This is a genomic window from Siminovitchia thermophila (assembly GCF_016909185.1).
Lineage (GTDB): Bacteria > Bacillota > Bacilli > Bacillales > Bacillaceae_C > Siminovitchia > Siminovitchia thermophila.
In genome coordinates this window covers 115,343-164,886 of the sequence record NZ_JAFBFH010000007.1, presented here as the reverse complement: position 1 = coordinate 164,886, position 49,544 = coordinate 115,343, and the positions used below count along the sequence as shown (strand labels likewise).

The window sequence follows — 49,544 nt, the reverse complement described above, 5'->3', positions numbered from 1 at the left end:
TATGAAAATGACCATCTCCTCATCAGATTACACTCCATTTCCAGTAAATTTTTGGGAATTCAGGAATTTACTCGTTTGGAATGCCGAGAGTATATCTTAACTATAAAGCATTTCAATCCATGCGCTCACATAAAAAAGACTTGCCCGCTGGTCTCCAAGCCAGCGTCAAGTCTTCCTTACTTATTTAGCGATTGATTTTTCATAAGCCGTAATTTCATCTTCCAACTGCAATGTCAAGGCGATTTCATCCCAGCCATTCAACAACATTTGGCGGCGGTACGGATCAATGGAAAATGAATAGCTGTTCCCATCCGCTGTGTTGATTGTTTCAGTCTCAAGATTGACTGTGACTTGCAACGGCTTTTCCTTCCCTGCTTGCAGCAGTTCTTCGACTTTCGATTCTTCCAATTGAATAGGCAAAATGCCATTTTTAAAGCAATTGCTGTGAAAAATATCGGCAAAGCTCGGTGCGATGACGACACGGAATCCATAGTCGCCCAATGCCCAAGGAGCATGCTCACGCGAAGAACCACAGCCGAAGTTTTCCCGCGCAACCAGAATCTCGCTATGTTTATATTCAGGTTTGTTTAATACGAAATCCGGCTTTTCCGTACCGTCATCGTGAAAACGCCAATGATAGAATAAGAATTTCCCAAATCCGGTACGTTCAATCCGCTTTAAAAATTGCTTCGGGATAATCTGGTCTGTATCTACGTTGGAACGGTCCAGCGGGGTGATGACACTCGTTACTTCTTTAATGGGTTTCATGTGAGCACCTCCCCTTTCAATAAGTTTCTCACGTCAACGAATCGGCCTTCAACCGCCGCAGCAGCAGCCATTTCAGGGCTGACGAGATGTGTACGGGAGCCGTTCCCCTGACGTCCCTCAAAATTCCGGTTGGACGTCGAAGCACAGCGCATGCCCGGAGGCACTTGATCCGCATTCATGGCGAGACACATGCTGCATCCTGTCTCGCGCCATTCAAATCCGGCATCAAGGAAGATTTTATCTAAACCTTCTTTTTCCGCCTGGGCTTTGACTGTTCGTGATCCGGGGACAACAATGGCGTTTACGCCGCCTTTTACTTTTCTGCCTTCCAATACTTTAGCCGCCGAACGTAAATCTTCCATTCTGGAGTTCGTACACGATCCGATAAATACATATTGAATATCTACATCGGTCATTTTTACTCCGCCTTCAAGACCCATATATTCGAGCGCTTGCTCAATGGATTCTCTTTCAGCTTCATTTTTGGCATCTTCAGGCTTTGGAATTGGTTCTGAAATCCCGACGCCCATGGAAGGATTTGTTCCCCATGTAACAAAGGGCTCGATCTCGGAGGCATCAATATCAATGACTGAATCATATTGTGCATCCGGGTCAGACGCGAGTCCTTTCCATTCTTCAACTAATCTATCAAACGCCTCACCTGCGGGGATATGTTCACGGCCTCTTAAATATTCAAAGGTCGTTTCATCCGGGCTGATCAAGCCTGCCCTTGCACCGGCTTCAATAGACATGTTGCATACTGTCATTCGTTGTTCCATCGTCAAATTCCGGATCGCTTCCCCGGTATATTCAATAATGTGGCCTGTTCCGATGTTCACACCATATTTGGCGATGATGGCCAAGATCAAGTCTTTTGCCGTTACGCCCGGACCAAGATCTCCTTTTACTTCGACTTTCATTGTTTTTGGCTTTGACTGCCACAATGTTTGTGTGGACAGTACGTGTTCAACCTCGCTTGTTCCAATACCGAAAGCAAGAGCGCCAAATGCTCCATGTGTCGATGTATGGCTGTCGCCGCAAACGATTGTCTTTCCAGGCTGTGTTAGCCCGAGTTCCGGCCCGATAACATGAACAATTCCCTGGTTCGGATGTCCGATTCCAGCAAGTGGAACATCAAATTCCAAGCAATTTTTCTCCAGCGTAGTCATTTGTTTCTGGGCGATTGGGTCCGTTACTTCTTCATTCAAGCGTGTTGGAATGTTATGATCCATCGTCGCGAATGTGAGATCAGGCCTGCGCACTTTGCGATTGTTTAACCGCAATCCCTCAAACGCCTGCGGAGAAGTTACTTCATGAACAAGATGAAGGTCGATATATAGAAGGTCAGGTTTACCTTCTTCTCTGTGTACTACATGTTTTTCCCATATTTTTTCAATAATTGTTTTGCCCAACTGTCACACCTCACGAATAAGCCGCTAAAATATGGTCTGAAATAAGTTCCTTCTCAATTTCTTCAATGATTTTTTCAGTCATTTCAGTTGTTGTTAATACATTGCTGCCGTCAACTTTAAACTCACCCGTAAAATAACCGTCTTCAAGAACGTTTCTGACCGCTTCTTCAATTGCCGCTGCTTCCTGGTTCATGCCGAATGTACTGCGAAGCATCATGGCACCGGATAAGATGGCTCCAACCGGGTTTGCTTTATTTTGTCCAGCGATGTCGGGCGCAGACCCATGTACAGGTTCATATAAGCCAAAACCATCTGCGCGAAGGCTTGCGGATGGCAGCATTCCGAGCGATCCTGCAATAACGGATGCTTCATCACTTAAAATATCGCCAAACATATTCTCGGTGACAATGACATCAAATGAAGCGGGAGAAGTGATTAGCTTCATAGATGCAGAGTCTACTAACATATGTTCATATTCTACTTCTGGATATTCGGCAGCCACTTCTTCCACAATTTTTCGCCATAATCTGCTCGACTCCAGTACATTCGCTTTATCGATCGAAGAAACCTTGTTTCTCCGTTGCTTTGCCAACTCAAATGCGAATCTGACGACACGTTCGATTTCTTCACGGCCGTAAACTAACGTATCCACGGCTTGATCGTCTGTATGGTAGCTCGGTTCTCCAAAATAAAGGCCCCCCGTTAGTTCCCTTACGAATACAAGGTCCACACCTTCGGCTACTTCTTCTTTTAATGGGGAGAAGGCTAGAAGCGTTTTGTATGCTTGCACGGGTCTCAAGTTCACACTTAGCTCAAAGTGTTTTCGTATTTGGAGAAGTCCTTTTTCCGGCCGCAGTTCTTTCGGAAAGTGATCCCATTTCGGGCCGCCGATCGCACCAAGTAAAATAGCGTCGCTTTCCTCACAAATCTTGATTGTTTCTTCCGGAATGGGATGGCCGGCTTCGTCTAGGGCTGCCCCTCCAAGTAAACCATACACCCACTCAAACTTATGGTGAAAGCGGCGGCCAATTGAATCTAACACGGCAACTGCCGCTTCCGTTACTTCTTTACCAATACCGTCTCCAGAGAGTACAGCTACCCGTTTTTTCATCCCGTGTTTCCTCCTTCATATTTATATTACACCGATGACTTTACGAGCTCTTCCATTTGCTTTTGCAGCAACGAACGGTTGATAGCGTTCAAATACGCTTTGGCCGATGCTTCCAATACATCTTGCGCCGTACCTCTGCCTGTTAGTTCTTCAGTATGATTAAAAGTCAAGTTCACGACGGCTTCTCCAAGCGCATCTCTTCCTTTGCCAATAGAAGATACCCTGTAGTCAAGCAAGTTCACTTTTCCATCTACAATCCGTTCGAGCGCGTTAAAAATCGCTTCTACGCTGCCGGCTCCGGTGCAGGCATCTTCTACGACCGTTCCTTCTGGAATTTTTACCTGTACTGTAGCTGTGGGGATATGTTCTGTACCGTATTGAACTTGAATAGACTCAAGTTCATAAATAGCTGTCTCTTCGGCTTTCAACTGCTGGTGCGTCAAAATAGTCCACAAATCTTCTTTCGTAATTTCTTTTTTGCGGTCTGCCAATTGTTTAAATTCTTTGAATGCTTCGTTTAAAGCTTCTTTATCAAGGAGGAAACCCATTTCTTTCGCACGCTCATGGAACGCGTGGCGGCCGGAATGTTTTCCAAGCACCAAGTTGTTGGATGTTTCGCCTATAAGCTCCGGAGTAATAATTTCATATGTGGTCGGCTCTTTTAACACGCCATCTTGGTGGATGCCTGATTCATGGGCAAACGCATTTTTTCCAACAACAGCTTTGTTCGCCTGGATGACCATTCCGGTCAATTGGCTGACAAGCTGACTCGTGCGTTTGATTTCGTTCAGCGTCAAGTTTGTTTCAACATTGTAAGCATCTTTCCTCGTATAAAGGGCGACTCCCACTTCCTCAAGGGCCGCGTTACCGGCTCTTTCCCCGATTCCATTAATCGTACCCTCCACTTGATCAGCGCCGTTTTCAATTGCGGCAAGCGTGTTTGCTACTGCCATGCCGAGATCGTTGTGGCAATGGGAAGACAATTTAACCTGCTCAACGTTTGGAACATTCTCTTTCATATACTTGAACATCGCTCCATATTCATGCGGAGTCGCATAACCAACCGTGTCGGGCAAGTTGATGACTGAAGCGCCAGCCTTGATGGCCTGTTCCACGATATGGGCAAGAAACGCCGGATCAGAGCGAAATGCGTCTTCTGCTGACCATTGCACAATCGGGAAAAATTGCTTCGCATATTTAATCGATTCAACTGCCGTTTCAACGACCTGTTCAGGAGTTTGCTTTAACTTATAAGTCATATGGATCGGTGAAGTGGCAATAAAGACGTGAAGTCTTGGACATTCAGCCACTTTGAGGGCTTCCCAGGCTGCATCGATGTCAGATTTTACTGAACGGGCCAATCCTGTAACAGATGAATGTTTGATGGTGGAAGCAATTTGCCGCACCGCATCCAAATCGCCTGGAGAGGCGGCGGGAAAGCCCGCCTCCATTACATCTACTCCAAAGCGTTCCAATTGCTTGGCAATTTCAAGCTTCTCGGCTGTATTTAAATTAATGCCAGCCGACTGCTCTCCATCGCGAAGTGTTGTATCAAAGATGTCAATTTTTCGCACTGGTCACCACTTCCTTGTCGGCTTTCTTTTTGCCGGCCTTGACAAATGGCATCATTTCGCGAAGCTCTTGGCCTACTTTTTCAATGAGATGTTCACTTTCCCGTTGGTTGATTGCATTAAATTCCGGTCTGTTCAACTGGTTTTCTAACAGCCAGCCTTTTGCAAACTTCCCTGTTTGAATATCGTTCAAGATCTCTTTCATGCGCTCTTTTGTACCTTCATCAATAACACGCGGACCGGATACGAAGTCTCCCCATTGTGCTGTATCGGAGATGGAGTAGCGCATACCTGCCAATCCGTCTTCATACATAAGGTCAACGATTAATTTCAATTCGTGCAAGCACTCAAAGTATGCCAATTCCGGCTGATATCCAGCCTCGACAAGCGTTTCGAAACCAGCTTTTACAAGCGCTGTTGTTCCACCGCAAAGAACTGCTTGTTCTCCGAAAAGATCTGTTTCTGTTTCCTCTTTGAAAGTTGTTTCCAATACGCCGGCACGGGCACTTCCAATTCCTTTTGTATATGCCAATGCAATATCTCTTGCTTTGCCTGTGGCATCTTGATAAATAGCGAATAGAGCCGGTACACCCGCACCTTCTTGGAATGTACGTCTTACCAAATGGCCAGGTCCTTTTGGTGCTGCAAGAAATACGTCAACGTTTGAAGGAGGAACAATTTGGTTAAAGTGCACGTTGAATCCGTGGGCGAATGCCAATGCTTTTCCTTCAGTCAATTCAGGTTTGATTTCATTTTCATATACAGCTGTTTGTCTTTCATCCGGCAGGAGGATCATGATGATATCTGCCTGGGCAGCCGCTTCTTTTACCGGATATACTTCATGTCCGTCTTCTTTTGCTTGCTCAAAAGATTTTCCTGGTCTTACACCTACAATAACGTCAAATCCGTTATCTTTTAAGTTGCTTGCATGGGCATGCCCTTGAGAACCGTAACCCATGATCGCAATCTTCTTTCCTTGTAGTACTGCCTCGTTGATTTCGTTGTTGTAATATACTTTTGCCATAATTTCCATCTCCTCTTTTATAATTGTAAAATTGATTGTTCTGATGTTTCTTGTATTTGATGTTCCCGAACAAACGCCGTAGCGCCTGTTCGAGAAATATCCTTAATGCCATACGGCTTCAACAGGTCGATAAATGCTTCAACCTTTGAAGGTTCGCCGGTGACTTGGACGGTAATAATGTTCTTGCCCATATCAATGACGGTTGCCCTGAACGGTTCGATGATGCTGTATACTTCGCTGCGAATTGCCGGCGGGCAAGTGACTTTGATTAATGCCAGTTCCCTTGTGACCATTCTCTTATCTGTAATGTCTGTCACTTTTAAAACATCTATCTGTTTTTGCAGTTGTTTTAAAAGCTGTTCCATCTTCGCCGGATCTTCAATCGGAACGATTAATGTCATTTTGGAAATCCCCGGGTTCATCGTTGGTCCGACGGTGATGCTTTCGATGTTAAACTGTCTTTTGGAAAACAGTCCGGTAATCCTGTTAAGGACACCACTATTATTGTTGACTGTTAATGTTACAACACGTTTCATTGTCCCACCCCAATCATTTCATGTAGTCCTGTGCCTGGGGCAACCATTGGATAGACATTCTCTTCCTGGATGACACGGCAATCAATGATAACCGGCTCCGGAGTATTAAATGTTTTTTCAAAAATGGCTTTCGCTTCCTCGGCGTTTTCCACTTTATAGCCTTTAATCCCATATGCTTCGCCAAGTTTGATAAAGTCAGGCTGCTCGGGAATCAACGACTGGGAATAACGCTCCTCGTAGAACTTTTCCTGCCATTGGCGAACCATTCCAAGACATTTATTGTTTAAAATAACGATCTTGATCGGCAACCCAAGTTCCTTTACGACTGACAACTCTTGAAGACACATTTGGAAGCCCGCATCTCCTGAAATGGAAACAACCGTCCTTTCAGGGTCGGCAACTTGCGCGCCGATCGCTGATGGAAAACCAAAGCCCATCGATCCCAGTCCTCCGGAGGTAACCCATTTGTGTGGACCTTTAAAGCGATAGTATTGGGCGGTCCACATTTGGTGCTGTCCGACATCTGTTGTGATAATGGCCTCTCCGTTAGTGATTTCGTGAATCATTTCGATCACATGCGGTGAAGACAACTCATTCTCCTTTGATTCCGGCGTTTTATACGGATATTTTGTTTGGTACTCATCCAAGTGCTCTGTCCATTCGGAAATATCCGGAACATGGAAATCCGTTTTGTTGAGCTCTTCCAATACCGCTTTTGCATCAGCCACAATCGGAATCTCCGTGGGAACGTTCTTCCCGATTTCGGCCGGGTCAATATCGATATGGGCGATTGTTGCGTTCGGTGCAAAGTGTTCCAAGTTTCCAGTCAAGCGATCATCAAACCGGGCTCCAAAGTTGATGAGCAAATCACATTCGGTAATTGCCATGTTGGATGCGTAAGTTCCGTGCATACCCGCCATTCCCAGGAATTGAGGATGGTCGCCAGGGATGCTGCCAAGCCCGAGTAATGTATTCGTCACCGGGAACCTTGTGTTTTCAACAAAAGCCTGGAATGCTTCCGCGGCCTTTGCAAACAGGACACCCGCCCCTGCAAGTATAAGTGGTTTTTTCGCACTGGCCATGGCATTGACCAGCTTTTGAATTTGCAAATAGTTTGGCCGTGTGGTCGGCTGATACCCCGGCAGATGAATTGGCTTTTCCGGATAAACGCCTGCCGTTTGCGTCGCGATGTCTTTCGGAATATCGATGAGTACAGGGCCGGGCCTTCCTGTCGACGCAATGTAAAATGCTTCTTTAATAATCCGGCCAAGGTCTTCCAGTTTTTTCACCTGATAGTTGTGTTTTGTAATCGGCATCGTAATTCCGACAATGTCCGACTCTTGGAATGCATCCGTTCCGAGCACGGAACTGCCCACCTGCCCGGTAAAAATAACGAGTGGCAGGGAATCCATCATGGCATCGGCAATACCCGTCACAAGGTTTGTAGCCCCCGGGCCGGAAGTAGCAATAACAACACCCGGTTTTCCGGTTACCCTTGCATATCCTTCCGCGGCATGGATGGCTCCTTGTTCGTGCCTTGTCAGAATATGCCTGATCGGGTTTTTATATAAAGCATCGTAAATCGGGAGTACAGCTCCTCCCGGATATCCGAAAATGATTTCGACGTTTTCCTTTTGCAGTGCTTCAATGAACAAGTCTGCTCCAGTCTTAACTTGTTCTTGCGTTTCCGTGTCTTGTTTTTGGTTGCCTGTCTTCATCGGGAAACCTATACTCACCTCTTAGCGCCTTCCTTTCATTTTGAATTGAATGATTATTCTTAATAAGAACTTTTACCATTGCGGCAGCAACTCATCTTGTCATTTTTTTATAATAAAAAAAGTTTTTTCAGCCCACACAAAAGGAGAACCTTTTATGCAGGGATGAAAAAACTTTCATGGTACCACCCTACTTTACAGTGACAATCACTGACTCATGAACAGCAGGTAAGCTGTTCATTGATAACGGGAACTTTGGGTAATCCCCGTGAATCCATAATCGCTTTCGCTTTCAAGATTCCGGCTCTAAGGTGATGTCGCGAATGACTGCATTGCCGGTTTCCAGCAGTTCCGGCTCTCTGTAAATGCAGGGCTTCATCCACTTTTTCCTCATCATTGCCTTTAAGGTTTATATTTTCATGACGCCGCCTGTACTTGCGGACGTGACCAGCTTAGAGTATCTTGCCAAGTAACCTTTCTTGATCTTCGGTTCAAACGGTTTTAAGTTCTTCTGCCTTTCGGCAAGTATAACATCATCTACCAGCAGTTGAATAGTCCGATTTTCCAAATCAATAAAAATTTCATCGTCATTTTCCACCAATGCGATTGGTCCGCCTTCAGCAGCTTCAGGAGAAATATGTCCTATCGAGATTCCTCTTGATGCCCCGGAGAAACGCCCATCTGTTATCAGAGCGACTTCTTTGTCCAGCCCCCGGCCGGCAATGGCTGACGTAGGCGCGAGCATTTCCGGCATTCCAGGTCCGCCTTTTGGCCCTTCGTAACGAATGACTACGACATGTCCCGACTGTACAGTACCGTCGTTAATTCCTTTTTGCGCATCTTCCTGAGAGTCAAACACAATCGCTTTTCCCCGGAATGTTGTAATCGACGGGTCCACCGCGCCAACTTTAATGACCCCGCCATTTGGAGCGATGTTTCCGTAAAGGATGGATAATCCTCCAACTGGACTATATGCGTTCTCCCTTGGCCGTATGACTTCAGGATTGGTAATGACGCTGTCTTTCACATTTTCATAAACGGTTTTGCCAGTAACAGTCAAACGATCACGCTCAACAGCGCCCATCTCGCATAATTCGCGAATGATGGCACTGATTCCACCGGCTTCGTGGACGTCCTGCATCGTGTAGTTAGATGCTGGAGCAATTTTTGACAAATAAGGAACCCGTTTGGCTACTTCGTTAATTCTAGATAAATCGTAATCTATTTCTGCCTCGTGTGCAATAGCCAATGTATGGAGAACCGTATTTGTTGAGCCGCCCATGGCCATATCAAGTGCAAATGCATCATCAATGGTCCGTTCTGTCACAAGGTCTCTTGGCTTGACATCTTCCTTGACCATGCGGATCAAATTTTTGGCGGCTTCTTTGATTAAACGGTGACGCTCATTTGATGTGGCGACAATTGTTCCGTTTCCGGGAATCGTAACCCCCAGCATTTCCATTAAGGAGTTCATGGAGTTTGCCGTGAACATTCCGGAACAAGAACCACATGTCGGACATGCATTCTGTTCAATGTCTAGCAATTTCTCCGCTGTCATTTTTCCGGCGTGATAGGCTCCGACTCCTTCAAAAACAGAAGTTAAAGTCAACGGATCACCATCCGATGACATCCCGCCTTCCATCGGACCGCCCGAGACGAATATCGACGGGACATTTGTCCGGAAGGCTGCCATGAGCATTCCCGGTGTGATTTTGTCACAGTTGGGAATATAAAATACACCATCAAACCAGTGGGCGTTGATAACCGTTTCCGCAGCATCCGCGATCAGTTCCCGGCTGGGCAGTGAATAACGCATTCCAATATGTCCCATGGCAATGCCGTCGTCGACTCCGATTGTGTTGAATTCAAATGGAACGCCTCCGGCTTCCCAAATGGCTTCCTTCACCACTTCGGCAAATTCCCGTAAATGCTTATGCCCTGGAATGATGTCAATATATGAATTACAAACACCGATAAACGGTTTATCCAAATCTTTTGTTTTTACACCCGTTGCGTAAAGCAAGCTCCGGTGCGGGGCTCGGTCTATCCCCTTTTTTATCATGTCGCTCCGCATGTCAATCCCCGCTTCCTTCTCTTTATCTGTCTTAGCTTACATGTAGAGCCTCGTCGTAAACTTTGACTCCGTCTGTTGTTGTTATTTTTCTGAAACTTTCAAGCAAGTCGTTTGTAACCGGGCCAGGTTTTCCGTCTCCGACCACACGGCCATCAATTTTTACGGCTGCGATGACTTCCGCGGCTGTACCGGTCAAAAATACTTCATCTGCTGTGTAAACATCGTGTAATGTAAAAACAGACTCCAATACTTCATAGCCTTTTTCACGAGCAACTTCGATAATGACATTTCTCGTGACTCCTACGAGCGCTCCAATATGTCCAGGGGGCGTATACAGCTTCTGATCTTTTACGAGAAAGATGTTATCAGCTGAACCTTCCGCCACATATCCCTGATCATTTAACATAAGTGCTTCATGTGCTCCGGCAAGATTCGCCTCTATTTTTACAAGAATATTATTTAAGTAGTTTAAGGATTTTACCATCGGGCTTAAGACATCTGAACGGTTTCTCCGTGTTGAGGCCGTTACGATTTCTATTCCCGATTCATACATTTCCTTCGGGAAAATACGGAGCGGTTCAGCAATGACAATGACAGAAGGTTTTCTGCAGTTTGCTGGATCCAACCCTAAATCCCCGACTCCACGGGAAACAACGAGACGAATATAGGCATCTTTCAGATTGTTTTTCCGGAGAGTTTCTATTAGAACCTGAGTCATTTCCTCTTTCGTATACGGTATATCTATCATCACTGATTTTGCAGATTCGTATAATCTGGTTAAGTGTTCGTTCAGTCGAAATATGTTTCCATTGTATGATCGAATACCTTCGAAAACACCGTCCCCATACAGGAATCCGTGATCATATACCGATACAACGGCATCTTCTTTCGTTACTAATTTGCCGTCGAGGAAAATCCATTGCTCACTCACCATTTTTCGCCCCTCTCAAACTTACCCATTTACTATACTTTAGTGGGATACATTGTTCTAAATAATACCGTGGTTTCGGGGTTTCGTCAACCATTTTTCAGAATCTTGTAGCTGTTTGGAAGGCAATAAAAAAATGTATCCGTTTACAAATACGATCGTATCAATGATCTGTATTTTTGAATTATTTTTGAATAATGATTGGAAAATACTTCTGAACATTCGTTGGATGGAAGTAGTACCTCAGCTTTTTGATTCCGGTCCTCCTTTACCGCCTTGATCCCGATGGAGATGAGGACTTCTTATGTATCTTACGTAGGAATTTCTCATCGTGGCCAATGTTGCGAAGCTTAGTTCATGGCGGTTGTTTTTCAATCCGAAAGACGCAAGCAGCATGTAGGCCATTCTCTGCGGAAAGAAGCCGGTCTCGTCCAAATAGGGGCCCACAAAAAATTTCCATTTGTTCAAATCTATGGATATTGCCGCTCGCCATTTATGAACATCGGCCTTTATTTCAATCAGGATGGTTGTTTCAACGTGGAGGGGAGATAAACGGAAGGACTCCGAATGATGAGGGTCCAGAGGAGTGTTGCTAATGAGTGAGTCATAGAAATGAAACTTTGGCTTCATTAGAAATATATGTGTACCCTCAACCCTCGTCCCCTTACAAACCAATGCCATATCTTTTCCTATCAAACTGCCTTTCGCAATCACCTTTTTTATTTTGACAAACGCAGACACTACCATTCACCCCCTTCTTCCGTTACCTTTATCATAGTTAAAAGTACCCATAAAGAAAATAGACTTTTATTGTATAATTCTCATTATTTTAAAATGAAATAGGAAAATTTATTACAAAATTGAATATCAAGCTTTCGAGAAGAAAAAACCCGTTATGTTTAGACAAAAAAGTTAACGGGGGATGACGATGGCTTTTCATGAAGAGTTAAGGAAATATCGCGTGGAAATATTAAAATTAAGCCAGGAAGAGGCCATACGCCGTCTTCATATCAGCCAAACCGCCCTTTCTTTTTATGAGACAGGAAAAAGACAAATTACAATAGACATGTTAAAAGACTTTAAACGTGCCTATTCCATTCCCGATGAACAATTGATGCGGATGATGTTTGGTGATCCGACAGGAAAAGAGTACCCGCCCCTTGTTTTGCGGGAACATTCCCGGGATGCCGATATGCAGCGCGTCATTGAAATGCTTCAAAAAAATCCGAAATTGCTAAACGCTCTTGTCAATTTGTCGTATGCATCCGAGAAAACCCAAAAAGCGCTCACTGAGCTCCTTCCTCACCTGCTAAAATTTAATGAAAATCAATAGAAGGTTTCTCAGCTTATTGAGATCCAAGTCCTTTTTTTAGGGAAGCTATATTTACGAGCAGGACGCGGCTTCGCAAGATCACTGAAACAAACAAGAAAAAGAAGCTGCGACGAACGATAAAAACCGAACCTCTGCTTTGGCTGAACTGCTCCCCTTTAAGCATCCAGGTTTTCATTTTTTACCTGTCTGCTTAAAGGGGAGCATGTCGGGCCGGGGTTCGGTTTTTATATTTATCTTTTCAATTTTTCGGCAGCACCCTCATCCAAAATGACCCAAGCGTGTTCATGCTTTTGCAAAACAGACGCTGGACAATCGACTGATACAGGACCTTCTACCATCTTGCGCACAGCATCTGCTTTTCCTTCTCCAAACGCAAGCATGATAATTTCCTTGGCAGCCATGATTGATGAGATGCCCATTGTAATGGCCTTAGTGGGGACTTCTTCGTCCTTTTCAAAGAATCGTTTATTTGCTTCACGTGTAGAAGGGGTCAGTTCGGCAACATGAGTAAGAGAATGGAAGGATGTTCCCGGTTCGTTGAAGCCGATATGGCCGTTAGGGCCGATTCCCAATATTTGCAAATCAACGGGATTTTCTTTGAGAATTTGCTCGTATCGCTCACATTCTTCCTGCGGGTCTTCTGCCATTCCATTTGGTAGATACGTATTTTTAAAGTTCATGTATTTAAACAATTCTTCTTGCATGTAATAGTTGTAACTTTGAGGACTATCCGGCGAGAGCCCAATATATTCATCCAGATTTACTGTCGTGACATGGGAAACATCCCATCCTGAAGTACGAATCTTCTCATACAATTTTAGGGGCGTGCTTCCCGTTGCCAAACCAAGTGTCTTCAGCCCATTTCCGAACCTTCTTTTAAAAATATCATATGCCTGTTCTGTTGCCTCTTCAGCGGTTTTACATATTAACACGTTCATTCAAGCTTCCTCCTTTACATGCCGATCTTCTCATTGAAGCCCTGAGGTTTTAAAGGGAGGCGCATATCTGTCAGCACCCAGACATTTATCCTTCCTTAAAACTCAGTATGACATTTTTTTATTATAGCAGTCCCTCTTTTTTTATGACAATGAGAAAATCAACCAGCACGTAACACATCGTCATGAAAGCTCATCATCATCAGAAAAAAAAGCTTGCCCTGTATATAGACAAGCTATCTTCAAATTTTATTTTATTCCATCAAGTGCCTGTTTCAAATCAGCCCAAATATCTTCCCAAGCTTCTAAGCCGACGGACAGCCGGATCAATGTGTCGGAAATGCCCATCTTTTCACGCTCATCCTTCGATATTCCGGCATGGGTCATCGATGCGGGATGTTGAATAAGCGTTTCGGTGTCTCCCAGACTGACCGCGAGCTTGATGAGCTGTACGCGGTTTAAAATGGCCTGCGCCTCTTCCTTCGTACCTTTCACTTCAAAGCTGATCATGCCGCCTGAACGCCTCATCTGCTTTTGGGCTAATTGATATTGTGGAAACTCCTCATCCCCGGGATAAAACATTTTTCCGACTTTTGGGTGTGCTTTTAATGTTTCAGCAATTTTTTTAGCATTGTCGCAGTGGCGGTCTAATCTGACTGCCAGCGTTTTTAAACCACGTATGAGCAACCACGCGTCAAATGGAGAAATAATCCCTCCGATATCTTTTCTGACAGACGCGGCCATTTCCGCCATCTCTTCCTTGTCGGCCCCAACGACAATTCCGGCAATGACATCCCCGTGACCTCCAATATATTTGGTGGCACTGTGCACAACATAGTCACAACCAAGTGTTAGCGGTTGCTGTAAATACGGGGAGCAGAACGTGTTGTCAACAACGACTCGAATACCATGTTCTTTCGCCACTTTTACAATCATTTCGAGATCGACAAGCTTCATGGTCGGGTTAATCGGCGTTTCAACATAAATAACCGCAGTTTCTGCGCGAATTGCTTTACGCAACGTTTCTTCGTCATCCATATTGATCAAGTCATGGTCTATTTCATACTTTTGCTTTAACAGTTGTAAAAGCCCAAACGTACAACCATAAATGCCATCCGAACATAAAATGTGGTCATTGGATTTCGTTAAATGAAATAATGTGGCGCTTACTGCAGCCATTCCTGAAGTAAAAGCGAGTGCGGCTGCCCCATTTTCCAGCGCCGCCATTCTTTCTTCCAGTATGGCAATGGTCGGATTGCCAAACCGTGAGTAAATATGCCCTTCTGATTCACCGGCAAAACGGGACTCCCCTTCTTCCGCTGTCGGGAAAGAGAACGTTGATGTTTGGAATAAAGGCGGGGTCAGGCTGCCTGAATGCTCTAGCGGGTTATACCCCGCGTGTATTACTTGTGTCTCAATATTGTTATTCTTTTTCACTGTATAACCTCCTGGAATACATCTCTTCTTTCATTTTATGATATCACCGTCATGATGAAAAGAATTACATTTCGTATTGATTGGAAATATATGGTTTCTTTATTAAAATAATGTAACATTTTGTATTATTTTCATGAAATGTGGATTTTTTATGTTAAACTGGCTGAAAAGCCATTCAAAACTTAGGGGGAATACAAATATGAGGAAAAAGCTGGTAGGCGCTGCCACGGTAGCTATTATGGCGACTACTTTTGCTGGAAAAGCCTCTGCATCATCTTACGAGGTAAAGCCGGGGGACAGTCTTTGGAAAATAGCTAATCAGTTTAAAACTAGCGTATCCCGTCTCAAGGAAATAAACAAATTAAATACCGATATTATATTCCCAAAGCAAGTATTGAAAATTGACGCCACATCTACATCAAACCAATCGGCAGCACCCGCCGCAAGACCATCTTCTTCCAGTACTGGAAGTTCTTCTGGATCAAGCGCTACATATACCGTTAAGTCCGGAGATTATTTAATTAAAATCGCAAACATGCACAATACGAGCGTCGCTCAATTAAAATCTTTGAACGGCTTAAGTTCGGATCTTATTCGAGTCGGGCAAGTTTTGAAAGTGTCTGGAAGTGCAAGTGGATCACCTGCTCAAAACTCACCGGCACCAACACCAGCACCAAGCTCGGGTTCCGGTAACAGTGGTGGAACATATAAAATTGTTGCAGGAGATACATTAAGCAAAGTTGCTGCCCGTTATGGGACAACCGTTAACCGTCTTAAGCAGATAAACGGGCTGAGATCTGACTTGATTTTTGCCGGACAAACACTGAAAGTAAGCGGTGGGACATCGCCAGGAAGCAGCCAACCCCCGCAACAAGCAAGCCCGGCTCCAACCAAGCCGCAGCCGGTTAAACAAACCGGATCGGGCGTCATTGATACCGCAAAGAGTTTGGTTGGAACGAAATATGCTTGGGGAGGATCTTCACCTGCCGGATTTGACTGCAGCGGCTTTATTCACTACGTGTTTAAACAGTCAGGAAAAAGCATTAGCAGAACAAGCGCAGAAGGATATTATAACCGTTCTTATTTTATAAACAACCCACAGCCAGGGGATTTGGTTTTTTTCAAAAATACATATAAAAGTGGTATTTCCCATCTTGGGATTTATATTGGCGGCGGACAATTCGTCCACGCCGGCAGTAATGGCGTAGAAATTTCAAATGTAAACAATTCTTATTGGAAGAGCAAATTTGACAGTTATAAAAAGTTTTATTAATCACTTTTCCCGCAGCAATTGATAAGCTGCGGTTTTTTGTTTTGATCATGCCGTATAATTCTTTTTTTATGAATAAAATACCGTTTTTACCCGAATAATAAACATCATTTATAACTCTGAGGAAGTGTTTAAATGGTCAGAAAAATATTTATGATGTTGCTATTATTCGGGCTACCCTTTTCCACTCCTTGGAAAGAAGAAGATAACGAAGCGAGCAAGAAGCAAAAGAATGTCATCTTTATGGTGATGGATGGTACAAACGCCGACGTGATCACATTGGCGAGACATTATAAAGGAGAGCCGCTCGCACTCGATTCCATCTTAACCGGCGGCGTACAAACATATTCCTACCAATCCGCGATTACAGACTCGGCCGCAGCAGCCTCCGCCATGGCCACCGGTCATAAAACGTTAAAAGATTATATAGGGATGGTGCCCTATCAAGACACTGATGGAAAAATAAGAGGACGTCCAGTAGCAACCATAATGGAAGCAGCCAAAGCGAAAGGACTTGCAACTGGCATTGTAGCTACATCCCCTGTCCAGCATGCCACTCCGGCCGCTTTTTCATCCCACACAATGAGCCGTGATAACATGCATGAAATCGGCCAACAGCAAGCACACCAAAACATCGACATCCTGCTGGGCGGCGGCAAAAAATATGCATTTGTAAATGAAAACAGGGATATTCGTATGGTCCAGACAAAATCCGAATTGCAAAAAGCAAAAGAAAACGAGCTATACGGCTTTTTTGCCGAAGAAGACATGGCGTACGACCTCGATCGGCCAACGCTGAATCCGGAACAACCATCCCTTGTTGATATGACAAAAAAAGCTTTAGGCGCGCTATCCAATCATCCGAAAGGTTTTTTTCTATTTATTGAAGGAAGCAAAGTTGATTATGCAGCACATAAAAACGATCCAGTAGGCATGATAAGCGAGGTACTGGCTTTTGATGCAGCAGTAAAGGAAGCGCTGGCATTTGCCAAGAAACATCGGAACACGCTTTTAATCGCAGTTGCCGATCATGGGAACAGCGGTTTAACGATGGGAAATGAGCAAACAGACGAAACATATGCCGAGACGCCGGCGGAAAAGTTTGTCGCCCCCTTAAAAAAAGCCTCATTAACTGTCACGGGAGCTGTTTCCCAATTGAAACATGACCGCTCCAATTTAGAAGAAGTTCTCCATCTTTATGGTTTGGACAATCTATCGCAAAGTAACATTAAGAAGATCAAGGAAAGCAAAGACATTGAAAAGGAACTTGTCACCCTGATGGCAGAACGGGCACATCTTGGATTCACCACTCGCGGCCACTCTGGAGAGGATGTTTTTCTATACGCATACGGGCCCAAAAAGCCTACTGGGCTCATCAATAATACCGACCTTCCCGCCAAAGTAGTAGGACATCTGGAGCTTGGCCCCCTTTCTGAGTTCACGAAAAAAAGCTTCATCCCTGCCCAACAATATTACGAAAATAAAGGATATGAAACGAGGAGTGAAAGAAAAGCGAATAGCGGCGACGTATTTATTGCCAGGAAAGGAACTACTGTTGTCGAATACCCTGCTAATCAAAATAAAAGAAAAATAAATGGCCGTGAAGAAAAATTGCCCGGCATTGTCGTTTTTAACGGGCACACCTTTTGGATCCCTAAATGAAACCTCTATGTTACGGACAGAAAGTAATTGGCTCGAACTCAATACATCCAGGCGGCAAGCACTCTGCCTGGATGTCTTAATTCATACCACAACATGAAATGGTTCCAAAAGAAAAAAGACCAGCTTTTACCTGCTGGTCTGCCAAAATGAGGATATGATGCGGAGAGTTGATATAGAAAGGATAGAATCAACCATTATTGTTATTTTTTCTCGAGGGAAATATGTTGTTTAGAAAGAGTGGGATGGCCGGGAAAATGTTCAAGCAAAAGCTCAAGCTGGTAAACCCGATCAGTGAGAGAATGGATTTTTTCGTTGGCTTTGCCCAGCATAAAAATGAGGTCGCTGATCAGTATTTCCAGCGATTGATACGTGGGGACCTGCTTCAAACATTCACCTCCTTAAACTCAAGCGTTTCAGCAGGCGATTTTGAAGGACTTTCACGTGCCGGCTTTCCGCCCATAAACTTGACGGAATCCGCCATTACCTCGGTCACGTATACTCTTTTCCCATCTTGGTCCTCATAGTGTCTCGTTTGAATTTTACCGATTACACCGATGACGGACCCTTTACTGCAATATTTGGCAGTGTTTTCCGCGGTTTTGTTCCATAAAGTACATAGGACGAAGTCTGCGTCATATTCACCATTGGCATTTTTATAATGGCGGTTTAAAGCAAGCATAATGTTGAGCACTGCCCGCCCCTCCATTGTATACCGCAGTTCGGGATCTTTTGTCAGCCTGCCTACCAACGTTACTTGGTTAATCAATCAATCACCCCTTTCATTATTTTCATACTTAGTATATAGGGTCCAATCACCTATTGTAAAATAGGGAAAATTCATTTTTTCGTGAAAGCTCCCTCCGAAAACTAGAAAATCTTCTAAGAACTGATCGCTTTACTGCGGGTTTTCGCTGCCAAACAATAAAAATAAATCAATTTACATGTTCTTTCCATAGGCAAAAACCGGATATCACAATACAACGAATGGGTTAAGTGTTATAATTTTATAAAAGAAACGTATGGAGGAGACGCGATTTGAAAACCTTTAAAATCGTTGCCCTGCAAGTTTTAGAGGAAAAACAAGCCAAGAACATACCGTTGAAAGATGGTTTAATCATCAATAAAGAAAATGAAGATGGGAGCTGGGTGATTGAAGCATTTATCGATGCACAATATAAACCGTATTTCGAAGAGTTGCGTGAACAAAACATGCCGCTTGAAATCCGGGTTATCATTACCCATGCAGCCAATGATCCGGCTCCATTCACTGTAAAAATACACCAGATCGTGGATATGGAGGAACATATTAGTGTGCTCTTCTCCGGTCGCTTGAGTAAAAGACGCAATGAGTATTTGGAACTTCTCCTCGACGATTTGATTAAAGAAGGCTTGGAAGGAGAAGAACTGCTGACCGAATTTAAAGCAAGAATGAAAATAGGTAAAAAGCCTGTTGGCAGCATAAAAAAGTCAAAATAAAAAAGCAGGGCATTGACCCCGCTTTTTTATTGATTGTTTTCGTTGTCATCCATGTTCGGATCGTTATTTAAATCATTATCCGCATCATTCATCTTGCCGTTGTCATCGAGGTTGTTACCGTCATTGTTGTCATTGTTGTCATTGTTGTCTCCGTCATTTACACCGTTGTTGGTGTCGTTCGTTCCGTTATTATCCTCGACTACCCCGTTGTTATTATCGTTCGGCTCCTGGTCATTGTCATTATTTGCGCATCCAACTAACAGCAATGACGCAAGTACTGCTCCTCCAATCATTTTTGACACTTTTGGACTCATTTGGTAAGCTCCTTTCAGATTTTATTCGTCCCGCATCATTCCGGGCAGATCGGCATTGCCGATTTTCCGTTTTCTGTTGGACCCTTTTAGGCCTGACATTAGCTTTCCCAAAATCCCCAAAATACTTCAAAAAAATATGTTAGAAAGGAATAATTCACAAAAAAATACCCTCTCTGCTTTCTTATAGCCGTTATTCTCCTAGAGCAAACATGATTTCCGTTTCACAAACGACTTCATTATTGACGGTGGCAACCCCTTTTCCTTTGCCGACCGGCCCTTTGACACGGATCATCTCCACTTCCAGTCTTAACTGATCTCCAGGTTTTACTTGCCGTTTGAAACGGCATTTGTCAATTCCGCCAAAAAAAGCAAGTTTTCCCCTGTTTTCCTCCTTTTTAAGCATCGCAACAGCCCCTACCTGCGCCAATGCTTCTACGATAAGTACTCCAGGCATAACAGGATAGTCCGGGAAATGCCCGTTAAAAAAATCCTCATTCACTGTTACATTTTTTATGCCAACAGCCCGTTTTCCTTCTTCCACTTCCAAAATTTGGTCAATAAGTAAAAATGGATAACGGTGAGGAATAATTTCTTTTATTTGGTTAATATCAAGCATATTTCGACTCCTCCTCATATTGAAAAGGAAGGCTATTATGCCTTCCATCAACGATCTTTATTTACTAAATCAATAATATGGGTCCAAGTTGATTTTTTCAAGGCATCCTGCGGCTTTCCATCTCCAATGACACTGTATCCGACGACTACCCCGGCTATCAAGCAGATAAAAAGGGAAAGAAGGACAATGATCGTCCGCAGCCAAATGGGAATGAGACGTACTTTGATTTTTTCCGGGGAACGTTGCTTTTTTTTCTCTTCATGCCGCTTTTCTTTTTTATGGATCGCTTTTGCTTCTTCTTTACGTAAAAATTTAGCTGACATAGTAGAACCCCTTCGTATCGGCCGATCGGGAGTTACCTGATCCCATTCACTAGTCCCATCATTTGGTCGGCAAGCGTTACAGTTCTTGATTGAAATTGCATTGAACGTTGTGCAGTCATTAAGTCAGTCATTTCTTTTCCGATATCAACATTGGATAACTCAAGTGCGCCCGATTGCATGGAAATTTCATTGCTTCTTGCTCCATTTAATTCCGTATATATTATATCCGGGTTTACTGCCCCTTCCAAATCAGCCGGAATCCCAATAAGCGAATTGCCTTTTTGCTCCATAAATTGTGGGTTGTTTAACGAAATAACGCCCAAACGGAAGTTCATTTGCTGTCCGTTTGCCAAACGGGCTTCAAACAAGCCCGGCTGTATCATCGTCCACTGTTCTACTTTAGCCGGAACAGTGATGGACTGATTGTCTTCCGTAAGAACGGGATTTCCTTCTTTCGTCGTCAAGATATACTCGCCGTTCCCATTCAATTGAAATCCAAGTTCGCCATCTCTGGTAAACTGGATGGAGCCATCTTGAGCACGCACTTTTAAATATTGATTCTCTTTTGTAAAAGCAATATCCAACTGGCGCTCGGTTGATTTTAAAGGCCCTTGTGCAGCAATCATGGCTGTTTGTGATAATCTGGCACCGACTGATTGACGTATGCCGAAAGCAGATGTTCTTCCGACTTCAGCAGCTGTATTGGGTTGATTGTTTAATTGCTGGGCTATTAAGTCAGCGAAAGAAGCTTCTCGTCTTTTATAACCGGTGGTGCTTGAATTGGCGATGTTATTGCTAACCAATTCAACTTGCTGTTGCAACTGATTTAATGTGTTTACTGCTGTAATCATTGTTCTGTTCACTGTACATTCACCTTCTTATTTATCCATTGAGCCTTCCAATTTCATTGACTGCCTTGTCCAGGCTTTTGTCATAAGCTTGCAGTACTTTTTGATTGGCTTCAAAAGCGCGATATGCGGTCAGCATGTCAGTCATGGATCTTGTTAGATCAACATTCGACCCTTCAATGAAGCCTTGGGAAACCTCATATGTTTGGTTTGCCGCCAGCGGCAGAAGCTCCCCGTTCTCTGTTCTATACATTCCGTCTCCCTCTTTAAGAAGGGTTTCTGGATTTTCAGATACAGCCAGACGGAGCCGCGCTACCTGAGCTCCATTTTCAATAATTCGGCCTTCTCCGTCGACTTGAAATTGATCGCTGTTCAAGAGAATCCGATTTGAGTTTTCATCCAAGACATAATACCCGCTTTCTGTCGTTAAGTAACCGGATGAATCAACAGTGAAACGGCCATTTCTTGTATATTTTACTTGGCCGTCTTGCTCAATCGAAAACAGGACGTTCCCCATCCCGCGGTCCGACAAAGCTAAATCGGTTGTGCGGTCTGTCTGCCGCAAATCCCCCTGTATAAAACGGGGAATGATTTCTTGAACGTATACTCCGGTATGTAGTGATCCCACCCGCTGGTTCCGTGTCATGCCCGACGAATCAATTCTGTCCAACAACATTTCTGGAAAGGCCCGGGAGTATGCATGGTCGGCTTTATAGCCCGGTGTTTGCGCATTGCCCATATTATTGGACAACATTTCTGTTTTCCGCTGTGAAGCATACATGCCTGATGCGGCAGTATATAAACCTCTTAACATAAATACGCCTCCTTTTTAAACGAAACTTCTCTTGGCAATCCTGTCCATATTTTCAAGCATGATTCCCGTACCTGTCGCAACAGCATCCATCGGCTGCTCCGCAATCAGAACCGGAACCCGGAGCTCTTCAGCAAGCAACTGGTCGATTCCATGTAAAAGGGCGCCTCCGCCAGTAAGAATGACCCCTCTGTCGATAATGTCGGCAGAAAGCTCGGGCGGTGTTTTTTCAAGCACATTTTTCGCAGCCTGAACAATGACATCCACCGACTCTTTTAATGCACATTCGATTTCATCAGAACTTACAGTAATTGTCCTGGGCAGTCCTGTTACCATATCACGGCCGCGGATTTCCATTTTTTCATCCCTTGCCCCCGGAAATACCGTTCCGATCTCCACTTTGATGTTTTCGGCTGTTCTCTCTCCAATTAAGAGCTTGTACTCTTTCTTTATGTAATTCAATATGTCATTGTCAAAATTGTCTCCGGCCATTTTAATCGATGCGGATGTAACAATATCACCCATGGACAAAACCGCCACATCCGTTGTTCCTCCGCCAATATCAATGACCATATTTCCGCTTGGCTGGAAAATATCCATTCCTGCTCCAATCGCAGCTACCTTTGGCTCTTCTTCCAAATACACTTTTTTTCCGCCGCTTTTTTCAGCAGCTTCTCTGATTGCTTTTTGCTCCACACTCGTAATATTCGTTGGACAGCAAATCAGAATGCGTGGCTTGGATAAAAAGCCCTTGACATTTAACTTGTTGATAAAGTGCTTTAACATTGTTTCAGTAACATCAAAATCGGCAATGACTCCATCTTTTAAAGGACGGATTGCGACAATGTTTCCGGGTGTGCGGCCAACCATGCGTCTAGCTTCTTCTCCGACCGCGAGTACCCTGTTCAAATTGCGGTCTATAGCCACTACAGACGGTTCATTTAATACGATGCCCTGTCCCTTTACATGTATTAAAACGTTTGCCGTCCCCAAGTCAATGCCGATATCTTTTGCGAACATTCGAATCCCTACCTTCAATATTTAAATAAAAAATTATGTATGTAATTCGTCCTATGTTAGATTTCCCTAATGTAATATTTTATCATACCTTTGAAATGAAAAGGAGATCGTTTACAAAAAACTTGACAAGTTTTTTGTTTTTATTACACAAAATGACAAATGCAAAAAAGAAGGCATTTTGCCTTCTCGTTTTAATAATATGATTATTTAGGATACTATGGGGTTATTTTCGATACGATGCTTGGCAATGAAAAAATAACTTATTACAGACTGTTTTTTGGGGATTTTTGTTCCTTCTATAATGTGGCTTTTGAAAAATAATAATAAAAGGGAGTAATTATAGATATAAAAAATGAATAGGCCCTTGATACTACATACAGTATTCAAAAATCAGCTTTAACTGATGATTATGTTCTCAAGTCTAATCGTATCAATAATCGCCATAGCTATTTCTATATAATAGCTCTCGCTTGCTTTAACTGAGTGAGAAGAGCTATTTCATTATCGAGCTTACTTGTAATGTGGCTGTATACCAGGATGCAGTTACAGCAACCGGATTGTTTGTAAAGAAAACTAAATTTTAATTGGAAAATGTGTTAGGGGTTTTACAGTTATCCTTGTTAACAGTACTTTTTCTTTTTTCATTTGTCATTTAATCTGCCAATTCCTCCTCAACATTCGTATTTGGCAATCAAAAAATGTAACAAAGGGCATCAGGTATGTTCATTTAATTGTATAAAGATCCAATGCGATGTCGCTTGTGGGTGGGAGTCGTTTTCAAATAGATGAACCTTCTATATACTTAGTTATAAAGAAAGCTTGTAGAGAAAAAATATTTACTTTCACTACAAGCTGAGAAGGCATTTTGCCTTTATTTCAAATTATTTTTGCAATTCTGCCTTTTTATATTTTTGCTTTGTCGCTTCTCCTCCTCGTAAATGCCTGATTGATTTATGGTACTCTAATATACTTTTGACTTGAACGGCTAATTCCGGATTGATTTCCGGCAGCCGCTCGGTTAAATCTTTGTGGACAGTACTTTTGGATACGCCAAACTCCTTCGCAATCATGCGAACTGTTTTTCTCGTCTCCACGATATACCTTCCAATCTTGATTGTACGTTCTTTGATGTAATCGTGCACACCACTCGCCCTCCCTAAATTGGATGTGAGGAGTGTGAAATGAGACTCGTTTTATCAAAAAGTTGCTGGGTCTGCTTTTTCGGAAACCATCGTTTTCCAAAGCATACTGCGCGGCTGGAAAATCACTTTTTACAAGAAAATTACTTTTACAGGAATTAAACAAATATTTAACAGAATGTGGGATCCATATTAACGATTGCTCACCTCAAGCACTCTCTATTTTTTGTTGGTGTTTGTATCATCTTATTTGTCCTGCTCATGATATATGCTCGAAATAGCCAATAAGGACAAGGATAGGCGAAAATTCATTCAAATAATAAGCGCTTGCAAACACTTACGTAAAAAACAAAGTGAAATTGCAATGAAGAGTGGTATGTGGCGCCTTAGGTCTCCGGGTTCATTCTTCCACGCTCAGAAGCAGCAGAAAAGCAGAAGCGCCCGTTTAGCAACGTACCCAATGAACTGCAAGCCGGGAGAGGCCCACCAGATATGGAGCGTGCAGGCGCCGCTACACGATGAGGCATTCTTAACCTGCAAACCAGAGGGAAAAGCGCAACAAAGGCTAAGATCAAAAGCGTCCTGATCTGGCAGGAACGTGCTCGAAAGCTTACGCTTTTTCTCGGTGCGATTTAACGATTCCGAAACTTCCTTTTCATTGCACTCATACCCTGTACGCCGCAACACCTTTGTCATCGCCCCTTTGAAAAACTGCGATGTGCCGCTGCCATCGTTTTTTCTTTTGCCGCTCCGAACAAATCGGGCGTTTACGGGCAGTTGAACCCCATTTGCAACGATCACTCACCTAGATTTCTTTATGAAAAATAAAAAAGACAAGCGCATCTGCTTGCCTCCTATTTTGAATATATTATTCTTCCGTTTCTTTTTCTGGTTGTAATTCTTTTCCGGTTTCTGTTTGTTCACCGTCTGAATCACCAGTGCTTTCATTCATTTTTTCATCGTCTGAACCACCGGTGCTTTCATTCGCTTTTTCTTCATCTGAACCACCGGTACTTTCATTCGCTTTTTCTTCATCTGAACCACTGGTGCTTTCATTCACTTTTTCTTCATCTGAACCACTGGTGCTTTCATTCACTTTTTCTTCATCTGAACCACTGGTGCTTTCATTCACTTTTTCTTCATCTGAACCACCGGTACTTTCTTCAACCTCGTTATTTTTTTCACCGGACGTATCAGCCGGTTTTTCTACTTTTTCAAAAGCGGTAAATGGCTGGCCAAAGAAATCAATCGGGTTGAGTGCCGTATTGTCTTTTCTAATCTCAAAATGAACATGATTTTTCGCTTCTTTATTAAGCTGGCTCGTTCCAGAAGTTCCAAGGACATCTCCTTGTTTTACATTATCTCCGGACTTCACTTTCATGTCTTTTACAGATTGATAAATGGTTTTGACGGCATTGTCATGCTCGATTTCGATGACATTTCCAAGCAGGGAGTCTTGTCTTGCGGAAACCACTTTTCCGCTAAGTGAAGCAACCACTTCAAATTCTTTCCCATCTTTCATGGCAATGTCAACACCCATGTTTGGACGGTATGTGCTCCCATCAACGACGAGTGCAGCTTCTTGCTCTTCCATGGATGCATTTGTATCGAAAAATTGCGTGACAATTTGAGCTTTATCTTCGTTTTTGACAGGCATTGCGACATTTTCAAAGGCCTGGTTCACTTCAATGGCTGAATCCTCGCCTGACATTCCCGTTAAATCTTGGCTGTCTTTAGCCAGGTTTTGATCATCCGTTGTTTTATTTCCTGCCGTTTGATACCAAAACAGCACCGAAATGAGCAATGCAGCACTTGCAAGATAAATGGCCGGAAACACCCACCGCTTTTTAAAAAAGTTTTTTAGAGAAGATCGTTTCTTTTCTTCCTCTCTCATTTTCATCACCTCTGCCATCATTGTGAACAAAAAGGCAGAATTATATACTCAAAAATGAGAAATTAACATCTTATTTTTCCGAAATACTAAAAATTTATTCATCGAATGGAACATGTAATTTTATCAAAGGGACAAAAAATCCGGCCTCAGGTCGAGGCCGGCTCGTTATTGACTGCTTGCCATGATTTTATCAAAGTAGCTGTTGGCATTTGAAATGGAGATTCCTTGATAATAGTGGCGGACAATTTCCTCATATTTTTTTCCTTCTTTTGCCATGCCATTGGCACCGTACTGACTCATCCCCACTCCATGCCCATAGCCTTTTGTTGAGACAATAATCGTGTCTCCTTTCCTTTTCCAACTAAAATCAGTTGACTGAAGACCGAGTTTTTCACGAATTTCCCTGCCGGTAAATGTTTTTCCCGCAATGGACACTTCAGCCACTTTTTTTCCCGATGTTCGCTTTGTGACCGTGCCGACATCATTGCTGTTCTCAAGACGAATGTTCAACTTTTGTTGAAACTCTTGAACACTAAACACTTTTCTGTCCTGAAACTTCGGTGAGTCGGCATCCCAGGGACTTTCTACACTTTTTAAATAAGGAACGGAATTGCTCCAATATTCTTCCGCATTTTCTGTGTAACCGTTGCTGGTTGAAAAAAAGGAGGCATTAATCGGTTTGTCTTGATACGTAAGTATTTTTCCTTTAGTCGCCTCGACGGCTTCTTTAATCTTTTTCATTTTCCAATCAAATTCTTTTCCCCAAAGCTGTTTTAGTTCTTGTTTATTTTTATACACTTGATGGTTGACAGTGTCCGAAACATCGGCATTTTGCGGAATACGTTCGTCCTTTGAGCTTAGAAGATGATTAACGATGTACGTTCTTGCGGTTAAAGCTTGTGCTTTTAGAGCCTCTTCTTCAAATTCAGCAGGCATTTCCGATGCGACTACCCCTTCTACATATTCTTCCAACTGGAGCTTTTCCACTGTATTCGTCGCTGTTCGCAAAACAGCGACTTCTGCAGCCGGTTTGGCTTTATCAACGCTTTGCTTGGTAGAGATTTTTTCTTCATCCAGTTTGGCCCCTGCTTTTTCATTGGAATAAGGCAAGACAAGTAAAGAAGGTATTAAGAAAGAAACTACTAATACAAGAATAGAAATGGCTAAAGCTGTTTTCAATGATTTCATGCCCGATGCCTCCAATATGAAATTAGAGCGGCCCGGATTGACCGCCTTAATTCAACTTATTCGAGAGGACAAGCATTTATGCTTATGTATGACAAAAGGCAAACCTGGACGAGGTTTGCCTTTATGATCAATCGATTCATTTGGGGTTTAAGCTTAGGTCGGGCTGGAAGCGTTGTTCTTCCAAATCAAACTCATCTGCTTCAACTTGAACACGTTCAATATCGGCTCCGAGCATTTGCAGCTTTTTATGAAAATCCAAATAGCCACGGTCTAAGTGCTTTAATTCTGTTACGCGTGTATAGCCTTCGGCCTTAAGTCCGGCAATGATGAGTGCGGCGGCAGCCCGCAAATCGGTTGCCGCGACTTCTGCACCTTGCAAGTTGCTCGGTCCTTCAATGATGACCGAACGTCCCTCTATCTTGATGTTGCTGTTCATTCTGCGGAATTCTTCCACATGCATAAAACGGTTCTCAAAAACAGTTTCCGTAATGACACTTGTACCCTGTGCACAAAGCAATAGCGCCATCATTTGAGATTGCATGTCTGTCGGAAAACCCGGGTAAGGCATCGTTTTAAGATCGACAGCCTTTAGTTTATCCGGACCTATTACCCGCAGCCCATCTTTTTCTTCGACTATTTCAACATTCATTTCTTGAAGTTTGGAGATAAGAGAAGCTAGATGCTCTGGGACTGCTCCATTTACAACAATATTGCCTCCGGTTATAGCTCCGGCCACCATGAAAGTCCCTGCCTCTATCCGATCTGGAATGATCGTATGGTCGGCTCCATAAAGCTTTTCGACTCCCTCAATTTTAATCGTTGCTGTTCCGGCGCCTTTTACAACAGCTCCCATTTTATTTAGATAATTGGCGAGGTCAACAATTTCCGGCTCTTTCGCGCAATTTTCCATAATGGTTGTGCCTTTGGCCAAAACGGCGGCCATCATGATATTTTGAGTTGCACCGACACTGGGAAAATCCAAGTAAATTTTTGCGCCTTTTAACTGGGTTGCTGATGCTTCAATGAAGCCATTACCGACTTCAACAGAGGCTCCCAATGCTTCAAAGCCTTTTAAATGAAGGTTAATGGGACGAGATCCGATCGCACATCCTCCTGGAAGTGCAACCCGTGCCTTTCCTTGTCTGGCCAAGAGAGAACCCATGACAAGAACGGAAGCTCTCATTTTACGAACATATTCAAAAGGCGCTTCATGTTGCAATTCATCCGAAGCATCGACATATACCGTTTTATTCTCAAAATGTACTTTTGCATTTAAATGACGCAACACTTCACCAATTGTAAATACATCGGAGAGAGTCGGTACATTTCGTATGATACTTTTTCCTTCGCTAGCCAATAGGGATGCAGCGATAACAGGCAAGACAGCATTCTTGGCGCCTTCTACAACTACGGTGCCGCTGAGCCTTTTTCCGCCGCGGACGATGATTTTTTCCAAGAGTGTTCCCCTCCGCGTCCATTTTCTTAATATTAATATTCATTTGTTAAGATGGGTGTGCCTATCACGAAGGATGTGCTTCCCGTCTCGTTCTTGCGCAGTCCAATCTGCAGATTCATTTCATGTTCAGTTAGCGAAATTGATTGTGAAAAAAGAGAGGAGTTAGCAGAAATAGAGTAAAAATCCTTTTCTTTTAGCGCCTCTTTTTCCTCAGCCTGGAAAAATAGCAGTAAGTCGTTGGCCAAATTTCCGGCATCTTCATTGAATACGCCTTTGATACAAGAGAAAACAAGTACATTACTTTCAAATAATTGGTCTGTTCTGGACTGGAGGATTTCTTCTATTTTCCTGGAAATGCGGGTGTTCCACACCTTCCCCGTCACTTCGTATAAACTATAAGATGAACCTCCGTCTTCCATGGTGACTACTTTGATCGTTTCTCGAAAGTCGTCATGTTCCATACGCCCCGTCACGTTGTCTAAACCGTTCTCTGAAGAAACAGTCCAAACCCATCCGGGAAACTGACTTTTCAAGTTATGTATGAACCGATCCTTTTCCGAAAGATCAATCGTTTCTCTTGTATGTAGAGACCATTCAATGATCGCACCCGAATTTTGGGAAACCCCACGTGCCAAGTGATCCATGTCCATATTTCCATAATTGGCCGCATTGGTGTTATTCCCGATAAAAGAGGCAATCAAACTGATCATAACCATCATTTGCAAAAAAAGAAAGAAATATTCTTTTCTCATCGTATTTCCCCTCCCTGATACCAGTGTTGCCACCAAGAAGGATGTCATACTGAGAGAAAAGCATCAAAAAAAGACAAATACTACTTTATAGTATATCCTATTTCGACAATTTTCTTCACCTGTTTCAAATCATAACAACAAATCGAAAATTTTAAATAGGCAAAAAGAGCTATATTATAAAAGGAATTGAAGTTGTCTGGACCAGTTGAGATAATCAAGAAAAAAATTGCTGACAGAAGAACCGATGGCGATTGTCAAAATGATGTACAACAATCTTGCTTGGAAGACACGATTTGCGCTTAGTAGTTTGTCAAAATGGAGTGCTTGTAAAGCCCAAAATGTAATGCCAATAAATACAAGATGGGAAATTATGCTCACGAGGGCCTGTTGTCCAATTTCCAACCCGTCGATCATAGATCCTTCCTCCCTACTTGTCATATATAAAGATCGTTCACAACAACACCTTCCGATCTGTCTGACCAGAAGGTGTTGTAAAAAAACATGTGTCACTTTTACTTATTCTGATAAACAGCTATTCGATTCATGGCTCGTTTTAATGCCAGTTCTGCCCGTTTAAAGTCTACATTATCACGCTTTGCTTGTAAATATTTCTCTGCTCTTGCTTTAGCAGCCTGAGCACGGGCAAGATCTATGCTTTCAGCTCTTTCAGCGGATTGGGCAAGAATCGTCACTTTTTCCGGACGAACTTCAAGAAAGCCGCCGCTGACCGCAACATATTCGGTTTTATCCGCCTTTTTTAAGCGAACTGCACCAATTTCAAGCGGCGCAACTAAAGGGATATGGCCTGGGAGAATTCCCAGCTCACCTGTTTCAGCTCTCGTACTGACCATTTCAGCTTCAGATTCATAAACGGGACCGTCCGGAGTAACAATGCTCACTTTTAAAACGTTCATGTTATCGCCTCCTCGTCCCTAGTTAAACTTCAACGCCCATTTCTTCGGCTTTTTTCAGCACATCTTCAATTGGTCCAACGAGACGGAATGCATCTTCAGGTAAATGATCATATTTTCCTTCAAGGATTTCTTTAAAGCCTTTGACTGTTTCTTGTACAGGAACGTAAGAGCCCGGCTGTCCTGTAAACTGTTCAGCGACGTGGAAGTTTTGCGACAGGAAGAATTGGATCCTGCGCGCTCGGTGGACGACCAATTTATCTTCATCAGAAAGCTCATCCATACCAAGAATCGCGATAATGTCTTGCAACTCTTTGTATCTTTGAAGAGTTTGTTGCACTTTACGGGCAACTTCATAATGTTCCTCTCCGACGATTTCCGGCGAAAGAGCCCTTGATGTTGATGCCAACGGATCCACCGCAGGATAAATACCCATCTCGGACAATTTACGTTCGAGGTTGGTTGTGGCATCCAAGTGGGCAAACGTTGTTGCCGGAGCCGGATCCGTATAGTCATCCGCAGGAACATATATCGCTTGGATAGATGTTACTGATCCTACGTTCGTAGAAGTAATACGTTCTTGAAGTTGACCCATTTCCGTAGCAAGTGTAGGCTGATATCCAACTGCCGAAGGCATCCGGCCTAAAAGGGCGGAAACTTCAGAACCCGCTTGTGTAAAGCGGAAAATGTTGTCGATAAAGAATAGAACGTCTTGTCCTTGTTCATCACGGAAATATTCAGCCATCGTTAGACCCGTTAGAGCAACACGCATACGGGCGCCAGGGGGCTCGTTCATTTGACCGAATACCATCGCTGTCTTGTCAATAACGCCTGAATCTTTCATTTCAAAGTAAAGGTCGTTCCCTTCACGGGTACGCTCTCCAACACCGGCGAAAACCGAGATACCACCGTGTTCTTGGGCAATATTATTAATGAGTTCCTGAATGAGTACCGTTTTACCTACACCGGCACCACCGAACAGGCCGATCTTTCCACCCTTAATGTATGGAGCAAGCAAGTCAACAACTTTGATGCCTGTTTCCAAAATTTCCACTTCTGTGGAAAGCTGCTCATATTTTGGAGCGTCACGATGGATGGAATCGCGCCTTGCACTTGCATCAATATCCTCATTTAAATCAATTGGGTCACCCAAAACGTTGAAAACACGCCCAAGGGTAATGTCACCTACAGGTACGGAAATGGATGCACCTGTATCAATGACTTCCATGCCCCGTTGAACACCATCGGTAGATGCCATGGCGATCGTACGAACTGTATCGTCACCAAGATGAAGGGCGACTTCCAGTGTCAGGTCAATATTTACTTCTGTGTCTGATTTTGCATCGTATGTTATCTTTAGCGCATTGTAAATTTCAGGGAGATGGCCATCGGCAAATTTCACGTCGACTACCGGTCCCATTACTTGCAAAACCTGTCCTTTGTTCATTACTTCCCCTCCTACCTGGGTTGTGATTTTTAATCAATGACGGCTTGGAATTCAGTCCGGCTTTTGAATTGTGCTTGCACAATTTGCTTTCTTTCAATTCCGTGACATTCCTCGAAGTGCTTAACAGTATTCAACAAAGGGAATCCCTTTGCTGACAACAGAGGATTTCGGTCTAAATACTGTTAACAGCACGTCAAGTTTATTCAAGTGCTGCCACACCGCCGACAATCTCAGTAATCTCTTGGGTGATGGCTGCCTGGCGGGCACGGTTATAGGTTAAAGTAAGATTGTCTATTATTTCGATCGCATTGTCCGTTGCGCTCTTCATGGCTGTCATCCGGGCAGCGTGTTCACTCGCTTTTCCGTCAAGAAGAGCACCGTATATTAAACTTTCCGCATACTGCGGCAACAATACTTCCAATATGGCATCAGCGGAAGGTTCGTATTCATAGGACATTAATTTTGTAGTAGATCCCAAGTCGGTAAGAGGCAATACTTTTTTCTCGGTCACTTCTTGGGTAAGCGCACTGACATAGTGATTGTAGTACATATATAACTCATCAAACGTACCATCCGAGAACATTGCCACTGTATTTTTCGTAATCTCCATAATATCGGAAAATGAAGGTTGATCAGAAAGACCTATGATTTCAGATACCACATTCATCTTCCTTTTCAGGAAAAAGTCCCGTCCCATACGGCCAATCGCGATGATGGCATATTCATCATTGTTTTTATGCCTTTCTTGGATTTTTGACTGGACAGCCCGCAAAACGTTGCTATTATAAGGGCCAGCCAAACCGCGGTCCGTTGTAATAACCAAATATCCAGTTGTTTTAACCGGCCGTGATACAAGCATGGGGTGCTCAACGTCTTGACTTCCAAGAGCTATACTGGCTACGACCTCTTGAATTTTTTCCATATAGGGAACAAACGATTTCGCATTTGTTTCGGCACGATTCAACTTGGCTGCCGAGACCATTTGCATCGCCTTGGTAATTTGACTCGATTTTTTGTTTGAATTAATACGAGATTGGATATCACGTAATGATGCCACTTGATTCACCACCCTGCCATTTAATTCTTAAGGGAGACGCCCGCAGCTTTCATCCGCCGGAAAACTGGGCGCCCTGTTCCCGCTGTTATATCTATTATTCGCTTTTAGCGAATGTTTTTTTGAATGTGTTCAAAGCGTCAGCCATGTCTTCGTCAGCAGGAAGCTTTCCAGTGGAGCGAATGCTTTCGAGCAATTCCGCGCGATTGTGGTCAAGCCAAGAGTACAATTCCTCTTCAAATCTCCGTACATCTTGAACAGGAATATCATCCAAGAAGCCCCTTGTAAGAGCATATAAGATCATGACTTGCTTTTCTACCCTGATCGGCTTATTCAAGTCTTGCTTAAGTACTTCCACTGTTCGCTGACCGCGTGACAACTTTGCCTGAGTCGTTTTGTCCAAGTCTGAACCGAATTGGGCAAATGATTCCAGCTCACGGTATGCCGCAAGGTCGAGACGAAGTGTACCGGCAACTTTTTTCATGGCGCTAATTTGTGCTGATCCTCCAACACGTGAAACGGAAAGACCCGCATTAATCGCAGGGCGCACCCCTGAGAAAAACAAGTCTGATTGCAGGAAGATTTGTCCATCAGTGATCGAAATCACGTTTGTCGGAATATAAGCAGAAATGTCTCCTGCCTGTGTTTCAACGAATGGAAGAGCGGTCAATGATCCGCTGCCTTTTGCGTCACTTAACTTCGCAGCACGTTCCAAAAGACGGGAGTGCAAATAGAATACATCCCCCGGGTAAGCTTCCCGGCCAGGAGGCCTGCGTAAAAGCAAGGAAAGTTCACGGTATGCCGCGGCTTGTTTGGAAAGGTCATCATATACAACAAGCACGTGCTTGCCGTTATACATGAACTCTTCCCCCATTGTTACACCCGCATATGGAGCGAGGAATAAGAGTGGTGCAGGTTGTGATGCGGAAGCCGTCACAACGATGGTGTAATCCATCGCACCGTATTTGCGGAGTGTTTCAACCGCATTACGGACAGTGGATTCTTTTTGTCCGATCGCAACATACACACAAATCATGTTTTCATCGCGCTGATTTAAAATCGCGTCAATAGCAACGGTCGTTTTACCCGTTTGACGGTCACCAATGATGAGCTCACGTTGGCCGCGTCCAATCGGTACAAGCGCATCAATCGCTTTGATCCCTGTTTGGAGAGGCTCATGAACTGATTTTCGATCCATGACACCTGGTGCGGGGCTTTCGATCGGACGAGTTTTTACAGTGTTGACTGGGCCCATGCCATCGACTGGCTGCCCGAGCGGGTTTACAACACGGCCAATTAGTTCTTCTCCGACAGGCACTTCCATGATGCGCCCTGTACGGCGAACTTCGTCGCCTTCACGAATTTCCGTATAAGGTCCGAGAATAACGATACCGACGTTGCTTTCCTCAAGGTTTTGCGCCATTCCCATGACACCATTTGAGAACTCCACAAGTTCCCCTGCCATTACATTGTCAAGTCCGTAGGCACGGGCAATACCATCCCCAACTTGTATAACTGTGCCTACATCGCTTACTTCCAAATCTGCTTCATAGTTTTCAATTTGCTGCTTGATCAGCGCACTGATTTCTTCAGCATTGATGCTCATGGATTTCACCCCTCATTTTTCAAGTTGATATTAACTGACTAACGTGCGTTCAAGTCGGTCAAGTTTTCCTTTAAGGCTTCCGTTAAAAACTCTGTTTCCGATGCGGACCTTAACGCCTCCTAGTAACTCGGAGTCAATGATATTTTCAATGTTCAATGCGGTTTTCCCCACTTTTGGCGCGAATGTTTCAGAAATGGCTTTTGTTTCCTCCGCAGTCAGCGGTCGTACAGAATACACGACTGTTTCCGCAATTCCACGCTCTTCATTCAACAACTTGATAAAAATTTCGGCAACTTCGAGAATGATATTCTCCCTGTGCCGGTCGGTCAACAGCATCATCGTATTGATGACAGGTAGTGACGCATTTTGAAAAACTTCTTTTATAAGGTTTCTTTTTTTATTGACAGAAAGCTTTGGTGACTGCAAAAGGTGGATAAAACCCGGATTTTGTACAAGCACCTTTTTTACAGTGCGCAGCTCTTCAACGATTTGATCTGACATATTTTGTTCTTTGGCCAATTGAAAAAGTGCCAATGCATACCGCTGGGCAACGACAGGATTACTCATCGATCCTCGCCTGCTCTTTCAATATATTCATTGATCAGTTTCCCTTGGGCTTCGGCATCCAATTCTTTTTCAATCACTTTTGATGCAATCATGACAGACAATGAAGCAACTTGTTCACGAAGCGCAGACATTGCATTGTCTTTTTGCTGTTCAATCTCCAAACGCGCAGTCTCTTTCAAACGTTCCGCTTCCTGGCGGGCTGTATCCATAATCTCCTGGCGCTGGTTTTCAGCTAGTTGCTTGGCATTTTCAATCATGTTTTGCGCTTCCTGGCGCGCTTCTTTCAGTAATGCTTTCTGTTCTTCAAGCAATTTATTCGCTTCTTCACGGCTCTTTTCAGCCGAGTCGATCTCATTGGCAATATGTTCTTCCCTTTGTCTCATGACACCCATTAAAGGTCCCCAGGCAAACTTTTTCAAAAGCGCCAACAAAATAAGCATCATGAAAAGCTGGAACAAAATATCGCCGCCGTTAAAATGGACTCCTCCAATTTGTGTTCCCAGTACAAAGCTACTCTTTAACAAGCCCGCTCCACTCCTTCCAAGCTCCTGATATTAAACTTTAAACCGGCTTTTTGCCGATGAAAGGTCAATGGTAAAAATCAGCGCGCAAAAGGCTTCCGGGAAGTTATTTCCACTGTCCCCCCATAAACCTCCTGCGCATTTGTTAGACCAGCCTTGGCCGCCGTCCCCCCTTAGATTTCTTCATTGCGGGGCATGATCGGGCGGCATTAACCGGCCTTTCTCCTTGCTTTTCTTAAAAAATGGCGAAGTGTATTTCTTCGCCATTTCGAAAATGCTTGTCTATAAATAAAACCTTATCTTCCTTGAACCATAAATGCGATAACAACCGCCATGATTGGAATGGCCTCAACCAACGCAACCCCGATAAACATGGTTGTTTGGAGCACACCACGTGCTTCTGGCTGACGCGCAATACCTTCGACTGTACGAGATACGATCCATCCGTTACCAATACCTGCCCCAAGAGCGGCTAAACCAATTGCAATTGCTGCTGCTAACATACCCATGATAAAATTCCTCCTTAAAATATATAAAAAATGAAGATTTCGGATGTCCATAGTTATGAACAATATATATTAATGATCCGTACTTACTTTATGAGCAAGATAGACCATCGTTAACATTGTAAAAATAAATGCTTGTATCGCTCCGATAAAAATAGAGAATCCCATCCAAGCCAGTGTTGGGACAGCTGCTGCAATCCAGCCAACAACACCTTGTGCCGCAAGACCTCCGGCAAGAAGGCCCAAGAGAATTTCACCGGCAAAAATATTCCCGTAAAGACGAAGCCCCAACGTTAATGTGTTGGCAAATTCCTCGATAATTTTAAGCGGAAGCAAGAACGACACTGGTTGAACATAACCTTTGAGGTAATTGCCAAGTCCTTTTTGTTTAACTCCATAATAATGGGACAGCGCGACAACCATTGTTGCCAACGTTAGTGTAAGGAGGGGGTCAGCCGTTGGAGATTTCCACCATAATTCGTGATCGATCACGATCGCGAAAGGCAGACCAAGCATGTTGGAAACAAATATATATAAAATCAAGGTAACGCCCAACACATGAAAATGACCGCCTTCTCTCCAGTCCATGGTGCTTTTTACGATTCCTTTAACGAAATCAAAAACCCATTCCATAACGTTTTGCATGCCTGTCGGTTTCATGGCAAGCCTGCGCGTTCCAATGAAGGCGAGAAGAAACACAATAACCGAGGCTACGCTAATCATTAAGATATTTCCCATATTAAAATATAATCCAAATATTTCTTTGATTGGCGCTTCATGATTCATCCGATTCACCTCTCTTCCGCTGCTTGTCTTTTCTAAAGCTGAGGGAAATTATAGCATCTATCATAATGACAACATAAGATGTCATTAATCCTATCACTACGCTGATCAAATGGAACCTTTCCGGATAATTCGTCGCGATCAAAACCGCAAGCACTGCTGCAGCCATCCTCGACAATGTGCCCAAAGAACGTACGGTTTTCCCCTTTGCAACGGCTTCTCCAACCTGATTTGTTCTGCGAACCATCGACCATAGATTAAAAAAACTGAGGATTGTACCAAGGATCAATCCCATAAAAATAGATTGGTGTTTCGTGAATCCCCAACCCAATACAAAAATTGCTAACAAGTACAGTATGTACTTCCGATGTCTATTAAATAACTGCTGGAGGTCATCCATTTATGCTAATCCTCCGAAAAAAATTGTCGGATTGTGTATATAAGCGCCATAACTCCGGCAGCTAGACCAAAAAAGAGGCCAACCACTAAAAATAGCGGCTCTTTCCCGGTTATGTTATCAAGCCAATTCCCTGCAAAAACACCTACCAGGGTCGACCCTGCCAATTGTGCGAGAATCGCAGAATAAAGGGCCATCCCATAAAGCGGATGACGATTTTTCCTATTCATACAGCATTCCCCACCTATTGTTAAGGTGCTTTTTCGCTAATTGACAATCCATGAAAGAAGATATATCGCAATCTCCCTTCATATCCTTTGTTAGCATACAATAGGCATATGTCAATGTCAACGAGTTTAGTGTGAATTTCTTAACAATCTATTTTTACCTTTAGAGCTTTGTCACAAAATCATCAAAATTCAACTAAAATATGGGTTTAGACCACATTTTTTGGTAAAGAATCAACATGTAAACGACCTGGCGGAGTTTATAATAATGGGCTTGTTGCCTCCTGCATTAAGCTGTTGTAAATGGATTTGGCCGATGCTTTTTCAAATGGAAGTGATAGGCTAAGGCATCCGCAATTCTGGTAGAAGCCTTTCCATCTCCATATGGATTATTCGCCTTTGCCATTTTTTCATAAGCTCTTTTGTCTGTCAGCAGTTCTTCCGCACTCCGGTAAATCGTTTCTTCATCCGTTCCAGCCAACTTTAACGCTCCGGTTTCAATTCCTTCCGGTCTTTCAGTTGTCTCACGCAAAATCAACACCGGAACACCCAGCGATGGCGCTTCTTCCTGCACTCCTCCCGAATCGGTCATAATGAAGTAAGCCCTGCTCGCAAAGTTGTGAAAATCAATGACGTCAAGCGGTTCTATCAAGTGGATCCTTGAGTCATTCCCCAAAATCTCGCTCGCAACTTCCCTGACAGCCGGATTCATATGAACAGGATAAACAACTTGAGTATCAGGATGCTTCATAACCATTGTCCGTATTGCCTGGAACATATTCCTCATCGGCCGTCCTACGTTTTCCCTTCTATGGGCCGTCAGTAATATAAGCCGATCACCGCCTATGAGATCAAGGATCCGATGCCTATAGTCCGTTTGAACGGTCGTTTTCAGGGCATCAATGACCGTATTTCCGGTTATAAAGACTGACTCTTCTCTTTTCCCCTCATTTAAAAGGTTACGCGCCGATGTTTTCGTCGGGGAAAAATGCAAGTCGGCTATGACGCCTGTTAGCTGACGGTTCATTTCTTCCGGAAATGGGGCGTATTTATTCCATGTTCTGAGCCCGGCTTCTACATGTCCGACCAATATTCGATTATAATAGGCTGCAAGGCTCGCTACAAACGCTGTTGACGTATCGCCATGCACAAGTACAATATCGGGCTGAGCTTCCTTGATGACGCAGTCTAGCCCTGTCAGGCAGCGTGTTGTGACATCAACCAATGTTTGCCTATCCTTCATCATATTCAAATCATAGTCAGGCTTAATCTTAAATATATCCAGCACCTGGTCAAGCATTTGCCGATGTTGGGCCGTAACAGCCGTAACTGCCTCAAATTCTTCTTTTCTTGCTTGAAGCTCCTTGACAAGCGGAGCCATTTTAATCGCTTCCGGCCTCGTCCCAAAAATGGATAATACTTTCACACGCTTATCCATTGGAAAATGCCTCCCTATTTCGTGCCGAACAAACGATCACCGGCATCTCCCAATCCAGGGATGATATATCCTTTTTCATTCAGTCTTTCATCAAGTCCGGCAACGTATATGTCTACGTCGGGATGGGCTTTTTCGATCGCACTTACTCCTTCCGGCGCGGCGATAAGAGTCATCAGCTTAATTTGTTTCGCTCCTCTTTTTTTCAGAGAACGAATTGCTTCAACCGCTGTTCCTCCAGTAGCAAGCATTGGATCCACAACGATAAAAAATCTTTCTTCCACATCACTCGGAAGTTTTAAATAATACTCGACGGGCATTAAAGTTTCCGGGTCGCGGTACAATCCGACGTGTCCTACTTTTGCCGCGGGAATCAGCTTTAAAATACCATCGACCATGCCGATCCCGGCCCGCAAAATCGGAACAATGCCTATTTTTTTCCCTGCCAATATTTTAGATTTTGCTTTGCAAACAGGGGTATCCACTTCGATTTCTTTCAAAGGCATATCCCTTGTAATTTCAAACGCCATCAAGGTGGCGACTTCATCAACAAGTTCACGAAACTCTTTCGTTCCCGTGTTCTTATCGCGAATATAAGTTAATTTGTGTTGAATGAGAGGATGGTCGATCACATGCACTCTGCCCATAAGATCTCTCCTTTGCTTTTTGGTTGGAACAGAAGCGGAGCAGTGTACGAACTTCTATCATGATAATCAATCGAACCTGCTTCCCGGCTCTGGCCAGCATATCCCTGCTAATTTTACATAAAAGGCTCTCTTTCGGCAAGGAAAATAAAGATCATATAATGGGCAAAAAACCGACATATGAAAAAGCCTCCAAAACACCGGAGGCTTGAAGCTTTTTTCAGTTTATCCCGCATGTAAGGTGCCGTATAAAAAAATCCCTCTTCAAAACGCGAGGATGATACAAAAGGTCCAAGTGAGAGATAACGGCACCTAATTGCCCGATTCGTTCAACTAACACTCAGTAGGAGATGGAAGAAAACGCCTACTGAATGAAGTTTCACTTTATACGTAAAGCGGAAACCGAGCCGTCAGAGTTTCTATCCGAGTACGCGCTTCATTTAATTTTGTTTCCTTGTCATGATTTTTAAGGACAAATGCAATAAGCGAAGCAATTTCTTCCATTTCGCTTTTTCCAAAGCCCCGTGAAGTGACTGCCGCTGTTCCAATCCGAATGCCACTCGTGATGAAAGGACCTTCCGGATCATAAGGGATGGTGTTTTTATTAACGGTTATACCGACATCATCCAAGACTTTTTCCGCCACTTTGCCCGTTAAACCAAGAGAGCGCACATCAAGGAGAAGCAAATGGTTGTCCGTTCCGCCAGAAATGAGGTCAATACCTTCTTTCTTTAAGCTTTCGCCTAATTGTTTTGCATTTTCAACGATCAGTTGGCTGTACGCTTTAAAATCGTCTGTCAAGGCTTCGCCGAAGGCAACCGCTTTTGCGGCGATGACGTGCATAAGAGGACCGCCTTGAATGCCCGGAAATACAGACTTGTCGATTGCTTTGGCATATTGTTCTTTGCATAGGATTAATCCGCCTCGCGGCCCCCGCAAAGTTTTATGCGTTGTAGATGTGACAAAATCGGCATAAGGAACCGGGTTCGGGTGAAGGCCGGCGGCAACCAATCCGGCAATATGGGCCATGTCGACCATCAAGTATGCGCCGACTTCATCAGCAATTTCCCGGAACTTTTCAAAGTCGATAATCCGGGGATAAGCACTTGCTCCGGCAACAATCAGCTTCGGTTTATGTTCCAATGCTTTTTGCCGCACATCTTCGTAATTGATACGGTGATTTTTCTCATCTACCCCATATTCAACAAAATGATATTGCATACCGCTGAAATTGACGGGGCTGCCATGTGTCAAGTGGCCACCGTGGGATAAATTCATGCCAAGGACCGTATCGCCATGTTTCAAAATAGTAAAATAGACGGCCATATTAGCTTGTGCCCCCGAATGAGGCTGCACATTCGCATGTTCCGCGCCAAACAATTTCTTAATGCGGTCACGCGCCAAGTCCTCCACAATATCAACATATTCACAACCGCCATAATAACGGCGGCTCGGATAGCCTTCTGCATACTTGTTTGTCAAAACAGATCCCTGAGCTTCCATGACCGCTTCACTCACGAAGTTCTCGGATGCAATTAATTCAATTTTGGATTGTTGCCTTTTCAATTCTTTTTGAATCGCCTCGTATATCTCGGGATCCTGCTTGGCTATAGCGCTTTCCGCCCTATTTTCGCTTACCTTGCTCATTGTGCTCCCCCTTGTATCGGTAATAATAATCCTTATCCTTGGTTCCGTTCTTGTTTACATTTTAACATGAAGTAATGTCCGAGCCAAATGGATTTTTGACTTTTTGGAGACAAAAACGGAACATTTATATTAGTAATAGCATTTATTGTTCAGTTTTTCGCGATTATAAACAGCTCTCGCACCGCCAATTAGCTTTGGACGAGTGGCTGCCACGGTGACATGGGCATTTCCGAGTGACCTTTGGCCGATTCTGACCGGAACTGCGACGTGTTTTAAATGCATGCCAATAAACGTGTCTCCTATATCAATACCGGCATCCGCTTTTATAAACTCGACAACGGCCGGATCTTGAAAGCGAGAATAGGCGCATGCTGCCATGGCACCGCCTGCTTCACGAACGGGAACAACCGTTACCTGTTCGAAATGAAATTGTTCAGCTGTTTCCCTTTCGATAACAAGTGCGCGATTTAAATGTTCGCAACATTGGAAGGCCAAATGGATTTTCTTTTCCTGAGCGAAAGCCTGTAATTGCTCAAAGATCATGGCTGCCACTTCAATCGTTCCCGATGTTCCGATTCTTTTTCCTGCCACTTCGGATGTGGAACAGCCAACGACGAATATCTGTCCAGGCCTAATCGGCAATTCCTCGGCGCATTGCTTGAGAATCAACTTCAGCTCGTTCCGCCATTGTTCTATTTCCATGCATATCGCTCCCCTTATCTATTTTCGTAATCGGAAATCTTTTGGATACGCCTTGTGTGGCGGCCGCCTTCAAACTCCGTTTCCAGCCAAACCTTTGCAATCTCGCGGGCAAGACCGGCTCCGATCACACGTTCCCCCATAGCGAGTACATTTGTATCATTATGAAGGCGTGTCATCCTGGCACTAAATACATCGTGCACCAAAGCACAGCGGATTCCTTTTACTTTATTCGCGGCGATGCTCATGCCAATGCCTGTTCCACAAACTAAAATGCCCCGGTCAAATTCACCGCTTGCCACTTTTTCTGCTACAGGAACAGCAAAGTCGGGATAGTCGACCGAGCTTTCGTCTCCACAACCAAAATCCTTATATTCTATATTCAATTCTTCCATTACTTTAATGATTTCTTTGCGAATCAAAATTCCCCCGTGGTCGGATGCAATTGCCACTTTCATCATGTAACATTCTCCTTTCATTTGTTTGATTCTTCTTTGTTTACGCAGGTTGACAGATTCAACAATCAATAGACAACCTGGCAATCAAGCCGCGAAGTTCCTGAAACGTTGAGCGGTAGACTTCCAAGTCTCCTCCAAAAGGATCTATCACGTCAAGATCTCCATTGCGCCCATTCACATATTCTTTTAAAGTAAAAATTTTGTCCGCTGCCGCCGGAAACATGTCCATCAACATTTGTTTATGCCCTTCTGTCATCGTGAACACATATTTAGCCCAATGGATATCTTCTTCTTGCAATTGCTTTGAACGGTGTTCCAGTTTCATGTTATTTTCTTTCAATACCTTTAGCGCATGGTCCGCAGCCTTGCTCCCTTCAGCAGCGAACAGCCCTGCAGATCTGGCATCCGCTTTTCCGTTCCATATATGGTGAAAAATGGCCTCAGCCATTGGGCTTCTGCATGTATTTCCGGTACAAACGAATAGAATATTCATATCTTCTCCTACCTCTTTTACCTTATTATAACCATTCACTTTTTTGCGGACAAATGTAGAGTGCTTTTTCATCAACGATATGACAAAGTCCGACCAGGCAGCGTGTCATCTATTGATTAACAAATGAAATACAAAAAACCGTCAGTAAAAACAAAAAAAACGATATAATCGTTTTTAGTGTGAGTCGAACACTTGATAATGCTGGCCTTCATAACTCTTATAATCTCATGAAAAAATCAACTTTATCCCAAACAAAATTAAAGTGAATCCGCCAAACATCTCTCCATACACCCCGAGCAAACTTTGCACTTTCCGCCCCATAATCAGTCCACTCCATGTCAAACATGCCGCCACGATACCGAAACAGATCATGGCAGCCATTGCCCGGGCACCGAACATCCCGAGACTGAGACCGGCGGAAAAGCTGTCCAGACTGACGAGGAAACTGAAAATGAATAGTCCCCAACCTTGAGGGACGATCGCCATTTGTTCCTCGCTTTTAAAACTGGATAGTATCATTTGTACTCCCAAAACCATTAACAAGCCCCCTCCAACGTAACCGGTAATTTTGCCAAATGTTTCTGAAAGTAAATGCCCGGTTAATATGCCAAACAATGGCATAAACATGTGGAAAAGACCCGTTGTCATTCCAATATAAAAAACTTGGCGAAATCTCAGTTTGAAAATTCCCATGCCGAGTGAAACGGAAAATGCGTCCATTCCTACCGCAAAAGCCATGATGACTAAAGTAATGATTTCTGGAAGTATCATCAAAATACCCCTTTCGCTTCGGACGTGCCTATAAGAGCTTATGCACGGAAACGAAAGAGTAGAATTGTCTTTCAGTCCTGATCTTTCATATGCTGTTTCATCCACCGATGGGAGGCCGCTTTTTCCAGACGGTTCATAATAGCTGCCCCCACGCCTGTACGGGGAAAGACTTCCGAAAATATGATATCCACTCCTGAATTCTCAAAGAACCTTAAAGCTTGATAAAGCGTCTGGGCTGAACTTTTTGGATCGGCTTTACTGCCACAGGGTACCACAACATCAGCCTTATAAAACGAAGCGGTTTCCTGCGGAGCCAGTATACCCACCTTCAACCCTGCGGCCATTTTTTCATCAATTAACTGTTGAATCCACTGCTGTTCACCGTCGGCAAGATAGAGCGGTGCATCCGGAGCATAATGCCGGTACTTCATTCCTGGAGACTTCGGTTTGGACACTGAGCTGGCGATCGAAGGATCTTCTTCCACTGGCCCAATAACTGCTTCGATATCTTCTTTTGAAATACCGCCTGGACGTAGAATCACCGGGGGACTTACAGTGCAGTCAACGACTGTTGATTCAACTCCAACCCCTGCGGGTCCGCCATCGACAATTCCGGCTACAATACCATCTAAGTCATCTTGCACGTGTTTAGCTGTCGTTGGACTTGGCTTACCGGATTTATTGGCACTTGGCGCGGCAATTGGATGCCCTGATTCGCGAATAAGGGCCATTGCAAGTGGATGGTCCGGCATCCGAACCGCGACAGTATTCAGCCCGGCGGTCACTAAGCGGGACACGGCTCCAGGCTTTTTGTTGAATATGAGTGTGAGCGGACCGGGCCAAAATGTACGCATAAGCTTCATGGCTGTATCGGAAATATCCACAGCAATTTGCTTCAATTGTTGAAAAGTTGCAATATGAACGATAAGCGGGTTATCTGCCGGTCTTCCTTTTGCCGCAAAAATTTTTGCCACTGCCTCATCAGATGTAGCATTGGCGCCCAGTCCGTATACTGTTTCCGTTGGAAAGGCCACAACTTCATTCTTTTTGATGAGCTCTGCTGCTTTTACTATTTGTGGATAGTTTTTTTTACTGTTCACATCATTATCCACAGACCAATAGGTTGTTTTCAATGAGGCCACCTCAATTTATAACGTTTGATTAATGCCTTACCGTTTATTATTGCTAGTTTAAGAATCATTTATGAATATAAAACTAGCATAACAAGTGATTGAAAAGTAAGTTATTCACAAATTGTGGATAGTTAATCCTTTTTTGTGGATAAAGGCTGTGCATAACCGGGCAAACGATACACAACAAACATAAACAAAGCCCGTTTAGCATCAACAAGTAAACTGGAGAGCTTCTGACGAATTCAAGAACACACCGTCATGCAAGGAACAAAGCACATGCTTCAAAGCTTTGCACATTCGCTTCATTAGAATAGCTTCGCGCGACTTTAAGACGAGCTGAACAAAACTTCCCGAATAAGCGATGATCTCAGGAAAAGCTCGATGTTTGCTAATCGCTAAGCACCGAAGCTGGACAACGCCAGTTTACTTCATATGAATCATACATGCAAAAATATATTTCTAATTTGTAAAAAAAAAATCTCTCAAGCGACTCGAGAGATTCAGATTCAAAAGCGATCGAACAATTCTTTCAGGAAAAACTTTACCTCTGTTTCTTCCTCTTGTTCAGCGATATAAGCGGCACTTTCTTTTTTCCCTGCTTTCTCCTGTTCAGCGAAAGTGCCACTTTCTTTTTTCCCCGCTTCCCCTTCTTCAACGAAAGCAGAACTTTCTTTTTTTCCTGTTTCCTCTTGTTCGGCGAAGTCGGCACTTTCTGCATTTCCTGCTTCCTCTTGTTCAGCGAAAGCGCCACTTTCTTTTTTTCCCACTTTCTCTTGTTCGGCGAAGTCGGCACTTTCTGCATTTTCCGCTTTCTCTTGTTCAGCGATCAAAGCATTGTTTTGCCCGTTTTCAACATCTTGGACTGATTTATCCGCAGATTCATCCGTGTTGGTATTAACAGCCGCTCCTGTGGAAAAGTCCAGAAAACAAAGCGGCGGAAATAGAACACACCACCAGTTTGCTCCTTTTCCTTCTCCCAATGTAATTAAAATCGCCTCATAATTTCCGGCGGGATAAAGATAGTTTCCATATAGCTTAGTTGGAAATTGAATGTTGCCAAATTCTACTTCGGCACCATAATCAATGGAGCTTTTTTCAAGCTCACGATTTGCAATTTGTTCGATCTCCGGCAAGCGGGATTGGATTAATCTGCGCGCCTCTTCAATCGATGTCAAATGCTCCACCCACGTCGTAATTTCTTGATTAACAGCATCTCTGATGGAGCGTTTCACCTCTTGATCTTGGTGGCCGTCGCTGTTTGCCAATATTCTCAGCCGGATCGCTTCTTGCGGAATGACTTGTATTTCTTCGGCCTCTGCCCTTTCTTCTGGCGGAATTGGTATTGCAAGATTGGCAACCGTTGCCAAAGATAAGACCACCATATAGAGCCATGCCATATTTTTTTGATAGAATTTTTGATTCATATACTTTCTCATCTATTCCACCCCATCCCTTCACGAGACAGTATGGACAAATTTTGGAGGCTATAAACATCATGCGGAAATATTATAAAGAGGTTAAAACAATCCGGTCCTTACCGTTTATATCATAAAGCACTTCTGTTACCCCTTCAGAAAATTGTTCTCTCATCATTTGGCTGACTGCGTCTCCTTGCCCTGCACCAACTTCAAAAGCTACGATCGCCCGATCTTCAAGTACATGTGGAAGCTGTTCGGTGAATCGCCGGTACACATCAAGACCGTCTTCCCCGCCAAATAAGGCGCATGCCGGTTCATAATCCTTAACAACATCGGGCAAACACTCTTTTTCGCCCTGTGGAATATATGGTGGATTGGAGACGATCACATGGAATTTATGCCCGATCTCCATCAAGGGCTGAAGCAAGTCCCCTTGCGCAAACCGTACGGCCGCTCCAAGCCGGTCGGCATTTTTTTTCGCTATGTCAATCGCACTCGCGGAAATATCAGTTCCGTATACTGCGAGGCCGGGCCGCTCCAGTTTTAATGTTACAGCAATTGCCCCGCTCCCCGTTCCAACATCTGCTACCCGCAATCCCTGTTTAGAAGCACCAAAAAGCCTGTCCATTTTTTTCAAAACCGCGATAACCAATTCCTCTGTTTCTGGACGCGGGATCAGAACATGGGGATTTACGACAAACTCCCTGCCTAAAAACACTTCATGGCCCATGATATACTGCACAGGTCTGCCAGCAGCATGCTCCTTTACGTTCCGACTGAATTGTTCCCAATCCTTCTCGGAAAGTTCCTTCCGAAACTCGGCAAGCAGCCGGGAACGAGTATATTTCAATTGGTTCATAAGCAATATTTCTCCCGCATTTTGGTCACGGCCATGCTCCCTTAAAAAAGAAGAAGCCCATTGAAGGGCTTTGAAAATCGTTTGTTTATCAGACATTCGCTATTCCACGCTCTCTAATTTCTTGGATTGGTCTTCCACTATGAGGGCATCTATGATTTCATCCAGTTTGCCCTCCAAAATTTGGTCGAGCTTTTGAATCGTTAGTCCGATCCGGTGGTCCGTTACCCTGTTTTGCGGAAAATTATATGTGCGAATTCGTTCCGACCGATCACCCGTTCCAACTGCTGATTTTCGATTCGCATCGTATTCTTCCTGAGCTTCTTGCTGGAATTTATCGTAAATGCGGGCGCGTAAAACTTTCATCGCTTTTTCTTTATTCTTGATTTGGGACTTTTCATCCTGACAAGAGACCACAATGCCCGTGGGGATATGAGTAAGCCTAACGGCAGACATTGTCGTGTTAACACTCTGTCCTCCAGGCCCGCTTGATGCAAACGTATCCACACGGATATCTTTCTCATGGATATCGACTTCCACTTCCTCGGCTTCCGGCAAGACGGCTACTGTAGCGGTCGACGTATGAATCCGCCCGCCTGACTCCGTTTCCGGAACGCGCTGGACACGGTGCGCTCCATTTTCATATTTTAACCTGGAAAAGGCTCCGGTTCCGTTGATCATAAAAATAATTTCCTTAAATCCGCCCAATCCAGTAGAGTGTTCTTCAATAACTTCGGTTTTCCAGCCTTTTGTTTCGGCATAGCGGCTGTACATACGGTACAGATCACCGGCAAACAATGCTGCTTCGTCTCCACCCGCGGCTCCGCGGATTTCCATAATAACGTTTTTCTCATCATTTGGGTCTTTAGGGATAAGCAATATCTTTAGGCGCTCTTCCAGCACCCCGATCCGTTCTGCCAGTTCATCGATCTCTTCCTTGACCATTTCCCGCATTTCCGGATCCAATTTATCATCAAGCATTTCCTTGGCATCATCATATTCTTTTTTCGCTTCCTTATATTCCCGGTACGTTTCCACCGTTTCAGCAATCGCCGATTGTTCCTTCGAGTATTCTTTCAGCTTTTCGGGATCACTGACAATATCTGGATCGCTCAACAGCTCATTCAGCTTTTCGTAGCGGTCTTCCACGGATTGGAGTCTATCAAACACAAGCCTTCACCTCAACGTTTTTGCATATCTTTTTTTATAGTACACCGCCCACTTTATGCAAGCAAACATTTTAAAGAAAAAGAATCCGCTTCTGATCATTAATATATGTAAAAGCAGTGTTTGTGATCAGCTCAAATGCTCTTTCATCGATCTTACAGGAACTTCATGATGATTCCGGCACCTTGCTTCGTAAGAATCCGCTGCCCCCACCAGGATGACTGGATCATCATAAAAAGCGGCTTCTCCATCAATCAGGCGCTGCGTTCTAGTGGCAGGCTCCCCGCAAACTGTACATATGGCATGCAGTTTGGTCACATGCTCTGCGAGCGCCAGCAGTTTTGGCATCGGGCCAAATGGCTCGCCCCGAAAGTCTTGATCCAATCCGGCAACCACTATCCTATGCCCCGCATCTGCAAGGCGGCTAACTGCCAGTATGACGTCATCATCAAAAAATTGCACTTCGTCAATCCCTATCACATCTACTTCGGCAGGAACATTTTTTAATAGTTCATCCGCAGATTTTATCACATGCGCTTTAATGGAAAGACCATTATGTGAAACGATTTCATGTTTGCTATAACGGTTATCCAACAGAGGTTTAAATAACAAGACCTTTTTTTGGGCGTAATGGGCCTCTTTAGCCCGGCGGATCAATTCTTCCGTTTTACCGGAGAACATGCAGCCGCATATAACTTCGACAACACCTTGCATTCCCGGATTCATCATACTCGCTCCTTCCTGCTGTAATGCCTTTATCCCAATAAAAAAACAGGCAAGCCTTCTTGCCCGTTTTCACTAGCTTATTTGAGTCCGTATTTCTTGTTAAAGCGGTCAACGCGTCCTGCAGCGGAAGCAAATTTTTGACGGCCAGTGTAAAATGGATGACATTCGGAGCAAATTTCAACTCGAATACTTTCTTTTACAGACCCGCTTTCAAATTCATTGCCGCAAGCGCATTTTACAATTGCTTTTTTGTATTCAGGATGGATTCCTGCTTTCATTTTCCTTCATCTCCTTACGCCCTGAATCATTTGCTGAAACAGAGTTCTATATTCCAACCGAAGCTTGGCTTCGCAGATGTTTGAAAAAAACACATTTTTTATTATAACAGGGACAGACAAAAATTGCAATTGCACTATTTTATTTTGTTGTTAATAATTCAAAGAATTCTTCATTGGTTTCGGTTTG

General features: G+C 43.8%; 54 protein-coding genes and 1 other annotated feature (1 of these 55 cut by a window edge). Of the genes, 4 read left to right on the top strand and 50 right to left on the bottom strand.

Annotation, left to right across the window (positions count from 1 at the left end; all coding sequences use genetic code 11):
* Nucleotides 1-180: 180 nt before the first annotated feature.
* From leuD to JOC94_RS07120, 10 genes are all read right to left on the bottom strand, one after another.
* Nucleotides 181-768, bottom strand: a complete 588-nt coding sequence (gene leuD / locus JOC94_RS07165) for a 3-isopropylmalate dehydratase small subunit (protein ID WP_077109588.1) — start codon at nucleotides 766-768, stop codon at nucleotides 181-183.
* Nucleotides 765-2,180, bottom strand: coding sequence for a 3-isopropylmalate dehydratase large subunit (gene leuC / locus JOC94_RS07160; RefSeq protein WP_077109589.1), 1,416 nt, complete (start codon nucleotides 2,178-2,180; stop codon nucleotides 765-767). The genes leuD and leuC overlap by 4 nt, the downstream gene beginning before the upstream one ends.
* 10 nt (nucleotides 2,181-2,190) lie before the next feature.
* Nucleotides 2,191-3,291, bottom strand: coding sequence for a 3-isopropylmalate dehydrogenase (gene leuB / locus JOC94_RS07155; RefSeq protein WP_077109590.1), 1,101 nt, complete (start codon nucleotides 3,289-3,291; stop codon nucleotides 2,191-2,193).
* 26 nt (nucleotides 3,292-3,317) lie between these two features.
* Nucleotides 3,318-4,865, bottom strand: a complete 1,548-nt coding sequence (locus tag JOC94_RS07150) for a 2-isopropylmalate synthase (RefSeq protein WP_077109591.1) — start codon at nucleotides 4,863-4,865, stop codon at nucleotides 3,318-3,320.
* A complete protein-coding gene (ilvC, locus tag JOC94_RS07145) occupies nucleotides 4,852-5,886 on the bottom strand; it encodes a ketol-acid reductoisomerase (protein ID WP_077109592.1) in 1,035 nt (344 codons plus the stop codon). The genes JOC94_RS07150 and ilvC overlap by 14 nt, the downstream gene beginning before the upstream one ends.
* Before the next feature lie 17 nt (nucleotides 5,887-5,903).
* Nucleotides 5,904-6,422 (bottom strand): acetolactate synthase small subunit, encoded by a 519-nt coding sequence (ilvN, locus tag JOC94_RS07140; RefSeq protein WP_077109593.1) that lies wholly within the window; start codon nucleotides 6,420-6,422, stop codon nucleotides 5,904-5,906.
* Nucleotides 6,419-8,140: an acetolactate synthase large subunit gene (ilvB, locus tag JOC94_RS07135; RefSeq protein WP_077109594.1), complete on the bottom strand. Its 1,722-nt coding sequence runs from the start codon at nucleotides 8,138-8,140 to the stop codon at nucleotides 6,419-6,421. Before ilvB ends, ilvN begins: the two co-directional genes overlap by 4 nt.
* A 155-nt stretch (nucleotides 8,141-8,295) precedes the next feature.
* Nucleotides 8,296-8,543 (bottom strand) — a binding site (T-box leader).
* 3 nt (nucleotides 8,544-8,546) lie between these two features.
* Nucleotides 8,547-10,211, bottom strand: coding sequence for a dihydroxy-acid dehydratase (gene ilvD, locus JOC94_RS07130; RefSeq protein ID WP_077109595.1), 1,665 nt, complete (start codon nucleotides 10,209-10,211; stop codon nucleotides 8,547-8,549).
* A 31-nt stretch (nucleotides 10,212-10,242) separates the two neighbouring features.
* Nucleotides 10,243-11,142 (bottom strand): branched-chain-amino-acid transaminase, encoded by a 900-nt coding sequence (gene ilvE, locus JOC94_RS07125; RefSeq protein ID WP_077109723.1) that lies wholly within the window; start codon nucleotides 11,140-11,142, stop codon nucleotides 10,243-10,245.
* A gap of 240 nt (nucleotides 11,143-11,382) precedes the next feature.
* Entirely contained in the window at nucleotides 11,383-11,880 is a 498-nt protein-coding gene (locus tag JOC94_RS07120) for a hypothetical protein (protein ID WP_077109596.1), read from the bottom strand.
* Between the two features lie 187 nt (nucleotides 11,881-12,067).
* Between JOC94_RS07120 and JOC94_RS07115 the strand changes: the two genes are divergently transcribed.
* Nucleotides 12,068-12,472 (top strand): helix-turn-helix domain-containing protein, encoded by a 405-nt coding sequence (locus JOC94_RS07115; protein ID WP_077109597.1) that lies wholly within the window; start codon nucleotides 12,068-12,070, stop codon nucleotides 12,470-12,472.
* Nucleotides 12,473-12,702: 230 nt separating this feature from the next.
* Here the strand turns inward: JOC94_RS07115 and nagB are convergent, their stop codons facing one another.
* Both nagB and megL read right to left on the bottom strand, forming a co-directional pair.
* Nucleotides 12,703-13,410 (bottom strand): glucosamine-6-phosphate deaminase, encoded by a 708-nt coding sequence (gene nagB, locus JOC94_RS07110; RefSeq protein ID WP_077109598.1) that lies wholly within the window; start codon nucleotides 13,408-13,410, stop codon nucleotides 12,703-12,705.
* 246 nt (nucleotides 13,411-13,656) lie between these two features.
* Nucleotides 13,657-14,844 (bottom strand): methionine gamma-lyase, encoded by a 1,188-nt coding sequence (gene megL, locus JOC94_RS07105; protein ID WP_077109599.1) that lies wholly within the window; start codon nucleotides 14,842-14,844, stop codon nucleotides 13,657-13,659.
* 199 nt (nucleotides 14,845-15,043) lie between these two features.
* Here megL and JOC94_RS07100 point away from each other — a divergent pair, with 199 nt between their 5' ends.
* Both JOC94_RS07100 and JOC94_RS07095 read left to right on the top strand, forming a co-directional pair.
* Nucleotides 15,044-16,117 carry a C40 family peptidase gene (locus JOC94_RS07100; RefSeq protein ID WP_077109600.1) on the top strand — a complete coding sequence of 358 codons (1,074 nt, stop codon included), beginning with the start codon at nucleotides 15,044-15,046 and terminating at the stop codon, nucleotides 16,115-16,117.
* Nucleotides 16,118-16,249: 132 nt separating this feature from the next.
* On the top strand, nucleotides 16,250-17,776 hold the full coding sequence (locus tag JOC94_RS07095; protein WP_077109601.1) for an alkaline phosphatase: 1,527 nt from the start codon (nucleotides 16,250-16,252) through the stop codon (nucleotides 17,774-17,776).
* A gap of 200 nt (nucleotides 17,777-17,976) precedes the next feature.
* Here the strand turns inward: JOC94_RS07095 and JOC94_RS07090 are convergent, their stop codons facing one another.
* Both JOC94_RS07090 and JOC94_RS07085 read right to left on the bottom strand, forming a co-directional pair.
* Complete coding sequence (locus JOC94_RS07090; protein ID WP_077109602.1) at nucleotides 17,977-18,162, bottom strand: hypothetical protein; 186 nt, start codon at nucleotides 18,160-18,162, stop codon at nucleotides 17,977-17,979.
* Nucleotides 18,159-18,542 (bottom strand): single-stranded DNA-binding protein, encoded by a 384-nt coding sequence (locus JOC94_RS07085; protein WP_077109603.1) that lies wholly within the window; start codon nucleotides 18,540-18,542, stop codon nucleotides 18,159-18,161. Before JOC94_RS07085 ends, JOC94_RS07090 begins: the two co-directional genes overlap by 4 nt.
* Nucleotides 18,543-18,811: 269 nt before the next feature.
* Here JOC94_RS07085 and JOC94_RS07080 point away from each other — a divergent pair, with 269 nt between their 5' ends.
* Complete coding sequence (locus JOC94_RS07080; RefSeq protein WP_077109604.1) at nucleotides 18,812-19,252, top strand: YwpF family protein; 441 nt, start codon at nucleotides 18,812-18,814, stop codon at nucleotides 19,250-19,252.
* Between the two features lie 26 nt (nucleotides 19,253-19,278).
* Here JOC94_RS07080 and JOC94_RS07075 read toward each other — a convergent pair whose 3' ends face one another.
* The 36 genes from JOC94_RS07075 to rho all read right to left on the bottom strand — a co-directional run.
* The gene (locus tag JOC94_RS07075) at nucleotides 19,279-19,566 is read right to left on the bottom strand and encodes a hypothetical protein (RefSeq protein WP_077109605.1); all 288 of its coding nucleotides are present in this window, start codon (nucleotides 19,564-19,566) and stop codon (nucleotides 19,279-19,281) included.
* 190 nt (nucleotides 19,567-19,756) lie between these two features.
* Nucleotides 19,757-20,182, bottom strand: a complete 426-nt coding sequence (gene fabZ / locus JOC94_RS07070) for a 3-hydroxyacyl-ACP dehydratase FabZ (protein ID WP_077109606.1) — start codon at nucleotides 20,180-20,182, stop codon at nucleotides 19,757-19,759.
* Nucleotides 20,183-20,229: 47 nt separating this feature from the next.
* The gene (locus tag JOC94_RS07065) at nucleotides 20,230-20,505 is read right to left on the bottom strand and encodes a DNA-directed RNA polymerase subunit beta (RefSeq protein ID WP_077109607.1); all 276 of its coding nucleotides are present in this window, start codon (nucleotides 20,503-20,505) and stop codon (nucleotides 20,230-20,232) included.
* A gap of 32 nt (nucleotides 20,506-20,537) precedes the next feature.
* Entirely contained in the window at nucleotides 20,538-21,368 is an 831-nt protein-coding gene (locus JOC94_RS07060) for a flagellar hook-basal body protein (protein WP_077109608.1), read from the bottom strand.
* A 19-nt stretch (nucleotides 21,369-21,387) separates the two neighbouring features.
* Entirely contained in the window at nucleotides 21,388-22,167 is a 780-nt protein-coding gene (locus JOC94_RS07055) for a flagellar hook-basal body protein (RefSeq protein WP_077109609.1), read from the bottom strand.
* A gap of 15 nt (nucleotides 22,168-22,182) precedes the next feature.
* The gene (gene mreB / locus JOC94_RS07050; protein WP_077109610.1) at nucleotides 22,183-23,184 is read right to left on the bottom strand and encodes a rod shape-determining protein; all 1,002 of its coding nucleotides are present in this window, start codon (nucleotides 23,182-23,184) and stop codon (nucleotides 22,183-22,185) included.
* Between the two features lie 881 nt (nucleotides 23,185-24,065).
* The gene (gene spoIIID, locus JOC94_RS07045; RefSeq protein ID WP_077109611.1) at nucleotides 24,066-24,326 is read right to left on the bottom strand and encodes a sporulation transcriptional regulator SpoIIID; all 261 of its coding nucleotides are present in this window, start codon (nucleotides 24,324-24,326) and stop codon (nucleotides 24,066-24,068) included.
* A gap of 865 nt (nucleotides 24,327-25,191) precedes the next feature.
* On the bottom strand, nucleotides 25,192-26,223 hold the full coding sequence (locus JOC94_RS07040; protein WP_236017006.1) for a peptidoglycan DD-metalloendopeptidase family protein: 1,032 nt from the start codon (nucleotides 26,221-26,223) through the stop codon (nucleotides 25,192-25,194).
* A gap of 159 nt (nucleotides 26,224-26,382) precedes the next feature.
* A complete protein-coding gene (spoIID, locus tag JOC94_RS07035) occupies nucleotides 26,383-27,405 on the bottom strand; it encodes a stage II sporulation protein D (protein WP_077109614.1) in 1,023 nt (340 codons plus the stop codon).
* 136 nt (nucleotides 27,406-27,541) lie between these two features.
* On the bottom strand, nucleotides 27,542-28,861 hold the full coding sequence (gene murA, locus JOC94_RS07030; protein WP_077109615.1) for a UDP-N-acetylglucosamine 1-carboxyvinyltransferase: 1,320 nt from the start codon (nucleotides 28,859-28,861) through the stop codon (nucleotides 27,542-27,544).
* Between the two features lie 32 nt (nucleotides 28,862-28,893).
* On the bottom strand, nucleotides 28,894-29,613 hold the full coding sequence (locus JOC94_RS07025; protein ID WP_077109616.1) for a YwmB family TATA-box binding protein: 720 nt from the start codon (nucleotides 29,611-29,613) through the stop codon (nucleotides 28,894-28,896).
* 174 nt (nucleotides 29,614-29,787) lie between these two features.
* Nucleotides 29,788-30,027 carry a DUF1146 family protein gene (locus JOC94_RS07020; protein ID WP_077109617.1) on the bottom strand — a complete coding sequence of 80 codons (240 nt, stop codon included), beginning with the start codon at nucleotides 30,025-30,027 and terminating at the stop codon, nucleotides 29,788-29,790.
* Between the two features lie 98 nt (nucleotides 30,028-30,125).
* Nucleotides 30,126-30,527: a F0F1 ATP synthase subunit epsilon gene (locus JOC94_RS07015; protein ID WP_077109618.1), complete on the bottom strand. Its 402-nt coding sequence runs from the start codon at nucleotides 30,525-30,527 to the stop codon at nucleotides 30,126-30,128.
* 22 nt (nucleotides 30,528-30,549) lie between these two features.
* The gene (gene atpD / locus JOC94_RS07010) at nucleotides 30,550-31,971 is read right to left on the bottom strand and encodes a F0F1 ATP synthase subunit beta (RefSeq protein WP_077109619.1); all 1,422 of its coding nucleotides are present in this window, start codon (nucleotides 31,969-31,971) and stop codon (nucleotides 30,550-30,552) included.
* Nucleotides 31,972-32,170: 199 nt separating this feature from the next.
* Nucleotides 32,171-33,028 (bottom strand): ATP synthase F1 subunit gamma, encoded by an 858-nt coding sequence (gene atpG / locus JOC94_RS07005; RefSeq protein ID WP_077109620.1) that lies wholly within the window; start codon nucleotides 33,026-33,028, stop codon nucleotides 32,171-32,173.
* Nucleotides 33,029-33,122: 94 nt separating this feature from the next.
* Nucleotides 33,123-34,631: a F0F1 ATP synthase subunit alpha gene (atpA, locus tag JOC94_RS07000; RefSeq protein ID WP_077109621.1), complete on the bottom strand. Its 1,509-nt coding sequence runs from the start codon at nucleotides 34,629-34,631 to the stop codon at nucleotides 33,123-33,125.
* 30 nt (nucleotides 34,632-34,661) lie between these two features.
* Complete coding sequence (locus JOC94_RS06995) at nucleotides 34,662-35,198, bottom strand: F0F1 ATP synthase subunit delta (RefSeq protein ID WP_205178948.1); 537 nt, start codon at nucleotides 35,196-35,198, stop codon at nucleotides 34,662-34,664.
* Nucleotides 35,195-35,722, bottom strand: a complete 528-nt coding sequence (gene atpF, locus JOC94_RS06990) for a F0F1 ATP synthase subunit B (RefSeq protein WP_077109623.1) — start codon at nucleotides 35,720-35,722, stop codon at nucleotides 35,195-35,197. Before atpF ends, JOC94_RS06995 begins: the two co-directional genes overlap by 4 nt.
* A gap of 293 nt (nucleotides 35,723-36,015) precedes the next feature.
* Complete coding sequence (gene atpE / locus JOC94_RS06985; protein WP_077109624.1) at nucleotides 36,016-36,228, bottom strand: F0F1 ATP synthase subunit C; 213 nt, start codon at nucleotides 36,226-36,228, stop codon at nucleotides 36,016-36,018.
* 69 nt (nucleotides 36,229-36,297) lie between these two features.
* Nucleotides 36,298-37,011 carry a F0F1 ATP synthase subunit A gene (atpB, locus tag JOC94_RS06980; protein ID WP_077109625.1) on the bottom strand — a complete coding sequence of 238 codons (714 nt, stop codon included), beginning with the start codon at nucleotides 37,009-37,011 and terminating at the stop codon, nucleotides 36,298-36,300.
* Nucleotides 37,001-37,408, bottom strand: coding sequence for an ATP synthase subunit I (locus tag JOC94_RS06975; protein ID WP_077109626.1), 408 nt, complete (start codon nucleotides 37,406-37,408; stop codon nucleotides 37,001-37,003). The genes atpB and JOC94_RS06975 overlap by 11 nt, the downstream gene beginning before the upstream one ends.
* 5 nt (nucleotides 37,409-37,413) lie before the next feature.
* Nucleotides 37,414-37,635 carry an AtpZ/AtpI family protein gene (locus JOC94_RS06970; protein ID WP_077109627.1) on the bottom strand — a complete coding sequence of 74 codons (222 nt, stop codon included), beginning with the start codon at nucleotides 37,633-37,635 and terminating at the stop codon, nucleotides 37,414-37,416.
* A 286-nt stretch (nucleotides 37,636-37,921) separates the two neighbouring features.
* A complete protein-coding gene (wecB, locus tag JOC94_RS06965; protein ID WP_077109628.1) occupies nucleotides 37,922-39,070 on the bottom strand; it encodes a non-hydrolyzing UDP-N-acetylglucosamine 2-epimerase in 1,149 nt (382 codons plus the stop codon).
* Between the two features lie 14 nt (nucleotides 39,071-39,084).
* Nucleotides 39,085-39,714: a uracil phosphoribosyltransferase gene (gene upp, locus JOC94_RS06960; protein ID WP_077109629.1), complete on the bottom strand. Its 630-nt coding sequence runs from the start codon at nucleotides 39,712-39,714 to the stop codon at nucleotides 39,085-39,087.
* Nucleotides 39,715-40,095: 381 nt separating this feature from the next.
* The gene (locus JOC94_RS06955; protein WP_077109630.1) at nucleotides 40,096-41,358 is read right to left on the bottom strand and encodes a serine hydroxymethyltransferase; all 1,263 of its coding nucleotides are present in this window, start codon (nucleotides 41,356-41,358) and stop codon (nucleotides 40,096-40,098) included.
* Nucleotides 41,359-41,487: 129 nt separating this feature from the next.
* Nucleotides 41,488-42,060, bottom strand: coding sequence for a TIGR01440 family protein (locus JOC94_RS06950; RefSeq protein WP_077109631.1), 573 nt, complete (start codon nucleotides 42,058-42,060; stop codon nucleotides 41,488-41,490).
* 14 nt (nucleotides 42,061-42,074) lie between these two features.
* Nucleotides 42,075-42,515 carry a ribose 5-phosphate isomerase B gene (gene rpiB / locus JOC94_RS06945; RefSeq protein WP_077109724.1) on the bottom strand — a complete coding sequence of 147 codons (441 nt, stop codon included), beginning with the start codon at nucleotides 42,513-42,515 and terminating at the stop codon, nucleotides 42,075-42,077.
* A gap of 58 nt (nucleotides 42,516-42,573) precedes the next feature.
* Nucleotides 42,574-43,008: a low molecular weight protein arginine phosphatase gene (locus JOC94_RS06940; protein WP_077109725.1), complete on the bottom strand. Its 435-nt coding sequence runs from the start codon at nucleotides 43,006-43,008 to the stop codon at nucleotides 42,574-42,576.
* Nucleotides 43,009-43,233: 225 nt separating this feature from the next.
* Nucleotides 43,234-43,779 (bottom strand): manganese efflux pump MntP, encoded by a 546-nt coding sequence (locus JOC94_RS06935; protein ID WP_205178946.1) that lies wholly within the window; start codon nucleotides 43,777-43,779, stop codon nucleotides 43,234-43,236.
* A 71-nt stretch (nucleotides 43,780-43,850) separates the two neighbouring features.
* Nucleotides 43,851-44,912, bottom strand: a complete 1,062-nt coding sequence (locus JOC94_RS06930) for an L-threonylcarbamoyladenylate synthase (protein ID WP_205178944.1) — start codon at nucleotides 44,910-44,912, stop codon at nucleotides 43,851-43,853.
* Nucleotides 44,913-45,418: 506 nt separating this feature from the next.
* A complete protein-coding gene (gene spoIIR, locus JOC94_RS06925; protein ID WP_205178934.1) occupies nucleotides 45,419-46,348 on the bottom strand; it encodes a stage II sporulation protein R in 930 nt (309 codons plus the stop codon).
* Between the two features lie 70 nt (nucleotides 46,349-46,418).
* On the bottom strand, nucleotides 46,419-47,285 hold the full coding sequence (gene prmC / locus JOC94_RS06920) for a peptide chain release factor N(5)-glutamine methyltransferase (protein ID WP_205178931.1): 867 nt from the start codon (nucleotides 47,283-47,285) through the stop codon (nucleotides 46,419-46,421).
* A 3-nt stretch (nucleotides 47,286-47,288) separates the two neighbouring features.
* A complete protein-coding gene (gene prfA, locus JOC94_RS06915; protein ID WP_205178929.1) occupies nucleotides 47,289-48,356 on the bottom strand; it encodes a peptide chain release factor 1 in 1,068 nt (355 codons plus the stop codon).
* A gap of 126 nt (nucleotides 48,357-48,482) precedes the next feature.
* Nucleotides 48,483-49,082, bottom strand: a complete 600-nt coding sequence (locus JOC94_RS06910; RefSeq protein WP_205178927.1) for a thymidine kinase — start codon at nucleotides 49,080-49,082, stop codon at nucleotides 48,483-48,485.
* Nucleotides 49,083-49,156: 74 nt separating this feature from the next.
* Nucleotides 49,157-49,357 carry a 50S ribosomal protein L31 gene (gene rpmE / locus JOC94_RS06905; protein ID WP_205178925.1) on the bottom strand — a complete coding sequence of 67 codons (201 nt, stop codon included), beginning with the start codon at nucleotides 49,355-49,357 and terminating at the stop codon, nucleotides 49,157-49,159.
* 139 nt (nucleotides 49,358-49,496) lie between these two features.
* Nucleotides 49,497-49,544 carry the final stretch of a transcription termination factor Rho gene (gene rho, locus JOC94_RS06900; RefSeq protein WP_077109728.1) on the bottom strand. The gene runs 1,203 nt beyond the window's last position, so 48 of the gene's 1,251 nt are visible here — the last part of the coding sequence; the start codon falls outside the window, past its right edge — the gene reads right to left on this strand; the stop codon is at nucleotides 49,497-49,499.

Bases quoted from the DNA above. Each gene is read 5' to 3' on its own strand.
- leuD (WP_077109588.1), bottom strand. From the start codon at position 768: ATGAAACCCATTAAAGAAGTAACGAGTGTCATCACCCCGCTGGACCGT.
- leuB (WP_077109590.1), bottom strand. From the start codon at position 3,291: ATGAAAAAACGGGTAGCTGTACTCTCTGGAGACGGTATTGGTAAAGAA.
- ilvC (WP_077109592.1), bottom strand. From the start codon at position 5,886: ATGGCAAAAGTATATTACAACAACGAAATCAACGAGGCAGTACTACAA.
- ilvN (WP_077109593.1), bottom strand. From the start codon at position 6,422: ATGAAACGTGTTGTAACATTAACAGTCAACAATAATAGTGGTGTCCTT.
- ilvB (WP_077109594.1), bottom strand. From the start codon at position 8,140: ATGAAGACAGGCAACCAAAAACAAGACACGGAAACGCAAGAACAAGTT.
- ilvD (WP_077109595.1), bottom strand. From the start codon at position 10,211: ATGCGGAGCGACATGATAAAAAAGGGGATAGACCGAGCCCCGCACCGG.
- JOC94_RS07115 (WP_077109597.1), top strand. From the start codon at position 12,068: ATGGCTTTTCATGAAGAGTTAAGGAAATATCGCGTGGAAATATTAAAA.
- nagB (WP_077109598.1), bottom strand. From the start codon at position 13,410: ATGAACGTGTTAATATGTAAAACCGCTGAAGAGGCAACAGAACAGGCA.
- JOC94_RS07100 (WP_077109600.1), top strand. From the start codon at position 15,044: ATGAGGAAAAAGCTGGTAGGCGCTGCCACGGTAGCTATTATGGCGACT.
- JOC94_RS07095 (WP_077109601.1), top strand. From the start codon at position 16,250: ATGGTCAGAAAAATATTTATGATGTTGCTATTATTCGGGCTACCCTTT.
- JOC94_RS07075 (WP_077109605.1), bottom strand. From the start codon at position 19,566: ATGAGTCCAAAAGTGTCAAAAATGATTGGAGGAGCAGTACTTGCGTCA.
- fabZ (WP_077109606.1), bottom strand. From the start codon at position 20,182: ATGCTTGATATTAACCAAATAAAAGAAATTATTCCTCACCGTTATCCA.
- JOC94_RS07065 (WP_077109607.1), bottom strand. From the start codon at position 20,505: ATGTCAGCTAAATTTTTACGTAAAGAAGAAGCAAAAGCGATCCATAAA.
- JOC94_RS07055 (WP_077109609.1), bottom strand. From the start codon at position 22,167: ATGTTAAGAGGTTTATATACTGCCGCATCAGGCATGTATGCTTCACAG.
- mreB (WP_077109610.1), bottom strand. From the start codon at position 23,184: ATGTTCGCAAAAGATATCGGCATTGACTTGGGGACGGCAAACGTTTTA.
- JOC94_RS07040 (WP_236017006.1), bottom strand. From the start codon at position 26,223: ATGAAAATGAGAGAGGAAGAAAAGAAACGATCTTCTCTAAAAAACTTT.
- spoIID (WP_077109614.1), bottom strand. From the start codon at position 27,405: ATGAAATCATTGAAAACAGCTTTAGCCATTTCTATTCTTGTATTAGTA.
- JOC94_RS07025 (WP_077109616.1), bottom strand. From the start codon at position 29,613: ATGAGAAAAGAATATTTCTTTCTTTTTTTGCAAATGATGGTTATGATC.
- JOC94_RS07020 (WP_077109617.1), bottom strand. From the start codon at position 30,027: ATGATCGACGGGTTGGAAATTGGACAACAGGCCCTCGTGAGCATAATT.
- JOC94_RS07015 (WP_077109618.1), bottom strand. From the start codon at position 30,527: ATGAACGTTTTAAAAGTGAGCATTGTTACTCCGGACGGTCCCGTTTAT.
- atpD (WP_077109619.1), bottom strand. From the start codon at position 31,971: ATGAACAAAGGACAGGTTTTGCAAGTAATGGGACCGGTAGTCGACGTG.
- atpA (WP_077109621.1), bottom strand. From the start codon at position 34,631: ATGAGCATCAATGCTGAAGAAATCAGTGCGCTGATCAAGCAGCAAATT.
- JOC94_RS06995 (WP_205178948.1), bottom strand. From the start codon at position 35,198: ATGAGTAATCCTGTCGTTGCCCAGCGGTATGCATTGGCACTTTTTCAA.
- atpE (WP_077109624.1), bottom strand. From the start codon at position 36,228: ATGGGTATGTTAGCAGCAGCAATTGCAATTGGTTTAGCCGCTCTTGGG.
- atpB (WP_077109625.1), bottom strand. From the start codon at position 37,011: ATGAATCATGAAGCGCCAATCAAAGAAATATTTGGATTATATTTTAAT.
- JOC94_RS06975 (WP_077109626.1), bottom strand. From the start codon at position 37,408: ATGGATGACCTCCAGCAGTTATTTAATAGACATCGGAAGTACATACTG.
- JOC94_RS06970 (WP_077109627.1), bottom strand. From the start codon at position 37,635: ATGAATAGGAAAAATCGTCATCCGCTTTATGGGATGGCCCTTTATTCT.
- wecB (WP_077109628.1), bottom strand. From the start codon at position 39,070: ATGGATAAGCGTGTGAAAGTATTATCCATTTTTGGGACGAGGCCGGAA.
- upp (WP_077109629.1), bottom strand. From the start codon at position 39,714: ATGGGCAGAGTGCATGTGATCGACCATCCTCTCATTCAACACAAATTA.
- JOC94_RS06955 (WP_077109630.1), bottom strand. From the start codon at position 41,358: ATGAGCAAGGTAAGCGAAAATAGGGCGGAAAGCGCTATAGCCAAGCAG.
- JOC94_RS06950 (WP_077109631.1), bottom strand. From the start codon at position 42,060: ATGGAAATAGAACAATGGCGGAACGAGCTGAAGTTGATTCTCAAGCAA.
- rpiB (WP_077109724.1), bottom strand. From the start codon at position 42,515: ATGAAAGTGGCAATTGCATCCGACCACGGGGGAATTTTGATTCGCAAA.
- JOC94_RS06940 (WP_077109725.1), bottom strand. From the start codon at position 43,008: ATGAATATTCTATTCGTTTGTACCGGAAATACATGCAGAAGCCCAATG.
- JOC94_RS06935 (WP_205178946.1), bottom strand. From the start codon at position 43,779: ATGATACTTCCAGAAATCATTACTTTAGTCATCATGGCTTTTGCGGTA.
- spoIIR (WP_205178934.1), bottom strand. From the start codon at position 46,348: ATGAGAAAGTATATGAATCAAAAATTCTATCAAAAAAATATGGCATGG.
- prmC (WP_205178931.1), bottom strand. From the start codon at position 47,285: ATGTCTGATAAACAAACGATTTTCAAAGCCCTTCAATGGGCTTCTTCT.
- JOC94_RS06910 (WP_205178927.1), bottom strand. From the start codon at position 49,082: ATGATGAATCCGGGAATGCAAGGTGTTGTCGAAGTTATATGCGGCTGC.
- rpmE (WP_205178925.1), bottom strand. From the start codon at position 49,357: ATGAAAGCAGGAATCCATCCTGAATACAAAAAAGCAATTGTAAAATGC.